This is a genomic window from Roseiarcus fermentans (genome assembly GCF_003315135.1).
In the GTDB taxonomy this organism is placed as follows: Bacteria; Pseudomonadota; Alphaproteobacteria; order Rhizobiales; family Beijerinckiaceae; genus Roseiarcus; species Roseiarcus fermentans.
In genome coordinates this window covers 115,344-172,309 of record NZ_QNRK01000006.1, presented here as the reverse complement: position 1 = coordinate 172,309, position 56,966 = coordinate 115,344, and the positions used below count along the sequence as shown (strand labels likewise).

Genomic DNA, 56,966 nt, shown 5'->3' with positions numbered 1-56,966 from the left:
TCCCGGCACAGGGAGCAGGGCCGGTTTCGTTTTTTCCGAGCGGTCGCCACGTGGCGGGCAGGCGTACGCGGGGTCAGATCTCGACGGGGACTTCCTCCCTGAATGACATGCGCGATTGGCTACATCGTTGTTTGCAGTGTAGTCAGGTTATAATTGCTGGAAAGAGCTGTCAGCATAGGTTTGCGAGCGCTAATCCTTTGTAACAGCAACCTTCGCTCGGCATATCTTCTCTCTGCTCAACCTGGACACTTGGCATACCTCGCCGGATCTGGTCCTTTGGCTGCGCGCGTTTCGCGCGCCCTTTTCCAGTTCTTACTGGTCAGAATTCGTTTCTGAAGTCATTGACGGGAGGTGCGCCATGCGTCCGACTGTTCTTTTCCCTCTGGCGTCTCTTGTCGGACTGATCGCGGCGACCCCGTCGACGTCGACCGAGGCCGGCTCCCGCTTCGCCCCACTCAAGCTGCCTGGCGCCGCTTCAGGGTTCAACGACCTCGACCAGATCGTCGGAACTTACGACGACGCGAACGGCGTTTCCCACGGGTATCTCTATTGGCACGGCAGGACTGTCGCCCTCGACGCGCCCCACGCCATGAGCACCTCGCTCGCGGGCGTCAACGATCTCGGCCAGATCGTCGGGACTTACGTGACGGCCGCTTGAATCACCCAAGGGTTTCTCGAGACGGGCGGTCATTTTGTCGACCTGACAGACCAGACACCTCCTCCTTCGACCCGATCTCGATCAACAATCGGGGCCAGATCGTCGGGCAGGCGGGCACCAATACTTACGCTCTCTATTCATTGGGACAATACACACTGTTTACTCATTCCATGTTCATGCTTTAGTGAGTTTGCCGATCTCACTAACTTTGATCAATATGTCGGTTTGAGTGTCGGCAACCGGGGCGGATCGGGTTTCATCTTGAACAAAGATGGCTCTTTTACACCTATAACCTGGAAGATTCCTTTGGGAATCAACGATCGAAGCCAAGTCGTCGGCTATTGTGCATATCATGGCTTTCTTGAGTGGAATGGCAATGACACCACCATCGACATCCCCGGCGCGTACGACACTGTTCTGACAAGAATCAACAATTCAGGCCAGATTTTGGGATACTACGACAATGCCGCGGGCGGAGCCGCCCAGACTTCATCGCCACCGATCCGCCCGCCGCGCCCGAGCTCTCGACCTGGGCGCTGTTCGGGATCGGCTTTGCCGCCCTCGGCGTCGCCGGATGTCTTGGCTCCCGGACGGCGGCGCCCGGCGCCGGCTGACGAAGGCCGCCGCAGTAGGCGACGATACGGCCGCGCGCGGCCGGATAGAAGTCGCCGGGCTTGCCCCGGGCCTCGCTGAGGAAGGCGGACCCCGGGGCCGATCATGCGCCCCCCTCCTCGCGCCGCGTCCTCCGAAACACCGGAGGCGAAGGACAGCGCCAGACGCACGAAAATGGCAATGTACCAGCGTTGGTGTACATGGTAAACTAACGCTGGGGAAGCGCGCAGCCTATCCGGGGTGGGCAGGACCGCGCCGTGTCAGGGGAAAGCCATGGTCGCGCATATTTTCACCCGTTACCTGGGCGATGTCGATCAAAGCGGCGACAACGCGTCCGACGTCAATCCATTCGATCAGACCAACGATCCGTTCGCCAGTCTCGACCCGTTCAGCATGGACGTGATGCATTCCGGTCCCGTTGCGGATTGGCTGGCGGGGCGACATGGGGAAGCCGCCGCCGGACCCGGGGCTTCCAGCGGGGGCCAAGAGGCGGCGACGAAAGCGAGCGACGACGACGCATCGAATGCGTCCAGCTCCCCATTGTCTTCGGCCAGTGCGTCGAAAGCTTCGTCCGCGGTCGTCCAGTCGTCCTCCGTCGTCACGTTGTCCTCCGGCAATACGACGCAGGTCGTGAGCACGGCCGGGAGCGGGATCGTGTTCGACAACACCTACACGGCGAGTTGCACGGCGAGCTTCGAAGCCTGCATCGTGGCCGCCGAGGACCAGATCGAGAGCCTGATCGCGCCATCGGGCAAGACCGCGCCCGACACGATCGTCGTCACCTTCCAAGAGGCGAACAGCGGAAACAACCATGTCGCCCTGGGCAACAACAGCGGCGGCTTCAGCGTCAGTTACGCGACGTTGCAGGCGGCGCTCAAGAAATACGCGCCGGGCGATGTCCTGCCAGCCACGGACCCGTCCAATGGCGCAAGCTGGTACGTTCCTTATGCCTATGGGCGGATGCTCGGCCTGACCTCGACCACGGGCGGCCCTGACCTCAGCGTGACGCTGAACAGCTTCTATTCCTGGACCTTCGGGCAGGACGTCGTCAACGGGCTCACCCACGAACTGTCGGAGGGCGGCCTCGGCCGCATCGGCGGTCTCGGCGGCACGGCCCCCACGACGCCCAGCAGTTCGAACGACAGCTGGAGCGTGATGGATCTTTTCCGCTACACGGCGGCGGGCAAGACCGACTACAGCAACGGCCGCGACGGGCAAACGACCTACTTCTCCTCCAATGGCGGCGCGACCCTGTCCGACCAGAACGACGCCGCCCAGGGCGAGCCCACCCTTTCGTACAACAATCAATACAATTCCAACGGGACCCAGGCCAACAAGGGCGACACCGCCGACTGGACCCAGACCCAGCTGTTCGGCGCGACCGGGACCGGCGAGACCCTCACCCTCACCCAGACCGAACTCGACGTCCTCGAGGCGCTCGGCTGGAAGATCTCGCTGAAGCAGGACGTCTTCACCGCCGGCCTCGGCGGATGGGAGACCGCCACGGACTGGAGCGCCGGCTCGACGCCGATCACCCCCCAGGACGCCTCCATCGGCGGCGCCAGCGGGGCCGCAATCGTGACGCTCAACGCGAACGTCACCATCAACAGCGTCGCAACCAGCGCCAACTCCGAACTCGCGATCGGAACCAGCCAGGCGTCGACGTTGATCGCCGTCCACGGAACGGTCCTGAATTCGGAAGATACATCGAGCGTCGCGAGCGGGAACCTCGGAAAGATCGGCGTCATCGTCGGTTCCGCGCTACAGATCGGCGGAACGTTCGACAACGCCGGAACGCTCGCGATCGGCACGGCTCCCTCCGGCAAGGGCGCGGGAACCAACGGTGATCTCTACATCGACGACACGTCGGGACCGGTCACGCTGAACGGAGGCGGAACGGTCGACCTGGGGCAGGCCGCCAACGCCGGCCAGAGCCTGATTCACACCACCGGCTCGATCCTGAACGCTCCCGGCACGTCCGGCGACGGCCTGATCAACGTCAACAACACCATAACCGGCGGCGGAACGATCACGCTCGGAAGGTTCGACAATCAGGCGAGCGGCAGGGTCCAGGCGAGTCAGGCGGGCGGCGCGGCGCTGCAGATCAGCGCGAGCACGTTCACGAACGAAGGCGTCATGACGGCCGAGTCGGGGGCGACTCTCGATCTCGGCAAGGCCGGCGCCACCGAAACGCTCACCGATACCGGAAACGGAACGACGACCGGCGCCGTCCTCGTCGACAGCGGCGCCCATCTGGCGATCAGCGGCAATCTCACCGCCGCCGGCTCCGGCGGCATCGCCCTGAAGGGCGCCGGCGCCGCCATCACCAGCGATGGGACGGGCGCGACGACGTTCACCAACGCCGGCACGATCGCGCTCGAGCCGTCGCTCGGTTCGCCAGGCGCCTATTCTGGCCAGATTGGCGACCAGGGCGTCCTCGGCGTCAACGACCTGACGTTCGTCAACGCCGGCACGACCTTCGCGACCGGATCGGGCAACACGCTGACGATCAACACCGGCGCAAAGACCATAACCAACAGTTCGGCCGGCAAGCTCGACGCCGAAAGCGGCGCGACCCTGGCGCTCGTCTCCAACGTCTCCAACAGCGGCGACATCCTCGCCGGCACGGGTTCGTCGAGTGCGTCCGGTGCGACGACCGGCGTGGTCGATCTCGGCGCGGACGGGGGCGTGGGCTCGATGAGCAACGCCGGGCTCGTCGCCGTCTACGCCGGCAGCGACCTTGCGATCAGCGGCGCCTACACGATTTCGGGCGGCGCAAGCGGCACGATCGGCCTGAAAGGCGCGGGGGCCGACATCACCAGCGACGGCAAGGGGCCGGCGACGTTCACCAACGCGAGCTCCATCCTGGCGACCGCGTCCGGGCAGATCGGCGATCAAGGCATAAAGACGTCGAACGATCTCACGTTCGTGAACAAGGGTTCCGTCACGGCCTCGGGCACCGGCGTGACGCTGACGATCAACACGGGCGGCGACGTGATCAACGACGGCGGCGGAACGCTCGAAGCCGAGAACGGCGCGACCCTGAAGATCATGTCCGCTGTCCATACCGCCCAGGGTGGACTGATCGAGGCGGCGTCCGGCGGAACGGTGATCCTCTCGGCCGGCGTCGCCAGCGGCGTCTCGGGCTCGTCGGCGCCCGGCGAGGTCGAGATCGCCGGCGGCGTCGTCGCCATGCAGGCCGGCGCGTCGGTCGGCGTGCCGATCCTGTTCACCGCCGGCGGAACGCTCGACCTGATCGCCAATACGGCGGTCACGGTCGGTGGATCGAACGGCGCGATCTCGGCCGCCACGGGCGACGCCGTCACGGTGGCGAGCGGGACCGGCGACACGATCACCGGGAGCGGCGACACGATCCACAACGGCAGCGGGACGGGAGTGACGATCAAGGGGACCGGCGACGTCGTGTACGCCGGCCTGAGCGATTCGCTGACCGACGGCGGCGCGTCGACCGTGTTCAAGATCAACGGGAACGTCGGCTCCCTCAAGATCGCCGGCGTCGCGAACGACCTGCACGGGGGCGTGATCGACCTCTTGAACGGGACGGGCGGCTATGCGACCGGCGCGGCGGCGTTCAACGCGCTGACGAGCGACGGTTCGGGCGGCAGCCTGCTGTCCCTCGGCGCCGACGGCTCGATTGACCTCGCGGGCGTGGCCAAGTCGAAACTCAGCGCGAGCAGTTTCCAGATCGGCTGATCGCCGGTTGAGCGCCCTCGGGCGCCGAGGCCCGAATCGGACGCCTGGGCCCGATCAATTCGGGTCCGGCGATCCAGCCCGCCCGCCGGATCGGCCGGCTGGCCCGAAAGACCTAGCGCATGCGGGAAAAGATGTCGCGCAACGGAGCGCCGCCCCAGGCGGAGGTGACGAAGTCGTTGTGGTCGATGCTTCCTGCGTCGACGAAGGCGATCGCGCCCGGCCCGAGCGACGCCGGCAGGTCGTTCTGCACCGTGAGCCCGGCCTGCTGAAGCTGCGCCTCGACCGCAAGGTTGCCGTCGCGTGAGGAGGTCGAATAGGCGCTGACGAAGAAGGCGTTGCGCCCCGGACCCTCGACCCAGCCGACGAACTTGTCCTTTTCGCCGTAGAGCGCGTCGAGCAGCACCAGCCCGCGCACCCGGCCCCCGTCGCCCCCGACGGAGAGGGAATAGGCCGCCGGCAGGTAGCCGCCGCTGTAGGCGACGATCACCACCGGCATCCGCCGGAAGGCGCCGCGCGCGGCCGGATAGAAGTCGCCGAGCTTGCCCTCGGCCTCGTTGAGAAAGGCGGCGAACCCGCCCGGCGACCAGAACTTCCCGGCGCTCGAATCGGGCGCGTCGTGGGCGAGCTGGGGCGCGACCAGCACGGCGTTCAACCCGGAATCGGCGAGCTGCCGGACGATCTGCTGGCGCGCGATCACGTCGCGCTCGAGCGTCGCCATGTTGCCGTGAAAGAAGACGACGATGGTTGCAGGCGCGTTGGGATCGAAATTTTGTGGCGCGGCGAGCAGCACCGTGCGGTCGTTGTAGGTCTGGTCCTCCCACAAAAGGCCGCCGCGGGGGCTCGAATGGCCGAGCCGGCCGTTGTCGTCGACGTCGAGGAACGGTCGGCTCTTGCCGGTCTCCTGGTAATTGGGGATCTGCCCGCGGTAGGGAAAGGCCGAGTTCTGGAAGGCGGCGAACTGAACGGCGGCGCCGTCGATCGTCGTGACGCCGGAACTTCCGGCCGGAGCCGGCCCGGGGGGCGCCGCAGGCGGGGGCGCGGCGCAGCTCGCGAGCATCAGCATGAGCCCGAGGCAGGCGACCGCGGCGCGGTTGTGCGACAGAAACGGACCGCGCATGAACGCATCCTCAACAATCCCTCGACGGGGTCGAAAGACATTTTCAAGTCCCGCTTACAAAACCGTGAAGGCGCCCGCGGTCAACGGCAAAAGCGCCCGCGCCGGACATGCGACGGTTCGCCCGGCGGCCCGACGGGTCATGGTTAACCGCCCGTTGACGCCCCGACGACCATAGTGCCGCCATCGAATTTGTTGGAGGGTTCCCGATGCGAAAAACGGCCCTGCTCGTGGCGATCGCGGCCGCTTCGATCGCCACGCCCGCGCTGGCTCAGGACAGGGGAACGCTCGACCCGAAACCCCTGCCCCCGCTCGCCGACCCGGCGGACCCGAAACTGCCGGCCAAGCAGGTTTTTGGCCGCGCGATGACGCCGCTCGAGGTCCAGACCCGATCGATCGGCTTCTATTCGCGCGGCTGCCTCGCCGGGGCCAAGGCGCTGCCGGTGGACGGCCAGTCGTGGCAGGTCGTTCGCCTCTCGCGCAACCGGATGTGGGGCCATCCGGCGATGATCGCCTTCCTCGAGCGGTTCTCGCGCAAGGCCAAGGCGGAGGGCGTCTGGAACGGCATTCTGGTCGGCGACATCTCGCAGCCGCGCGGCGGGCCGATGCTGACCGGCCACGCCTCGCATCAGATCGGCCTCGACGCCGACGTCTGGCTGACCCCGATGCCCGACCGCACGCTGTCGCGCGAGGAGCGCGAGGCGATGTCGGCGGTCGACATGGTGCGGGAGGACGGCCTCGCGGTCGACCGATCGCACTGGTCGGAGGCGCAGGCCGGCGTCATCAGGGCGGCGGCCGAGGAGCCCGAGGTCGAGCGCATCTTCGTCAACCCCGCGATCAAGAAGGCGCTGTGCGAAACCCACGCCGGCGAGCCCTGGATGACCAAGGTGCGCCCGTTTTGGGGCCACAACTACCACTTCCACATCCGTATCAAGTGCCCGGCGGACGATTCCGCCTGCGCGCCGCAGGACCCGGTTCCCCCGGGCGACGGCTGCGACAAGTCGCTCGCCTGGTGGTTCACCCGCGAAGCGCTGCACCCGGCCCCCGGAAAACCCCGCCCGCCGCTCACCTTGGCGCAACTCCCGCCGGAATGCAGGACGGTGGTGCTGGAGAAGTAGGCGAAGTGGGCGGTCGGCGAGTCCATCGGCCCAACGCCCGGCGGCAATTCGCCATTCGCCACCCGATCGCCTTACCGCCTACTCCCCCCTGCATCCTCTTCCTGGCGTCGACGACCCGACTTCCGTCATGAAGCCGAGCGTCAGGCCCCTCTTTCAGCGTCGGGTCGGTCGGCTTCCTTGCGAATGCCGGCCGCCGCGCGCGCCATCCGAATTCAGGCGACACGCGCACGTCTCGATGGACTCAATCGGACGAGACTCGCCCGCGAACCGGGCCGATCCGGCGCGTCCGCACGCCGTCGAAGGCGATCGCGGTCCCCCGCGCAGGGTCAGGTCGCGGGCGCCGCGGCGACGAACGGGACTCTTGCGTCCGGCGCCAGGATCACATAGGCGCGCCGCCAGGACTGGTCGTCGACCAGCCGCCAGAAGTGGCCCGTTCCCGCGGTGTCTTCGGCGAGCAGGACATCGCCCGGGCGGATGGTGAAGCGGCCGCCGCTCCGGGTCACGAACTCGAGCGTTCCGCTCAGCGTCAGCACGAGCTGGCGGACCGGGGCGTCATGCCAGGCGAAAGCGCCGCCGGCCTTGGTCTCGCGGAACGAAACGCCCGCGGCGCCCAGAACGGCGCTGAGACTGTCGCCCCTCTCGCCCCGCGACAGGTCGACGTGGCCGTCCTGGAAATGCGAATCTCCGTCCTCGGCGGTCCAGATGCGAACACAGCGAATCACGCGACTTGCCCCCGCGCACGCAATTTCCGCGCCGACAGGGCGCACTCGGCGTCGGCGGCGAAGTCTCGCCGGAAGCCGACGGATTGCCGCGTCACGCTAGCTTCGAAAGCCCCTGCGTTCAATGCCGTTCGCGGCGACCGGAATTCGACGCGACAGTCGGGATGGGCGAGGATCGCGGCGAGCGCCGGTTTCAACTCAGGCAATCTGGGACGGTCTGGACGAACCGCGCACTGGCGATGCGGTTCTGGTCGGGGGCCTGAACCGTCTCCATTTCCGAAGTATGCGCGTTGTTGCGACCAGGAACAACGCGTCGCTCTCTCGGAGAAATTCGATTTGACTTGCCGCTGCGCGCCCGCCGCAAGCGGCTCGCGGACGACGAGCGGCGGAATTCTTTTCCCGACACAGGAACAATTTTCACGCTCAAGGGTTGCTCGACGGTGGCGCAAGCCGGAAGAGGAGACGTGAGAATGAATAGAGACAGTCTGGAAGGGAATGTTCGTTCCGTGGCGGGTCAGGGCGAAAAGATGTTTGGCCAGGCCGTCGGCGACCGAACGACGACCGCTCAGGGCGTCGTCGACGACGTGGCTGGCAAGGCCCGGTCGGCTCTGGGAAGCGCTAAGGAAGCCGTCGGCGACGGCGCCGACGCGATTTCCGCGATCGATCTGTCCAGCCTGCGCGATGAGATCAGCAAGCTGGCGCAGAAGGTCTCCGATCTCGCACAGAATCAGATTTCCGCCGGCCGCGATCAGGTGGTGGGCGCGATGGGAGCGGCCGGCGACAGCCTGTCCCAGTCCGCCGCTCAGGCGCAAGACAAGTTCGTCGCCATCGAGGGCGACGTCGAGTCCCGGATCAAGAAGAACCCGTGGGCCGCGGTCGCGATCGCCGCGCTGATCGGCTTGCTGATCGGCAAGATGAGCTGACCGATGCGGTCGACGCCCGAACTGCTCCTCGACCTTCTGCGCCAGGTTCAGGCGTTGATGCGCGTCGAGCTTGCGCTGGCCCGTGTGGAAATCGACGAGCGGGCCCGCGGGATTCCGTCCAGCGTTGCGGCGGTCGCTGTCGGGGCCGTCCTGCTTGTGTTGAGCCTCGGTCTCGTCCTGGTCGGGGCCAGCCTGTCGCTGTTGCGTCTCGGCGTCCCTCTCGACCTGGCGTTTGTCCTTGTCGCGCTGGTTGCGATCGTGGTCAGCCTGCTCCTGCTGCGTTCGGGCCTCGGCGGGCTGAAACCGTCGCGCCTGATCCCCGCAAAGACCGTGTCGCAAGTCTCGTCGCTGTTCGGAGGACTGTAGCGTGGACGTGAAGGTCGCGACATCGCGCGAATACGAGGCGGACGCAAATCGATTGCGAGCCCAGATCGGCGCAACGATCGATGCGCTGAGCAGCCGGCTCACGCCGTCGCAGATGGCTTCCGAGGCGGCGTCGCGCCTGGGGATCGGCGAGCGCTCGTGGCCGGGCGCATTGGACGATGCGGTCAGACGGCATCCGGTTCCCACCGCGGTCATCGCACTGGGGATCGGGCTCTGGACGCTGTCGGCGCTGCGCAAACGGTCGGGGGGTGAAAACGTCGCCGCTCTTGCGTCGCCGCTACGGCAGTCGGCGAGTTCGATCGTCGATTCCGCGGCCAGCGTCTTCCGGCAACGAGCCGAAGCGAAACGGCGGCAGTTCGTCGACATCGCCCAGGCGCAAGTCGCGATTGGCGCCGCGAGGCTGGCTGACCGCTTCGAGAAAGAACTGGATACCGTCTTCGATCGCGTCGTACCCGATGGGGTGAGCGTTCGTCCGCTGATCGAATCCTCGATTCAGGTCGCCGTGGCGGCTGTGCTGGAGGGCCTGCTGCGGAAAGTTTCCCGCGCCTAGTTCGCTCCCCCGTTGCGAGAACCCCGGCGCCGCGCGCAGCCGACGCGCGCCGCGCCGGGGTCCGCCGAAACGGGCCGACCGCATCGCCATCGCGAGCCGACGGGTTTTTTCACGGCCCTGGATTTCGACGCCGGCGCCTCGGCGCTCGCCCTTGCCGCTACGGTGACGCGTTCCCTGTCGATATCGGCCGCTCCGGCGAGCATCGAACCGGGGGCCGGCGTGTTGCGGCGTTGTACCGACCGACGTTCGAGACATGCAGTTGCACAAACAGAGCAAAATCACGAAATAACCATAGTATTTCTTTGTCATTACTCAGATGTGAATAAAATTTCAAGCGGATTCATTTGTTAACAATCGTCATGACTTGACGGATCGATCCTCCTCGCCATATTGAATCTTGTAACCGCGCAGTGGCTTTGCGCGTGGCGACCTGCGTCGACCCTTGCACGCCGCAATTGAACTCGCGCCAAACCTGTCCGCCGCGGCGGGCCTTTTGTCCACGGAGTTCTGGTTTGACCGCCGACGCGACGTCTCTCGCGAAAATTCTCGATCTCGCCAACATCATCGTTCAGGAGCCGGGCGGCACGATCCTGTACTGGAGCTCGGGCTGCGAGCGGCTCTATGGCTGGAAACGCGACGAGGCGATGGGACAGACCCTGTACCGCCTCCTGAGAACGGATTACCCGGTCTCGCGCGAAGAGATCTTGCGGTCGTTGCGCGAGCGCGGCAATTGGGAAGGCGAGGTCGTCCACCACACGAAGTCCGGCTGGGCGCTGTCGATCCGGACGCTGTGCGTGGCGCGCAAGTCCGAAGACGGCGAACTGCAGTCCATTCTCCAGAACAACATCGACGTCACCGGGCTGAGGCGGGCGCAGGAGGACCTGTCGGATCGCGAGGCGCTGCTGCGCTCGATCCTCGACACGGTTCCGGAAGCCATGGTCATCATCGACGAGCGCGGGATCATCCAGTCGTTCAGCGCCGCCGCGGCGGCGCTGTTCGGCTACCGGCGCGACGAGGTGATCGGCGAGAACGTCAAGATCCTGATGCCGAACCCTTACGCCGCCGAACACGACGGCTACCTCGACAATTATCTGCGCACCGGCGAGAAGCGGATCATCGGCTATGGCCGGCTGGTCAAGGCGGTCACCAAGGATGGGGTGGTGTTTCCGATCGAACTGTCGGTCGGCGAAGCGCGCTCGAAGCACCGGCGCATGTTCACCGGCTTCGTGCGCGACCTGACCAGCCGCCAGAAGATGGAGGAGGAGCTCCGGCAGTCGCAGAAGATGGAGGCGGTCGGCCAGCTCACCGGCGGGGTGGCGCACGACTTCAACAACATCCTGACCGCGGTGATCGCCAACCTCGAACTGCTCGCCCCGCACCTGACCGATCCCGACCTGCGCGAGCTGGCGAGCGAAGCGCACGGGGCGGCGCGCGACGGCGCGAGACTCGCCGGGCAGCTCCTCGCCTTCGGCCGCCGCCAGCCGCTCCATGCCGAGCCGACCGACGTCTGCGCGCTGCTGACGAGCTTTTCGGCGCTGCTGCGCCGGACGCTCGGCGAGACGATCGAACTGCGGATCCATGTCCCCCCGGATGCGCTGATTGCGATGGTCGACAGCGCCCAGTTGCAGAACGCGCTGCTCAACCTCGCTCTCAACGCCCGCGACGCCATGCGCCGGGGCGGCGCGCTCACCATCGAAGTCGCGCCGGTGCGACTCGACGCCGACTACGCCCAGTCGTACCCCGAGGTCCGCACCGGCCGATATGGCCTGGTCACGATATCCGACAGCGGCTCGGGCATGTCGGAGGAAGTCCGGCGGCGCGCCTTCGAGCCGTTCTTCACCACCAAGCCGACCGGGGCCGGGACCGGGCTCGGCCTGAGCATGGTCTACGGCTTCGTCAAGCAATCGGGCGGGCACATTCAGATCTATAGCGAAGTCGGACGCGGCACGAGCGTGCGCCTGTATCTGCCGCTGGCCGAGGCCGGCGGCGCGGACGCGGCGGCGACGGGGGCGGACGTCCAGCCGGCGATCCTGCAGGCGGGATCCGAGACGATCCTTCTGGTCGAGGACGATCCGCGCCTGCGCCGAGTTCTGGGTCGACGGCTCAGGGGGCTCGGCTATCAGATCATCGAAGCCGACCACGGCGCCGCCGCGATGGCGGAGGTGGCCACGCGGTCCGACATCGCGCTGATCTTTACCGACATGGTCATGCCCGGCGGGATGACCGGGCTCGAACTCGCCGAGGCGGCGCTCGCGGTGCGCGCCGATCTCAAGATCCTGTTCACGTCTGGCTACGCGGAGCCGGCGATCGCGCGCCTCGGCCTGAAGAAGGGCGCCTGGCTGAAGAAGCCCTATACGGCCGACCAGCTCGCCGACAAAATCCGCGAGGTTTTGGAAGACTCCGCCCCGTGAGCGCCCGACGCCCGGCGCGAGCCCGCGCGTTGCTTCGATTGCCGGACGGCGAAGACCGCCCGGCGGCGGCTCGACCTGAACTCCCCCCGGAGCCGTTCGGCCGCCCGCGCCTTGACGGGGCCCGTTTCCCTGGAGGACAGCATGGCGTCGCAGGCATGCGCCGCCACCGCGGCACAGCCAAGCCGCGGCAAGAGCGTCGGCGTCCGGCGCGCACAGCGGCTCCTCGCCGGAGGGGAGCCCGTCTCGGCGCGCGACGTGGTCGGAGTCAGCGCCGGTTTCGCTAGACACGAGGTCGACACGGCGTCCGGCAGCCGCGTCCGGGGCGATAAAGACGCCCCGTCGGCGGGCTGCGTCGCCCGGCTGCTCTGGGGCGGCGAGCCGGGCCGGCGCCGGGCGGGCGGGTGGGAGGCGCGCCTGCGCAACGACGGGACCGAGCAGGGCGCCGCGCGTGGAAGCGGAGGACGGACTCATTCCGACCGGCCTTCGGCTTTTCGCAGCGCCGCGGCGACCGATGCCGATCTGGGGGTTTCGATCTCGTCGAGGGCGGCGAGGACCAAGGGCGTCAGGTCCGGACGGGCGCGCGCGGCGCGCGCGAGCAGAACGACGGCCTCGTCGTCCGCAATCCCGGCCAACGCTTCGACCACGCGACGCGACGGGCGTTCCCGCAGGAGGCGTTTCAAACGCCGAAGCGGCTCCGTTCGCTGCATTCGTCCCAGCGCGCACGCAGCCGCGGCCGCAGCTTCGGCGTCCGGGTCGTCCATCATCGCAATCAAGGTCGCCACGACTTCCAACCCTGCGCGAACGCACGCGCAGGCGGGCGCGCGCACGGCAGGATCGGGATGGCGCAGCAGCGCGAGCGCGACGTCGGCCGGAAAGACGACGCCGAGTTGCGCGGCGACGGAGGCCGCGACCGCCAGAGTCGGCCCTTGAACAACCCTCTTCGCAATCGCCTGGAGGACGGCCCGCGACGCCTCGGGGCCGCCGAGGGCGCCGAGCGCCTCGAGCGCAGCGGCCTGCTCGGGCACGCGAGCCTCGGCGCCGTAGCCGACGAAGCGGTTGCACAAGGCCGCGAGCGCCGGCGCGGCTGCGGCCAGCCTCCGTCTGCCGGCTTCCTGCGCCAGCGCGGGGGCGTCCGCGAGCGTCGCCTCGGGAATGGCGGCGATCAGGACTTCGTCCGGGAGGTCGCGCGGACCCGGCTGCGGCGATATCGCGGCGCAAGGCCCGGCGGACTTCGGCCGCGCGCCGAACAGGTCGAGTTGCAGGAAAGGGGATGTGGGCGCTCGGGCCATCGGGCGAAGCTCGGGTCAACCCGCAGGATGCGGGCGGAGGGCGAACCCGAGGCGCTTTGATCCGGGCGCGAATCGAACGTTTTCAAGGCTTTGCAGCGAAATTTCCGGGCGCATGTCACTCCCAACCCCGTCATTGCGAGGAGCAACCCCCGGGTCGAAGAGCCCGGGGGGACGAAGCAATCCATGCCGCCGCTTGCTTCCCGCGGAAAAAATAGCCCCGTCTTCTGCTCGCAACGAAGGGCGGCGGGCGACCAGAGGGCGCGACAGCGGCCCAGCGGCACTGGATCGCTTCGCTTCGCTCGCGATGACGGCGCTGTTCGCTGCCGGCTTGGGAGTTACGGGCGCATGGCGACTCCCGGGGGTGGGTGTTCGCGATGAGCCGGACAGGGCGCGCCCGGGTGGGGCGGCGTCCCGCCGCCCGGGACAGGCGCCCTCCCGTTGAGCGCCGCGATCGCAGCGCTTGCGGCCGGCTCGGGCGTTGCCGGCGCACGCAGCGCCCGGCTTGATCGGCCCGGCGACAAGCGGCGGAACGGCGGCCATCCTGCGGGCCGGCCGGCACAGGTCGGATCCGCGCGGTCGGGCGGAGGAGCCGACGGCGACGATGTCTGGAAAAGCGGCCATGGAGCGCCTTTCGGTGGGAACAGATAGAGTACAACGCACAAGGGCGCTTTGCAAGACATCGTTGCTTTCGGCCGGGGATGGTCGCGCCAAACATTCTTCCGGAATTAACTTACAGAAATAGCGTCAAAATCGACATTAACTTTATGTGAATGTGCGACCTGCGCTGCCATCCCGAAAACGCGCGAGGACATCAGGATGCCGGGGGGCGTCTTCATCAGCCATCGGCAAGAGGACTCGCCCGGCGCCGCCGGGGGCGGATCTCCGACCGCCTCGTGAGCCGGCCGGGGCGCGGGGCGGGGCTTTTCGACGTCGACGGCGTCGGCCCCGGAGTCGATTTCATCGCGGCGCTGGCGAACCGCGTCGGCGAGCGCGGCGCGCTCGTCGTCTTGGCGCCGGAAGGTGGCCGATCAGGGGTCGCAGACGCCAAGGGCGCTTTGGCGCGGCTTCGACGACAGGAGTCGCGATGCGGGCCTGTCCGCGACGCGGGAAGCGCCGCCGCCGGGAAACCGGCGGCGGACGCGTTCCCTCGCACCGACCGCCGGCCGTCCTGCAACCCCGTTGTGGGCCTTTACGCCCTCAGTACCGATACGTCTCCGGCTTGAACGGGCCGGTCTTCGACAGGCCGAGGTACTTGGCCTGCTCGTCCGACATCTTGGTCAGCTTGGCCCCGACCTTGGCGAGGTGGAGCGAGGCGACCTTTTCGTCCAGGTGCTTGGGCAGCGTATAGACCTGCTTGTCGTACTGGCCGGGCTTGGTGAAGAGCTCGATCTGGGCCAGCGTCTGATTGGTGAACGAGGCCGACATCACGAACGACGGGTGGCCGGTCGCGTTGCCGAGATTGACGAGCCGCCCCTCGGACAGAAGGATGATCTTCTTGCCGTCGGGGAACTCGATCTCGTCGACCTGCGGCTTGATGTTGTTCCACTTGTAGTTGCGCAGGGAGGCGACCTGGATCTCCGAGTCGAAGTGGCCGATGTTGCACACGATCGCCCGGTCGTGCATCGCGCGCATGTGGTCGAGCGTGATGACGTCGACGTTGCCGGTGGCGGTGACGAAGATGTCGGCGCGGGGCGCCGCGTCCTCCATCGTCACGACCTCGTAGCCTTCCATCGCCGCCTGGAGCGCGCAGATCGGATCGACCTCCGACACCATGACGCGGCAGCCGGCGTTGCGCAGCGAAGCCGCCGAGCCCTTGCCGACGTCGCCGAAGCCCGCGACCATCGCCACCTTGCCGGCCATCATCACGTCGGTGCCGCGGCGGATGCCGTCGACCAGCGATTCGCGGCAGCCGTAGAGATTGTCGAATTTCGACTTGGTGACGCTGTCGTTGACGTTGATCGCCGGCCACAGGAGCTTGCCCTCCTTGGCCATCAGATAGAGCCGGTGGACGCCCGTCGTCGTCTCCTCGGTCACGCCGCGGATCGCCTCGGCGTTCTTCTTGTACCAACCGGGGCTGCTCGCGAGCCGCGCCTTGATCGCGGCGAACAGCACCTCCTCTTCCTCGTTGGTCGCGTGATCGAGGAAGGCCGTGTCGCCCTGCTCGGCGCGCAGGCCGAGATGAATCAGCGCCGTCGCGTCGCCGCCGTCGTCGAGGATCATGTTCGGCGCGCCGCCGTCGGCCCACTCGAAGATGCGGTGGGTATAGTCCCAGTAGTCCTTGAGGCTCTCGCCCTTGACGGCGAACACCGGGGTGCCGCTGGCGGCGATCGCGGCGGCGGCGTGGTCCTGGGTCGAATAGATGTTGCACGAGGCCCAGCGGACGTCGGTGCCGAGCGCCTTCAGCGTCTCGATCAGGACGGCGGTCTGGATGGTCATGTGGAGCGAGCCCGCGACGCGCGCGCCCTTCAGCGGCTGCGAGGCGGCGTATTCGGCGCGGGTCGCCATCAGGCCCGGCATTTCGGTCTCGGCGATGGCGATTTCCTTGCGCCCGAAGGCGGCAAGGCCGATGTCGGCGACGGTGTAGTCGGCGGCTTTGGTCATTGCGTCCATGTCCCGGTTGTGGTCCGGCGTTCCCATATCAGCGGAAGCCGCATAGCGCAATAAACATATAAGCAAGTCTTTATATGGTTTTCAGGTCGCCGCGCTCAGGCCCGCGCGGCTCCTCTGCTCCCTCCCTCTACGTTGTCGATTTGTCGCATAATGTTTATCTGGGCGAAGGCCCACCGCGTGCTATAGCTCAGTCTGACAAATGCAAGAACCGCGCCGCGTGTCGAGGCGCGCGGGCGACGGCAGCGCAACGGCGGCAGGGGTTCGATGGCGCTTTCGGCCAAACTGACGATGCGGCAGGGTCAGACGATGGTTCTGACGCCGCAACTGCTTCAGGCGATCAAGCTGTTGCAGATGCCGAATATGGAGCTCGCCGCCTTCATCGAAAACGAACTGGCGAGCAATCCGCTTCTCGAACGCGCCGAAGACCATGACACGCGCGAGACCGAGCGCCTCGAGGGCGCGGCGGAAGCGCCGGCCGGCGAAGGTCCGGCCGAGCCCGGCGACTGGGCGTCCGACTCGCTCGACACCGATCCCGGCGCGATGGCGGCCAAACTGGGCACCGAAATCGAAAACGCGTTCGACGCCGACCTGACCGCGCCGTCGGCCGGACCCACGTCCGCGGACGCGCTCTCGGCGGGTTCGTGGGCCGGGGTCGGAGGCGGCGGACCGAATTCGGGCGATGCGCCCGATCTCGAGGCCTATGTCTCGGAGACGGCTTCCCTGCAGGAGCATCTCGAGCGCCAGGCCGGCGTCGTTCTCATCGACCCGGTCGATCGGATGATCGGCCGGGCCCTGATCGACGGACTCGATCAGGCCGGCTATTTTATCGGCTCGCTCGATGACATCGCCGAGCGGCTCGGGACGACCGGGCCCACCGTCGCGGCCGTGCTGGTCAAGATGCAGACGCTGGAGCCGACCGGCGTCTTCGCCCGCACCCTGGCGGAATGCCTCGAACTGCAGTTGCGCGAGCGCGACCGTTTCGACCCGGCGATGCAGGCGATGATCGCCAATCTGCCGGCGCTTGCGCGCCGCGACTTCGCCCTGCTGCGCAGGGTGTGCGGCGTCGACGACGAGGACCTCGCCGACATGATCGCGGAGATCCGGCGCCTCGAGCCCAAGCCCGGCCGGGCGTTCGGCGACCTGCCCGGCGCGCCCGCCATTCCCGACGTCTATGTGTTCGCCGCGCCCGACCGGAGCTGGCGAGTCGAACTCAACAGTCAGGCGCTGCCGCGCGTCCTGGTCAACGAGACCTATGCGGCCGTGATCCGGCGCGGCGCGGCGCGCGAGGAAGACAAGCAGTACGTCTCGACGCAACTCCAGTCGGCCAACTGGCTGACGAAAAGCCTCGAGCAGCGCGCCCGCACCATTCTCAATGTGGCGAGCGAGATCGTGCGGCGGCAAGACGCCTTTCTGGTCGAGGGGGTCTCCGCGCTGAGACCCTTGAACCTGAAGATGATCGGCGAGGCGATCGGCGTGCATGAATCGACCGTGTCGCGCGCGACCGCGCACAAGTTCATCCAGACGCCGCGGGGCCTGTTCGAGATGAAGTATTTCTTCACCGCCGCGATCGCCTCCGCCGATTCGGGCGAGTCCCATTCGGCCGAAGCGGTGCGGCAGCGCATCCGCCAGATGATCGACGAGGAGGACCCCGGCGACGTCCTCAGCGACGACAGCATCGTCGAGCGGCTGCGCAAGGTCGACATCGTGGTGGCCCGCCGCACGGTGGCGAAATACCGCGACAGCCTGAGGATCCCGTCCTCCGTCGAGCGCCGCAAGATGAAAATGTCGCCGGTCGGGTCGCCGCGGGCGCGCGGCGATTCCTTTCCGGCCGAGGCGTGAGCGTGGATTGTTTCTCCAAAACAACGGTTTGCGCCAGCGATTGACACGGCGGCGACAGACTCCTAACGCTAATTTCCGGAGGGGCCGGGCGGTGGACGAGCCCGCAGCGGGGCTGAACCGAAGGCGCGCCGCGAGGCGCGGGAAACGAGCGGCGATGAAGACCACACGAACTCGCCGGGATCACAAGGCCAGCAATCGATGACACTGAGAGTATCCGGTAAGAACCTCGACATCGGGGAATCTTTGCGTCAGCATGTCATGAGCAAAGTCGAAGGAATGGTCTCCCGCTACTTCACCGGCTCGGTCAGCGGCCACGTGGTGATCGCCCGCGAAGGGTCGGGTTACCGATCCGACTGCAGCCTGCGGCTGAGTTCGGGCGTGAGTCTTCACGCCGAAGGCCACGCTCATGAGCCCTATCCGTGTTTCGAGAACGCCGCCGACAAGATCGAGGGGCGGCTTCGCCGTTACAAGCAGCGAATCAAGGGCCGCTCCGGCGGCGCGGATGTCGTCGGCCAGACGCAAAGCCCGGTTACCGTGTCGAACTACGTGGTCGAGCAGCCGACCGACGACGTCGAGCCCGCCGAGGGTTTCAAACCCGCCGTGGTCGCGGAGGGGACGGAGGCGTTGAAGGCCATGTCGGTCGCATCGGCGGTCGCCGAACTCGACCTGACCGGCGCGCCGGTCGTCGTCTTCGCCCATGCCGGCAGCGGGCGGGTGAACATCGTTTATCGGCGCAGGGATGGAGCGATCGGTTGGCTCGACCCGCACTGACGGCGATCCATGGGGACAGGGACGGTCGCCGAAGCTCTAGGACGGACATGTCGCTATCCGAACTCATCAAACCGGACGCCGTCCTCCCCGCCTTGCGGGTGAACGGCAAGAAGCAGGCGCTCCAGGAGATGAGCGAGCGCGCCGCCGCCGTGTCGGGTCTGCCGTCCCGCGAAATCTTCGACGCGCTCCTGCAGCGGGAGCGGCTGGGCTCGACCGGCGTCGGCGACGGCGTCGCCATTCCGCACGGCAAGCTCGCCAAGTGCGAGCGGCTGTTCGGCGTCTTCGCCCGGCTCGAACGCCCGATCGACTTCGAAGCGCCCGACGGGCTGCAGGTGGACCTGATCTTCATGCTGGTCGCCCCCGAGTCCGCCGGCGCCGATCACCTCAAGGCGCTGGCCTCGATCGCCCGCCTGCTGCGCAACGGCGCCGTCGCCGCGCAGCTGCGTTCGACCCGCGACCCCGCGGCGCTGTATGCGCTGCTGACCATGGGACCGGCGTCCAACGCCGCCTGACACATTCGGAGAACCAGAGGTGAAAGCTCGCGTCGTCGTCACGCTGAAGACCGGGGTGCTCGATCCGCAAGGCAAGGCGATCGAAGGCGCGTTGCGGTCGCTTTCGATCGCCGGGATCGGGTCCGTCCGGCAGGGCAAGGTGTTCGACGTCGAGATCGACGGCGAGGACCGCGACAGCGCCCGCAAGACGCTGAACGAGGCGTGCGAGCGCCTTCTCGCCAACACCATCGTCGAGAACTACTCGGTCGAGATCGCCTGAGCCCGATGAAGTCCGCGGTCATTCTCTTTCCCGGCTCCAATCGCGAACAGGACGCGGCCCGGGCGCTGCGGGCCGCCTCCGGCGCCGCGCCTGCGATCGTGTGGCACGCCGAGCCCGACCTGCCGCCGGGAACCGACCTCGTCGTCCTGCCCGGCGGCTTCTCCTACGGCGACTATCTGCGCTGCGGCGCAATCGCGGCGCGGTCGCCGGCCATGCGCGCGGTCGCCCGTCACGCCGAGCGCGGCGGACTGGTGCTCGGCATCTGCAACGGCTTCCAGATCCTGTGCGAGGCGGGGCTCCTGCCCGGCGTCCTGATGCGCAACGCCAACCGCCGCTTCCTGTGCCGGATGCAGCATGTGCGGGTCGAGAACGCCGGCACGCCGTTCACCCGTGGCTACGCCGAAGGCCAGGTGGCGCGGTTCGCCATCGCGCACGGCGAAGGCAATTTCGAAGCCGACGACGCGACGATCGAAGCGATCGAAGACGCCGGCCAGATCGCGTTCCGCTATTGCGACGCATCGGGCCGCGTCGACCAAGCGGCCAATCCGAACGGATCGCAACGCAACATCGCCGGCGTGTTCAACAGCCGGTTCAACGTGCTCGGGCTGATGCCGCACCCGGAGAACCTGATCGATCCGCTCGTCGGCGGGATCGACGGCCGGCCCCTGTTCGAGGCCCTGGCGGGTTGAAGCCGCCGCTCATCCACAGGATTTTTCGTCCCCGCCGCGAAATCTTCGAGGACGGCGGCGACTTGTCATCGTGCGTCAACGTTGGCCGCGCACTGTCGGCCGCTCGACGTCACATTCCGAATCGACTGAGGTGGGCGATGGATCATGGCTGACTCGCTGGACAGGCTGTTCGCCGCTGTGCTGGAAGCGCGCGACCGCAATCCGTCGGTGTCGCGCACCTCGAAGCTGTTCCGCGACGGCGTGCAGAAGATGGCCAAGAAGCTGGTCGAGGAGGCGATCGAGGTCGGTCTCGACGCCGTCCAGATGAACCGCGAGTCCGTCGTCCTCGAGAGCGCCGACATGCTCTACCACCTCGCCGTCATCTGGGCGGAATCCGGCGTGACGCCCGGCGAGGTCATGGGCGAACTCGACCGGCGCGAGCGGACCTACGGCATCGCCGAGAAACTGCCCAAACACGCCGGGGCGGCCCAGCTCCGGCGCATGAGTCAGCTCGGACCCCGCCGAAAAGCCGTCTCCTGACGCCCCGCCCGCGTCTCCCGACACCGCGCGCGCCGAGCCCCGCGGTCGCGGGCGTCGACGCGGCCCTTCGAGCCCCGCGGCGACGCGAGCGGCCTCGCCGCGGAGGTCGAGGCGCGCCCGCTCGCCTCCCGGTCAGGCGAAGTGGTGCTTGTGGAAGAACTCGATCGCCCGACTCCAGGCGAGCTCCGCGGCGCGGCGGTCGTGCACCGCCATGCGCTGCTCGTTGGCGAAGGCGTGATCGGCGTCGTAGCGGAAGAACTCGTAGTCCTTGCCGGCCGCCTTGAGGCCGGTTTCGAACGCCTCGACCGCGGCGGGGGTCACGTAGTCGTCGCGATTGGCGAAATGCCCCTGAAGGGGGATCTTCACGTCGGCGGGCTTGACCAGCTCCGCCGGCGGCAGGCCGTAGAAGGCGACCGCGGCCACGAATTCCCGGATGTGCGCCGCGGCGAAGACCGCGATCGCGCCGCCCATGCAGAACCCGGTGATGCCGACCTTGGAGCCGTTCTGCTTCAGGTATTGCGCCGCGCCGCGCACGGTCTGGGTCGTCGCGTCCTTGAAGTCGAGCGCCTGCATCGCTTTCCCGGCCGCCTCGGCGTCGTGATAGGGGACGACGACGCCGTTGTAGAGATCGGGCGCCAGCGCGTCGAAGCCGGCGAGCGCGAAGCGGTCGACGATCGCCTTGATCTGCTCCGAAAGACCCCACCATTCCTGGATGACCACCAGACCCGGCGCGTCGCCGCGCTTGGAATTGGCGAGATAGCCTTGCGCGTCGCGGCCGTCCGGACGCTTGAACGTGATCGTCGCCCCCATTGTCACTCCCTTTCGTTCCTGAATCCTCTCGGCCGCGCGGGTTTCCGCCGCGCGGCGGCTGTCGAACGATCTACATGGGGCGCGCGGTCGGGGGCAAGCCCGTTCGCGCGTCTCAGCCGAGCCGGCTGCCATTCGTCATGAGCATGACCGAATAGAGCGAACTCGTGCCGCAAACGAACAGGCGATTGCGCTTCGCGCCGCCGAAAGCGACGTTGGCGACCGCTTCCGGGATCAGGATCTTGCCGATCAGGGTCCCGTCCGGATCGTAGCAATGGACGCCGTCGCCGGCGCTGGTCCAGAGTCGCCCGTCGCGGTCGACGCGGAACCCGTCGAACAGGCCGGCCGTCGATTCGGCGAACACTTCGCCCCCGCTCAGGCTCCGGCCGTCGGCCGCCACGGCGAACCGCCGGATATGCCTCGGCCCATTCTCCTTGTGCGTCGCGCCGGTGTCGGCGACGTAGAGGAAGCGTTCGTCGGGCGAGAAGGCGAGGCCGTTCGGCCTCGTCATGCCGTCGACGACCCGTTCGACCTCGCCGCTGGCGTCGACACGATAGACATGGCAGCCGTCGATTTCCGGCTCGGCGCGGTCGCCTTCGTTGTCGCTGTCGATGCCATAGGACGGATCGCTGAACCAGATCGAATCATCGGATTTCACCACGACGTCGTTGGGGGAATTCAGCCGCTTGCCCCGCCAACGATCGGCGACGACCACGATCGAGCCGTCGACCTCGGTTCGCGTCACCCGGCGCGTCAGGTGCTCGCAGGTGACGAGGCGCCCCTGGTTGTCGATCGTGTTGCCGTTGGAATTGTTCGCCGGCGCCCGGAACACCGACACCTGGCCGGACTCCTCGCACCAGCGCAGCATGCGGTTGTTCGGGATGTCCGACCAGACGAGATAGCGCCCGGCCGGGAACCAGGCCGGCCCCTCGCTCCAGACCGCGCCGGTCCACAGCCGCTCGACCCGGACGTAACCGGCGAACAGCCGCTTGAACCGCGGATCGAGCGCGAGAATGTCCGTCCCTTCGATCTGACCGAATGGCATGCGCGCCCTCCTCCCCGAGACTTCCCGGAAGGTGGCGCCGTTCGGCGGCCGCCACAAGGCCCCCGGCTCGATCCGACTCCTCCCTGACGGATGCGGAAGATGTGACAGATACAAGAACTTGCGGAACGTCCTGTCGTCATCCACATTCTCAGTCATGAACGACTCGCCACTGCGCTCGCGTCTGGTCGCCGTTCTCGGTCCGACCAACACCGGCAAGACCCACCTCGCGGTCGAGCGCATGTTGGCCCACTCGTCGGGCATGATCGGCCTGCCGTTGCGGCTACTTGCGCGCGAGATCTACGACCGCATCGTCAAGACGCGCGGCGCCCGATGCGTCGCATTGATCACCGGCGAGGAGAAGATCGTCCCCGCCCATCCCCAATATTTCGTCTGCACGGTCGAGGCGATGCCGCTCGACCGCAAGGTCGACTTTCTCGCCGTCGACGAGATCCAGCTTTGCGCCGATCCCGAGCGCGGGCATGTCTTCACCCATCGCCTGCTGCACGCGCGCGGCGCGCACGAGACGATGCTGATGGGCGCGGCGACCATGGCCCCGCTGGTCCGCAGGCTCTGCCCCGGCGCCGAGATCCAGTTTCGCGAACGTCTTTCGACCCTCAGCTACGCCGGGCCGAAGAAGCTCACCCGCCTGCCCCGCCGCAGCGCGGTCGTCGCCTTCTCCGCCGACGCGGTTTACGCCATCGCCGAACTGATCCGCCGCCATCGCGGCGGAGCGGCGGTGGTGATGGGCTCGCTCTCGCCCAGGACGCGCAACGCGCAGGTCGGGCTGTTCCAGTCGGGCGAGGTCGACTTTCTGGTCGCCACCGACGCGATCGGCATGGGCCTCAACATGGAGGTCGACCACGTCGCCTTCGCCGGCCTGAGGAAGTTCGACGGGCGGCGCACCCGCAGCCTCTACGCCCAGGAGATCGGCCAGATCGCGGGGCGCGCCGGCCGCTTCCGCCGCGACGGCTCGTTCGGCGTGACGGGCGACGCTCCCGACCTCGATCCCGAGATCGTCGGCGCCGTCGAGGGCCACGTCTTTCCCCCCGTGCCGTCGGCCGAATGGCGCAATCCGGCGCTCGACTTCGCCTCGCTGCAGAGCCTCATGCGCTCGCTCGCCGATTCGCCCCCGACGCACGGGCTGCGCCTTTCCGAAGAAGCGCAGGACGAAGTCACGCTGCGCCAGCTCTCCGCCGACGAGCTGGTGAGCCGGCGCGTGCGCGACCGCGCCAACCTCAGGCGGCTGTGGGAGGCGTGCCAGACGCCGGACTTCCGCAAGACGACGCAGGACGAACACACGAGGCTGATCGGCGGCCTGTTCGAGCACCTGACCCAGGGCGACCGGCGGGTGCCCGAGGACTGGATGCACGGCCAGTTCGCCGCGCTCGATCGAACCGATGGCGACATCGACGCGCTTCAGACCCGCCTCGCCCGCGTGCGCACCCTCGCCTACATCGCCAACCGGTCCGACTGGCTGGCCGATCCTCAGGCGTGGCAGGGCAGCGCCCGCGCGCTCGAGGACCGGCTCAGCGACACCCTGCATCAGTCGCTGATGCAGCGTTTCGTCGACCGGCGCACCAGCACGCTGCTTCGCTCGCTGCACCAGCATGCCGGCCCCGTGCTCGGCGGCATCGCGGCCGACGGGGAGGTGACGGTCGAAGGTCACGTCGTGGGGCGGCTGACCGGCGTCCACTTCGAGCCGGCGCGCGCCGATACGGCGCTCGAAGCCCGGGCGCTGCGCGGCGCGGTCGAGCGGGCGGTCGCGCCCGAGGTCGCGCGGCGGCTCGGCGAATTGGCCGGCGAGGGCGACGAGGCGTTTGCGCTCGGGGACGGCGGCGTGGTGGCGTGGCGCGGACTTGCGGCCGGCGAAATCGTCGGCGGCAGACCGTTCAAGCCGCGCGTGCGGCTGATCGGCGAGTTCGGCCAGGACGCGGCGCGCGAACGCGCGGCGCGCCGGCTCGAAGCCTACGTCGCCGCCGAGGCGAGCCGGCACCTGGCGCCGCTGAAGCATTTGATCGAAGCGATCGCCGACGGGCGCCTGAGGGGCCTCGCCCGCGGCGTCGCCTACCAGCTCGTCGAGCAATCGGGGGTCCTCGACCGGCGGGCGGCCGAGGAGCACATCCGCGCGCTGAGCCGCGGCGAGCGGCGGATCCTGAAGAGTTTCGGGGTGCGGTTCGGCGCCTACGCCCTCTTCCTGCCGGGGCTCCTGACCGAGGAAGCCAAGGCGCTCGGAGCGGTGTTCGCCGAGCTCGCCGCGCCGCGCTGGCGCCCGCCCCATGACGCCGTGAGCGTTCTGCCGCATCCCGTCCCGCCGCCGGAGGCGCTGAGCCTGCGCGGCCTCGCCGCCGTGGCCGGCTTCGCGATCCCGGTTCAGTCGCTGGAGCGATTCGACGCCCTGGCGCGCGCCGCGCCGTCCGCGCGGCCCGACCTCGTCGAGGCGGCCCCCGCCCTCGTCGCCGCGGTCGGATGGAAGCCGGCCCAGGCCGACGCGATCCTGCGGGCGCTCGGCTTCGTGCGGGTGAAGGCGGCCGAGCCGGGCGAGACGAGCCTGTGGCGTCGCCGCCCGTTGCTTCCCCGGCCGGCGGCGCTGGCGGCTGGCCCCGCCGCCGCCGAGGCGCGCGCCGCGCCGTCTCCCGCCCCGACGCGCAAGGGTCGCCGCCGCCGACCTCGCCGCCCCGTTTCCTCAGCATCAGGGCCCTCCGCTTGAACGAAGCCGCCGAGACCTGCCGCGCCGACATCTGGCTCTGGCGCGCACGATTTTTCAAGACGCGCAGCCTCGCCGCGCGAATTATCGAGGAAGGCGGCGTCCGTCTCGCGCGCGGCCCCTCTCGCTCCCCGATCGACAAGCCGAGCCGGTCGCTGCGCGCAGGCGACGTCCTGACCTTCACCCAGGGCCAGCGATGGCTCGCCGTGAAGATCGAGGCGCTCGGGGAGAGGCGCGGTCCGCCGCCCGAAGCGCGCGGCCTGTACAGCGTGCTGGATTCCCGCGGCGACAGGTCGGACGCGCTGGCCGCGCATTGACGCCGGGCCGCCTCGCGACAGCCAACCCGCGAGATTTCCTGTCCTTGCCGGCGTGAGCGGGAGGACGGCGCTTTTCGTCGTCTCGAGGCGCGAAGCGGCGCGAAGGTTACTCCCAACCCCGTCATTGCGAGGAGCGAAGCGACGAAGCAACCCATGCCGCCGCTTGCCTCCTGCGGAAAAATCGCTCCGTCTTCTGCTCGCAACGAAGGGCGGCGGGACGATCAGAGGGCGCAACAGCGGCCCAGCGGCCCTGGATCGCTTCCCCCCGGGCTCTTCGACCCGGGGGTCGCTCGCGATGACGGCGCTGTTCGCTGCCGGCTTGGGAGTTACGCGCGACGGTCCCTCAACCACCGGGCTCTTGTCCGGCGTCACCGCCATTGCCGCGCCCGAACGCGGGGCCGCAGGGCTCCCGACACAAATTAGCACAGTGTTAACTATTGCCATTCTACATGAAACCATGCTTTCCAGGCATGGGCGGCGACCCCGCCGGCCCAACCGCCTCAAGTATGGTTTTGGTCATCGTCCGTTTTCAGGACAAATTGCAGTGGAGTCCACAGCAAGCTTCGCGCTCAAACGTAGGAAAGCGGAATGAGGACGCCCCGGACTGGGGCGGCAAGCGTGCGTGTCTGCATGGAGAGGAATTTGCGGTTTCAGACCAGCCTTCGGAGCTGAGCGATGTACATGATTATCGACGACCGCAATATTGTTTCAGGCGGCTACGCCACCGGACTGGATCGCGAGGGCGTATCGTCGACGGGGATCGAACCCGCAGAGTTCCGCGAGTGGATCGACAAGACGAACGACACCGACATGCACGCGGTCGAAGCGTTCCTGATCGGCGAGTGCGGGGAGCGGGAGATCCTGTCGCGCTTGATCCGTGAACGGTCGAGCGCCCCGGTTCTCTGCCTCAACGAGCGCCATTCGCTCGACGACACGCTCGGCCTGTTCGCCGCCGGCGTCGACGACGTGGTGCGCAAGCCCGTGCATGTCCGCGAAATCCTCGCCCGGGTCGCGGCCATCAACCGGCGCATCCACGGCGAGAAGGGTCACGTCGCTCTCGGCGCGCTCAGGGTCCATTTCGACGGGCGCGATCCCGAGATCGACGGCGAGCCTTTTCCGCTGCCGCGGCGCGAGCGGCGCATCCTCGAATTCCTCCTGCAATCGCGCGGGCGGCGCGTCACCAAGGCGCAGATCTTCAACGCCGTATACGGTCTGTTCGACGAGAACGTCGACGAGAACGTAATCGAAAGCCATATCAGCAAGCTGCGCAAGAAGCTGAAGCGCAGACTCGGGTTCGATCCGATCGATTCCAAACGCTTCCTCGGCTACTGCATCGAGAAGTGAGCCCTGCGCCCCGCGCTCGCATTCGTCCGGTTCGCATCCGCGGCGTCGCGCGGACCGCACGCCGCTCGAACCCCGGAATGGCCGTTCCGTTCAGGCGAGGACTCCGGGCGCAATTCTCTTCAGCGCCGTGCGGACCCCGTCGAGATCGCCGGTCTTCATCGCCGCCCGCATGTCGGCCTCCGCTTGCCGTCGCACGCTCCAGCGATCCGCCGGGGCGGGATCCGGCGCCCTGTCGCCGAGCAAGGGCCGGCTGTCGAGCGTCGTGCGCCGCTCGCCGTCCGCAATCCTGTCCGGCCCCTGGACGGCGCCGGCTGGAAAGGCGCTATCAAATGGCAATGGGACAGACCTTCGATTCGATAGCGCTCGAACAAAATCCATATTTCGACTCCGCGATATCCTGGGGCCGCGACTTCCGCCTCGGGTCGCTCGACGACACTTCGTCCGGATCGGCGCCCGGGACAATCCGTGGAAACACGTAGGAGAGGCGCGCGGGACCGACGACGGGGCGCCTGGGTCTCGGAGGGCCTTCTCGAACCGGATCGGCTTCTCTCGTCCATCCGGCGGCGATCACTGCGCCTCGTCGGCGACCGCGCTCATCCCGCCGCCCCTCGGCGCGACCGGCCTGCGCGCGGCGCGGAGGAACTCCTCGCAGGCTTCGTCCAATGCAGCCTTGAGCTTCGGCAAGGCGTCGAGGGCGCGGCTCTCCGTGATTTCGAGCGCCTCGTGCAGGCCGGCGGGCAAAGGCTGGGAAGGGATCATCATTTGTCCGATGTCCCACATCCACTCTCGCGCCTCCCGGACCGGCTTGATGGATTCCTGGAGGCGGTTTCTCGAGACCTGGTTCAGCCCGCCGCTGTATTCCATCGCAGACGCCACATTCGTCATGAACTCGCACATGGCGCGCAAGCGGCCATATCGGGTCTGGTCGTCGGCGGTCATTGCACGCCTCCCGACGGAGATCACTGCGACGCGGACCGTCTGGCAAGACGATGCCGGTCAAGAGCTTGTCTCGGGTCGAACCTCGATTTCGTTGCGCACCCCGGCGACGCCCGGCACCCTTTGGGCGAGCGCCTCCGCGCAAGATTTTTCGTAGGTTTTGGTGACGACGCCGCGCAGCGTCACCCAGTCGCTCTCCACCTCGACGTCGATCTTGTTTCGCGGAATAGCCAGACTCCAGTGCAACGCATTGACGACGCGCGCATGGAGATCGAGGCTGGGTTCCTTCGGAAGGGCGTATGCAGTCCTCGCGCTCCTCCCCTGTCTGCTCAACATCGTCATGACCTCCACCTCCCGGGAAACGCCTGGGCATGAGACTCGGCCGGATTCGCGACGAATCTCGCGAAGCCCATCCGGACGCTTTCGGATTTGGCGCTGAACAGCGATTCTGCCCGGCGAACAGAACGAGGGGCCCCCGCTGCGACGCGGCCTCTGATCCGGGCGGACGCTCCAGCGTTGGCTGCTCCGGGTTTCTGTCGACGTGCGTCTTGCGAGAGTCGCGGACCGCAATCTTCAGCAAGGGTCGCGGCGCCTTCCCCCCCTATCGCGCCGCTTCCGTCAACAATGAACGTCGACGAGTAAGTCCATCCCATGTCTTACGACCTCTATATCTGTCAGTTCCGATTCCGGATTCTTGTTAATCCTGTTGTAGAGATGAAACTGAACCATGCGCATCCAACGCCTGAGACTGCGCGCTATCGATTCACCGGCAAATACGTACTGTTACGTAATTTTTGCCTCACGCGCTCGTGGTAACTCGGCAACCCGGCCGATCGCGAAACCTTCGCCGGTTGCGGCGACCTGTGCTGAAACGCGTGAAACCCCAGCGGCTTGAACAGCCTCGCGGAGCAAGCGTCGACGCTTGGAGCGTGTCGGTCGGCAAGTGTCTACGATGCATACTCATCAAGGCGGCAAATTGTCGCATCTTGTCGCGCGCGACGACGGCTCGCCTACGCTCGGCGTGGACGCGACCGAGGAGGACCGGCGCGGCTCGAAGGACCTGTTCGACGTGACGCTGATCAAGCCGGTCCCGGCGGACGCGATCGCCGACATCGTCGCTCGGGCGGCGGCGCGGATGAGCCTCGGACCCCGGCCGTCGCCGGCGACCGGGACGCTCCGCGCGCTCACCCCGTCGAGCGGGTTGCGGATCCGCGACGGATGAGGCAGCAATCGGGGCGGAGACCACCCATGCCATCGCCGTCCCGCCAGGGCGCAAGATTTTCCGGCCCAGACGCCGAGCCATCAGACGAAGCCGGACGGCGCGGCGGACGCGAGGCGGGAGCGGCGCCTGCGCCGCACGGCGAACTCTGGGTGTTCGGCTACGGATCGCTGATGTGGCGTCCTGGTTTCGCCTTTGCCTCCCGGCGCAAGGCGACCGTGCGCGGCTGGCGAAGAAGCCTCTGCATCTATTCGCACGTCTATCGCGGCACGCCCGAGAAGCCGGGCCTGGTGCTCGGCCTCGACCGCGGGGGCGCCTGCGCCGGCGTCGCCTTCGAGGTCGCGGCGACTTTGCGCGAGGCGACGATCCGCTACCTGCGCGAGCGCGAGCAGGTGACCGCGGTCTATCTCGAACGGGTGGTCCCGGTGACGCTGGAGAGCGGCGAGCGGGTGCAGGCGCTGACCTATGTCGCCGACCGGCTGCACGGGCAATACGCGGGGCGCCTCGATCGGGAGACCATGCTCGCCGTCGTCCGCGCCGGTCGGGGCCAGTCCGGCGACAACGCGGCCTACGTCACCGAGACCCGGGATCATCTCGCCGCGATCGGCGTCCACGACAGCGAACTCGAGTGGCTCGCCGAGAGGCTGCGCCGCGAGACCGCGGTCGAAGCGTGACCGACGGCGCTCGCTGTCGTCAGCGGCGTTCGCCTTTCGGGCCGAGCCCCGCGTCGGCGATCAACGTTTCGGGGCGGTGTTCGCGTCCGAGGCGCGCGGCGATCGCGCCGGCGAGCGCGGAGACCGAGCCGCAGCGGTTGAATTCCCGAAGCAGTTGAAGCTCGCGCTCGTCGCCGCCGGCGCGCCGCCGGGCGTCGGCGTATCGCCTCGATCTTCCCGGCTTTCGCATCGCGGCCTCCGCTCGACCGTTTCCGGGCGGGAGAGATTGTGCCATGGGCGACGCCGCCGACCGCGTGCCGAATTGTGACAAATTGCGCCGCGGCGCCTCAGCCGGCGTCGAACGCCGCCATCGCCTCCGACGCCCACCGCCGTCCCGCCGCCGCGAGCGCTTCCGTTCGCCCGAGCAGCGAAACGACCAGCGGCGGAAGCGGAGGCAGGCCGCCGACGCGCTCGAGCCCCTGCGGCGCAAACCCGTCGATCATCGGCGCGACCCCGAGCCCGGAGGAGACGGCGGCGACGCGGACGGCGGCGTCGGCGCACGCGCAGACGATCTCGAACGGACGCTCCGCGCCGTGCATGGCGCCCGCGGCCGCTTCGTGCAACGCCGAGCCCCGGGGCGGGAGGACCAGCCTCGCGACCTTCGGCGGCGGCGGCGCGCGGGTTCCGCGGACGGAGAACCAGCCGAGCGGCGCGCGCCACGAGGCGACCGCGGCTTCAGCGCGCTCGACGCCGAGCGCGAGCGCGATGTCGAGACGGTTCTCGCGGATGGCGAGCGAGAGGCCGTCCGCGTCGCCGGTCACGACCTCGAAGCCGGCCGCGCCCCCGGCCACCCGACGCAGGCGGTCGAGTTGCGGCGTGAGCCGCTCGGCGATCTCGCCCGGCAGGCCGATCCGCAGACGCGCGTCCGGCGCCTTGCGCCTCCCGACCTCGTCCAGCATCGCGTCGTGCAACCGGACGAGGCGCCGGCCGTGTTCGAAGCAGACGGAACCGACCGCCGTCAATTCGAAGCGCGCCGCCTTCTCGAACAGCGGCGCCTCGACGAGCTCCTCGAGCCGCTTCACCTGCAGGCTGACGGTCGGCTGCGACCGTCCGAGTTCCTCGGCGGCGCGGGTGAATCCGCGCGCCTCGACCACCGCGACGAAGGCGCGGACGACATCGATCGGAATGCTGGTGGCGGCCATGGTCGCTGCGACTCCCGACGCCGGAACGGAGCTTCGGCTTCATACAGGAATTTGCCGCCGCCATGAGCTTCTCAAATGAAATCATGCGGCCAATTCGCTTCGCCGAGCGCTCGGCGGGGCGGTCCCGCGGCATCGCCGGCGCTCCTGTCGTCGCCTCCGGGGCAGGAAAGAAAATAACAGTTGCGGAGCCATCCAGTTTATTTTGATTCCGTCCGGCGCCGCGCCGCGATTCTTGCCTTGTCTTCCATGCGCGGAGACAGGTTTTCTTGGACTGTTTTGCTGAGGTCTGGCGATCCCCGCGGCGGCGTTCCTTCAAGGCTTCTTGACTCGGGAACGACGATACCCACGAAATCAAGACGGCGCCTGATTCGCGTTCCGCCCCGTGCGGCAGGAGGGATGACCATGCAAATCTTCGTGCTCGGCGAGTCCCGTCCGGATCGGGCGGCGATCGAGGCCGCGTTGCGGCTCGGAAAATTCGAGGTGGTCGAGCCCGAGGCGGCCGCCGCGCTGCTTCCCGGCGACGGCCGCTTCCTGTTCGCCGCCTGGACCCTCGACACCGCCACCCGCGACCTCCGCCACGCCGCCGGCCGGCGGGTGGACCTCACGTCGTTCGAATACGACCTGCTGGTCGCGCTTCTCCGCCGGCCCGGCCGGGCCCTGTCGCGCGCCGCCCTGACGGCCGCGCTGAAGGGCCGGGCGTGGGACCCTTTCGATCGGTCGATCGACACCTTGGTCGCGCGCCTGCGCAAGAAGATCGACACGCCCGGCGCGCCTTCGCTCGTCCGCTCGGTCCGCGGCGTCGGCTATGTGCTGTGCGCCCCGGTCGCGCCCGACGATACCTGATCCTCGCGCGGGGTCAGCCCAGCAGGCCGCCGGGCCGTGGCGCGAGCGGGTTGTCGGTCAGCGCGGCGAGGTCGGGCGCATCGAGGCGCGGGACGCGGGTCAACGCCGCCCACAGCGTGTCCGCTTCCCGCGGCCCGACGCCCTCGACGATCAGCACGGCGCGCGTCGAACGGTCGGCATTCGGCCAGGCGGGCAGCTGTCTCGGCGGGTGAAAGACATGCTGCACGCCGTCGACCAGGATCGGCGTTTCGGGCCGGTCGGCGAGCGCGAACAGGCCCTTGAATCTGAGAAGACGCGGGCCGAGCAGGGCGCCGAGCGCCGACAGGAATTGGGCGAAGGCCGCGGGGTCGATCGCCGCCTCGCTGCGGAAGACGAAGGTCTGCACCCGATGCCCCGGCCCCGCTGAGGCGGACGGCGGCGCGGCCGACGGCGGCGCGGAGATCGGCGCCAGAAAGTCGGCCGGCGCGAGTTCCCCCGCCGCCCCGTCGAGGATCGGCGCGATCGGGTTGAGGCGTCGGAGCGTGGCCGACGCCTCCGCAACGCGCGCCGCCCGCAGGGCTGCCGGAACAAGGTCGGTCTTGGCCAGAACGAGCCGGTCGGCGAAGGCGATCTGGCGCGCGCTCTCGGCCCGGGCCGCCGTGGCCGCGCCGTTGACCGCGTCGACGACGGTCGTCACGCCGGCGAGCGACAGGCGGGCGGCGAGGTCGGGATCGGCGAACAGGGCGTGGACGATCGGCGCAGGCTCGGCGAGCCCGGTCGTCTCGAGCACGATGCGGCGAAAGGGCGGCAGCCGCCCGTCGTCGCGGCGGGCGAGCGCGTCGCGCAGCGCGTCGACGAGATCGCCGCGCAGCGCGCAGCAGACGCAGCCGCCGCTGACCAGGATCGCGTCGCCCGACAGGCGCTCGTAGAGGAGATGGTCGAGTCCGATCTCGCCCCACTCGTTGACCATCACCAGCGCGTCGGCGAGGTCCGGCGCGCGCAGCAGGCGGTTGATCAGGGTCGTCTTGCCCGCGCCGAGAAACCCGGTGACGATGTGGAAGGGCAGCAGCGCGGCGGTCGGGGGCGCCGTCCCGGTTGACGGCGGACGAGAACCGCCCTTAACGCTTTCGCGACCCATTTGGCCTCCGCCTTCGAGAACGAGAACGCCCGTGACCGTCCGCCTCCACCACGCCGACCTGCCCGACGACTGGAATTTCGGCGACGCCGTCGCGATCGACACCGAGACCCTCGGCCTCGCGGTCGGCCGCGACCGGCTGTGCGTCGTGCAGCTGTCGCGCGGCGATGGCGACGCCGAGATCGTGCAGATCGCCCGCGGCCAGACCCGCGCCCCGAACCTCGAAAGGCTACTGGCGGACCCGAACGTGGTCAAACTGTTCCACTTCGGCCGGTTCGACATCGCGGTCCTGTGCGACGCCTTCGGCGTGATGGCCGGCCCGGTCTATTGCACCAAGATCGCCTCGAAACTCGCCCGCACCTACACCGATCGGCACGGGCTCAAGGACCTGGTGAAGGAGCTTCTCGGCGCCGAGATCTCCAAGCAGCAGCAATCGTCCGACTGGGGCGCCGACGCGCTCACCGAAGCGCAACTCGCCTACGCCGCTTCCGACGTCCTCCATCTCCACGCCTTGCGGGAAAAGCTCGACGCCATGCTGGTCCGCGAAGGCCGCGACGCCCTCGCCCGCGCCGCCTTCGCCTATCTTCCCGAGCGCGCGCGCCTCGACCTCGCCGGGTTCGAGGCGATGGACATTTTTTCGCACGCCTATCCGTGAGCGCGCCCGCTCGGGCAAAACAGGATCGCCGCCCTACAACCACCCGCGCGCCTTGAGATCCCGGTAGAAGCTGCGGCTGACGGGCGCCCGGGTCCCGTCGGGCAGCGCCAGGACGGCGCGGCCCTGGTTCGTCTCGATCGGCGTCGCCGCCGACCGGGCGACCCACCAGGAGCGATGGGTCTGGGCCCCGTCGAGCCGCGCCAGCGCCGCCATGGCGTCGGAGAGCCGCATCAGGATCAGCGTTCTCCCGGCGCTGCTGTGGACGCGCAGATAGTGGTCTTCGGCCTCGAGCGCCCAGAGATCCGCGGTCCTGACAATGTACGGCAGGCGGGAGCGGAACATCGCCTCGCCCTCGTCGGCGCCCGGAGCGCACGCCGGCGGCGGCGGCGGCGAAGCGTCCTCGCGCGCCGGCTGGCGCGCCGGCGCGCCGTCCATCGACGCCCTCCGGCCCCTCGACGCCCAGATGTTGACCAACGACAGCCCGCAGCTCAGCCCGAACACCGCCGGAAGGAGGGTGAGCCAATGGGCCGCGCTCACCAGCGAAAGGCCGAACGCGAATCGATTCGCCGCCGCCACCAGAATCGAGATCGGCGGCGTCAGGATGACGCCCGCCACGAGGGCGCCGAGGACGGGGTGTCGCTCGATCGCCGGCGCCCGGTAGAGCCAGCGCGCCAGCGCGACGCCGATCGCGGAGCCGCCGAGCATGATCCCGAGCCAATAGCCCAGCCGAACCGGCGTCGACAGCCGATCTGTGCCGACCGGGCTCAGAACCACAAAAAGAGCGGCGACCCCGATCGCGATGCCGCTGGCGAGGCGATAGTCCGGCAGAATCGGTCCGGCCGCCGTTGGCGCTTCGTGAACGGGACGACGCGACCGATCGCGAATTCGCCCGATCCAGTCGCGTAAGCGAAGCGGCATGAGGTCCCGATCGTCGGCATGATGCTGTCCGGCGCAACGCCATATCACGAGACCATATCGATGAGCACGACCAACCCGCTCGCCCCGCCGGACGATCGGCCTGCCGTGAGCGTCCGCTGATGCGCACGTTTCTCGCCGCCAATCTGGGGCTGAGCGCCTTCGCGCTGTTCTGGATCCTCGTCCCCGTCCTGGGCGCCGGGCCCGCCTCGCTCGCCGGACTGGCGGTCTCGCTCGCGCCGACCGCATGGCGGGCCGTGCGCCGGCAGTTCCGCGCCCTCGAGGCGGGCGGAGTCGTGCTGTTCGGCGCCCTCGGACTCGCCCTGCGCGCCGGCGCGGTCGCGTCCGCAAGCGACGCCGTCGCCGTTTCGTTCGCCGGGCTCGGCGGGTTGGCGCTGCTCAGCGTCGCCCTCGGGCGCCCCTGGACCGCGGACTATGCGCGCGCCGCCTTTGCGGCGGAGGCGGAGAGCCCGATCTTCCGCCTCGTGAACCAGATCCTGTCCGCGTTCTGGGGCTTGCTGTTCCTCGTCGACGCGATCGCCTTTCACTTCGGCTGGCCGGCGTGGGTGACGACGGGTCTGTTCGCTTTCGGCGCGCTCGTCTCCATATTCGGCCCCGGCCGGGTGATCCGCCTCGCAGTCGGCTGGCGGATCGCCAGGGCGGGCGAATTTCGCTGGCCGGCGCCGGTTTTCGAACGCCGCAGCGGCCTCGACGTCGCCGTCGTCGGCGCGGGGATCGGCGGCCTCACGGCCGCGGCGCTGCTCGCCGACGCAGGCCTCCAGGTCGCCGTCTACGAGGCCCACGCCGTCGCCGGCGGATTCTGTCACACTTTCCTGCGCAAGGAGCGCCACGGCGGCAAGGCCTGTCTCTACCGCTTCGACGCCGGCCCACACGACTTTTCCGGCCTGCATCCCGGCGGCGCGCTCGGCAGCCTCCTGCGGCGGCTCGGCGTCGCCGACGCCATCGCATGGCGACGGGTCGACCACAGCTACGTGTTCGGCGACCGTCGCATCGAGCCGGCGCGCGACTGGCGCGAATACGCCCGTCAGCTCGGCGCGGAATTTCCCGCCGACGCCGCCGGCATCGTTGCGCTCCTCGACGACATTCGCGCCATCTTCGACGGCATGACGGCGTCCGGCGAGACGACCGGCGGCGTCCCCGGCATGCCGGACTCCGTCGACGCCGTGCTGGCTCTGCCCAAGCGCCACCCGCTGATGATCGAATGGATGGATCGGCCGTTCGACGAGCTGGTGGCGACACACGGGCTGAGTCCTGAAGCCAAAGAGGTGATCCTCGCCCTCACCGGCTACGTCAGCGACGGGCGCGAGCGGCTCACCTGCGCGGAGTTCGTCCCGCTGTTCGGCTATTATTTCCACGGCGGCTGGTACCCGGCAGGCGGCTCGGACAAGCTCGCCGACGCGCTCGTCGCCGCGATCGAGCGGCGCGGCGGGACGGTGCGTCTGAAAACGCCGGTCGAAAAGATCCTGGTCGACGGCGACCGCGCGACCGGGTTGCGGCTCGCGGGCGGCGAAACCGTTCTGGCGCGCGCCGTCGTCAGCAACGCCGACTTCAAGCGGACGTTCGAAGACCTCGTCGACCCGAGGCTGCTCCCGGCCTCGTTCCGCCGCCGCGTCGCCGAGGCGGCGCCCGCGCCTTCGGCTTTCATGGTGCACCTCGGCGTCGACTTCGTGCCCGACGGCCGGCCGGCGATCCACGTGCACGGCGCGAACGGGATCGGCGTCGAGATCCTGTCCAAGGTCGACCCGTCCGCGGCGCCGGCGGGCCACGCGACGGTCGCGTTGATCAAACTCCTCACCCACGAGGAGGCGCGCGCGTGGTTCCCCGCCCCGCCGGGCGGGGACGAGAAGGCCTGGCGCCGCTCCAACGCCTACAGCGAACGCAAGCGCGAGATCGCCGATGCGATGATCGCAGCCGCCGAAACCGTGCTGCCGGATCTCGGCAAGCACATCGTTCACCGCTCCGAGGCGAGCCCGGTGACCTATGCGCGCTACGACCGTTCGAGCACGGGCGCGATCTACGGCGTCGAGCGCGCAGCCCGCCTCCGCGGCGCGAAGAGCCCGATCCGCGGACTCGTCGTCGCCGGCGCCGCGACTCACGGGCCCGGGGTCGAGGCGGTGGCGATTTCCGGCGCGCGCGCCGCCGAAGCGCTCGTTCCCGGCCTGCTCGCCGGCAAAGCCGCGCGGGCGAGCGCCGCGAAGACGGCGCTCGCCTCGGCATGAGCTCGCTTTGGGCTCGGCGTCCCGCGCCCGTTGCGCGGTCTCACGCCTGCAAGGCGGCCTCGAGCCGGTCCAGGCCCTCGTCGACGATGACGTCGGGCGCGGTCAGCGGAGTGAGGATACGGATCGTATTCGCGTTGACCCCGCACGACAGCAGGATCAGCCCGAGTTCGGTCGCGCGCGCGACCACGTGCTTGGTCGCCGCGGCGTCGGGTTCGTCCGAGCCGCGCTGCCTGACGATGTCGAAGGCGACCATCGCGCCCGGTCCGCGGATCGCGGCGATCGGCAGCGCCGTGTTGGACCGCGCCAAGGCCTCGAGCCGCGCCTTCAGCCTCGCGCCGAGCGCGTTCGCCCGCTCGACCAGACCCTCTTCCTCGAACACGTCGAGCACCGCGAGGGCGGCGGCGCAGGCGAGCGGATTGCCGGCGTAGGTGCCCCCCAGGCCGCCCGGTTCGGAGGCGTCCATCAGCGCGGCGCGGCCGACGACCCCCGACAGCGGAAAGCCGCCGGCCAGACTCTTCGCCACGCACATCAGATCCGGCTCGACGTCGTAATGCTCCATCGCGAACATCTTTCCGGTGCGGCCGAAACCCGTCTGCACCTCGTCGGCGACGAGAACGATGCCGTGCTCGTCGCAGACGCGCCTCAGGCCCGACATCAGCTCGGGCGGGGCCATGTGGAAGCCGCCCTCGCCCTGCACCGGCTCGATCACGATCGCGGCGACGCGCTCCGGATCGATGTCGGCCTTGAACAGGAACCGCAGGTGCTTCAGGGAGTCTTCCGCCGTCACGCCGAATTGCGGGGCGGGAAAGGGGACGTGAAACACCTCCGCCGGCGACGCCCCAAATCCCTTCTTGTAGGGAGCGACCTTGCCGGTCATCGCCGTGGCGACGAGGGTTCGGCCGTGGAACCCGCCGGTGAAGGCGATGACGCCGGACCGCCCGGTCGCGGCGCGGGCGATCTTGACCGCGTTCTCGGTCGCTTCCGCGCCGGTGGAAAACAGCGCCGACTTGACTGGGCCGGAGATCGGGACCATCGCGTTCAGCCGCTCGCACAGCTCCACATAGGAATCATAGAGCGTCACCTGAAAGCAGGTGTGGGTGAACCGCTCCATCTGCGCCTTGACCGCGGCCATCACCTTGGGATGCCGGTGGCCGGTGTTGAGCACCGCGATGCCGCCGGCGAAGTCGATGTAGCGCTTGCCTTCGACATCCCACAGCTCGGCGTTCTCGGCGCGCTCGGTGAACACGGTGGTGCTGTGGCCGATGCCGCGGGCGACGGCGGCCCGGCGGCGTTCCAGCCACTGCGCGTTGGAAGTTTCGTCCTGCCTGTCGGCCATCGGGATCATCCTTGCTCGGTATCGGCGGGGCTGGCCGGAGGCGGGGGAGCGGCCTCCAGCTCCGCGAGAATCTCGGCGCCGTGCTCGCCGAGATTCGGCGCGCGGCGGTCGAGGCGGAGCGCGCTGTCGCTCATCACGATCGGCGTGCGCACGCCGGGCGTCCCCGCGGGGCGGATCGCCATGTCGCGCGCGACGAACTGCGGGTCGGAAAACAGGTCGGCGACCGTGTTGATCGGACCCGCCGGCACGGTCGCGGCGCCGAGCGCGGCGAGCAGGGCGGCGCGCGTCCAGCGCGAGGTCCTTTCCGCAATCAGCGCTTCGAGCGCGGCGCGGTTGGCGACGCGCGCCGCATTGCTCGCAAACAGCGCGTCGTCGGCGACGCCGGCGAGGCCGAGGGTCGCGCATAGCCGCGCGAACTGCCCGTCGTTGCCGACCGCGACGATCACATGGCCGTCGGCGACCGGAAACGTCTGATAGGGGGCGATGTTGGGATGGGCGTTGCCCATCCGGCGCGGCGGGACGCCGGACGCGAGGTAGTTGAGCGCCTGATTGGCGAGCGCGGCGCCGAGGCAGTCGAACAGCGCGATGTCGACGTGCTGGCCGCGGCCGCTGCGCTCGCGCTGCAAGAGCGCCGCCTCGATCGCCACGACGCCGTAGAGGCCGGCGAACAGATCGGTGATCGCGACCCCGACCTTCTGCGGCGGGCCGGCCGGATCGCCGGTCACGTCCATGTAGCCGGTCATGCCCTGGATCAGGAAATCATAGCCGGCGCGAGGCGCATACGGGCCGGTCTGGCCGAAGCCGGTGACCGAGCAATAGACCAGCCGCGGGTTGAGCGGGCTGAGCTGCTCGTAGTCGAGGCCGTATTTCTTCAGGCCCCCGACCTTGAAGTTCTCGATCAGCACGTCCGATTGCGCGGCGAGCCGGCGCACCAGCGCGCGGCCCTCTTCGGTGGCGAAATCGGCGACGATCGAGCGTTTACCCCGGTTGCAGGCGTAGAAATAGGCCGCGCTCCGTTCGCCCTCGACCTCGAGGAACGGCGGTCCCCATTGCCGCGTCTCGTCGCCGTCGGGGCTCTCGACCTTGATGACCTCGGCGCCGAGATCGGCGAGCGTCTGGCCGATCCAGGGCCCGGCGAGCACGCGCGCGAGTTCGAGGACGCGCAGGCCTTCGAGCGCTGCGCCGGTCATGGGCTTGTCCGCAGCCGGGCCCGGGCGCGCGCCCGGAGAGCGCGGCGCGAGGCGAGCGCAATCCTTGTCCGCATGTCGCCGAGCATCCTTCAACCTTTGCGGGCCTCCGGTCTAACCCATCCGCGCGCGCCCGCAACCGGCAATCCGCCCCGTGCGACGCCGCGTCGCGCGCGCCGCGTTCGCGCCGCCGTTCAGACCTGCGCCCCGAGGCGAATGGAGATTTTTTGCGCGATTTCCCGAACGTTGGAGACGATGGCGCCGATCTCCCGGTCGTCGAAGTCGCGCTTCGGCAAGCTCACGGCGAGGCCTGCGATCGGACGGTTGCGCGAGTTCAGCACCGGGTAGCCGAAGCAGACCATCCCTTCCTTGACCCCCTCGTCGTCGATCGAATAGCCGCGCTTGCGGCAAGCCGCGATGTCCTTGAGGAGGTGATCGACGGTCTTCGGGCTCCGCTCGGTCAGCGGCGCCGGAAAACCGTAAGCGAACAGGCGCCGCACCTCCGGATCGGTCATGGCGCTCAGGAAAGCCTTCCCCGTCGCGGTGAACGCCGCCGGCAGGCGCATGCCGGCGCGGAACTCGAAACCCGGCAGGACGTGCGAATTGCGCGCCGCGATGTAGACGACCTCCGTCCCCTCGAGCACCGAGAGCGTGATCGTGGCGCCGGGGAACTGCGTCCCTTCGTCCCAGATCGTCACGAATTCGGCCGCGACGTCCGAGCGCTCGGAAAACGCGTTGGCCCAGCGCATGATGTGCGGCCCGAGATGGAAGCTCTGGTCGGAGCGGCGGGTCAGAAGGTTGAGGTGAGACAGCGTGCCGCACAGGCTGTGGGCGCTGCTCTTGGCGATCCCCATTCGCCGCGCGATTTCCGACGCGCTCAGACCCTGAGGCGCCCTCGCGACGAGGTCCATGATCTGCGAGGCCCGCTCGACCGCGGGCACGCGCGCGGGACCTTCCCTCGCGGCCGCCCCGGCGTTCCCCTTCCCCTGCTCCGGCTCTGACATTTCACTTGTCTGCCATTCTTCTTTATGGTTAGATCCTATCCAGAATAGGAAACGTTGTCCAGCTAAATGGACGACCGAGGCTGGGAGGAACCATGGCGCCTGCTTCTGATCGGCCCTGTCCCGCCGTCTTCGCCAACGCGTGAGCGTGCGCATGGACATCCGCGACTGGGCCATCCGCTACGCCGAAGCCTCCGACGCCGACCCGACGATCGGGGCGATGGCGCGCTACTTCACCTGCACCTACCTGTTCGACATGAGCGATGCGAAGGCGATCGTCGAAATGGTCGACGGCAAGGTCCACCGCATCAACATCGCCCCCCAGCCGATGGACCCGTGGGACTTCGCGCTGCGCGCCAGCGCGCAGACCTGGCGGGAATTCGCGCGCGCCGTGCCGAGGCCGATGTTCCACGGCATCTGGGCCGCGAGCTTTCGCCGGGACCTGCGCATCGAAGGCAACACGCTGGTGCTGATGCAGAACCTGCGCAACTTCACGCTCCAGTTCGAGCTGCTGCGCAAAGTGGGGGTTCCGGTATGACGCGCCCGTCGATCGCGACCGGACCACTCCACGGAGGCGAACGTGGCTAAACATTCCCCCGTCATCGGCCGCTACGTCACGATCGACGTCGACGGCTGCGAGTACAAGGTTTTCTACCTGCAGAACGGCCAGGGCGTGCCGCTGGTCTGCCAGCACACCGCCGGCTGTCACAACCATCAATGGCGCGATCTGCTCGAGGACGAGGAGATCACCCGCCATTACAACGTCATTGCGTACGACCTCGCCCGCCACGGCAAGTCCGACCCTCCGCTCAACAAGGAATGGTGGAAGGAGGAGTATCGGCTGACGGCCGATCACTACGTCAACTTCATCGTCGCCTTCTGCGACGCGCTGGAGCTCAAGAACCCGATCTTCATGGGCTCGTCGTTCGGCGGCAACGTCGCGCTGCAGCTCGCGCTGAGAAAGCCGGACCGGTTTCGCGCCGTGATCCCGGTCGAGGCCGCCGCCCACGCGCCGGGATTCTTTCTCGACGTCTGGCGCCATCCCCACGCCAACGCCGCGCAGGTGTGCGCGAGCGGGGTGTGGGACCTGATGGCGCCGCAGAGCCCCGACCGCGACCGCTGGCTGACCTGGCACTACTATACGCAAGGGTCGGAAGCCTTCCGCGGCGATCTCTACTTCTACTCGGTCGATCACGACCTGCGCGACTCGCTCGCGAAGATCGACACCCGGCGCTGCCCGGTCGTGATGATGACCGGCACGTACGACTATCTCACCCCGCCGGATGCGACGGAAAAGACGGCGGCCGGGATACCCGGCGGGATCTACATCGAGATGGAAGACATCGGGCATTTCCCGATGAGCGAAAACTATCCGGTGTTTCGCGTCTATCTCAGGGAAGCGCTGCGGATCATCCGGGAGAGAACGGGATGAGGCCCGGGATCGTTTCGAACGGCAACTGGAACGCGAAATGAAGATCGTCGAGTTCGATGCGCGGGGTCAGAAGATCGAGACCGACAGCCGGTCGGTCGCCGGCGGACGGCTGAGCCATCTCGCGCCGCGACCCACGCTGTCGGTCGGGCGCGGCGGCGGCGGCCGCGGCGTGCGCTCCGACGTCCAGCTCTACATGTTCCAGACCGGGACGCTGCGCACCAAGACCAAGTACATCAAGATGAACCAGGGCGAGGAGGATTTCGAGATCCCCGTGCCGTGGTTCCTGATCAAGCACCCCAAGGGCAACGTCGTGATCGACGGCGGCAACGCGGTCGAGGCGGCGCTCGACAAGCGCGCGCACTGGGGCGCCGTCGTCGACGCCTACGATCCGGTGATGGACCCGCGCGACAATTGCGTCGACCAGTGCCGTTCGGTCGGCGTGAGGCCGGAGGACGTGCGCTACGTCGTCCAGTCGCACCTCCATCTCGACCACACCGGCGCGGTCGGACGGTTTCCCCGCGCCGAGCACATCGTCCAGCGGCTCGAGTACGAGTACGCCTTCGACCCCGACTGGTTTTCCGCCGCGGCCTACATCCGCGCCGATTTCGACCGCCCGAACCTGACCTGGAAGTTCCTCGGCGGCGACTACACCGATCATTTCGACCTGTTCGGCGACGGCGTCATCCGCATGATCTTCACGCCGGGCCACTCGCCCGGACATCAGTCGTTCCTGGTCACCCTGCCCAACAGCGGGCCGATCCTGCTCGCCATCGACGCCGCGTACACGATGGACCACTGGGAGAACAAGGCGCTGCCGGGCCTCGTCACCTCGTCGGTCGACGCCGTCCATTCGGTCGCCAAGCTGCGCAAGATCGCAGCCGACTCCAACGCTCTCGTGGTCGCCGGCCACGATCCCGATCTGTGGCGGACCTTCCGCAAGGCGCCGAGCGCCTTCTACGACTGACGGGCGCGGCGGAGAGCGGCCGCGCCTCGACCTGAACCACCAAGGGAGGAAACACCAATGAAAGCAATGAAAGCGCTGCTCCTGGCCGGCGCCGCGAGCCTCGTCGCGCAGGCGGCCATGGCCGCGGGCCTCGACGAATTGCCGCCCGACGTCGTCAAGCGGCTCTACGACAAGTCGATGCTCGATCCGGCGCAGCCGACCGGCCCGAGCGCCTATCGCGATTTCGCCGCCAAGCGCCCGCCGCCGTGGACGATCGGCTACGCCAGCTCCTACGCCGGCAACACCTGGCGCGCCAACGCCATGGACCACCTCCTGAAGGAGGTCGTTCCCAAGTGGAAGGCGCTCGGCCTCGTCAAGGACGTCGTCATCACCCAGTCGAACCTCAACGATTCGACCCAGATCCAGCAGATGCGCCAGCTGGTCGACCAGGGCGTCGACGCGATCTTCGTGTGCTGCTCGAACCCGACCGCGCTCAACCAGAGCGTCAAATACGCCTTCGACAAGGGCGTTCCGGTGTTTTCCTTCACCGGCTACCTGACCTCGCCCTATTCGGTCAATTCGTCGGTCAACTATCAGCTCGCCGGCTACGAGATCGGCAAGGCGATGGCGGACGAACTGAAAGGCAAGGGCAACGTCCTCGTGGTCGAGGGCATTCCCGGAACGTCGGCCTCCGACAGCCAGGACCGCGGCGTCAAGGCGGGCCTCGCCACCGCGCCCGGGATCAAGATCGTCGGCTCGATCGCCGGCAACTGGACCGACCAGGTAGCGCAGGGCGAAGTGCAGAAGTGGCTCGCCACCCACCCGGGCCAGCTCGACGGCATCGTCGTGCAGTCGGCGGCCGAGATGGGCGTCCTGCGCGCCATCGCCCAGTCCGGACGCAAGGACGTCAAGATCGCCGTCGGCGGCGAACTCGGCGCTTTGTGCTCGTGGCGCAAGGACCCCAAGATCATCTCCGCCGCCTATCAGGTCTGGCCGCCCGGAGACGAGATCGAGCTGATCTTCGACATCATGATGCGCACCCTCGAAGGCCAGGGCCCGAAGGTCCAGTCGATCCTCGTCGACCCGATCGTGCTGACGATGGACGACGTCAAGGCGAAGCTCGACGACAAATGCGACGCCCAGACCTCGTCCTGGTGGGAGGTCGGCCCGGCCAAGTGGGGTCAGGATCCGGCCTATCTCAATCAGTTCTTCCTGAGGCCTTCGGACCCGACGGCCTTCAAGCACCCGTGAGCCGCGGGGGCCGTCTCCAGCGGGGCGGCCCCTTCCGCCGGGAAGCCGGGATCCACTTTCGAAAATGACCGAAGCCGCCGCCTCGCCAGTCGTCGTGTCCGTGAGCAACGTCCGGAAATATTTCGGGCCGACGCGCGCGCTCGACGGTTGCAGCTTCTCGGCGCGCGCCGGCGAGATCCACGCCATCATCGGCGGCAACGGCTGCGGCAAGAGCACGCTCGCCAAGGTGATCTCCGGCGTCCTGCCAATCGACAGCGGCAGCGTCTCCGTGCTCGGCGAGGCCCCCTCGACGCCCGCCGAATCGCGCGCCATCGGCATCGCCACGGTCTATCAGGAGGTGCTCGTCGCCGAGGAGAGCTCGGTCGTCGACAACCTCTACATGGGCGTCGACAACCTGTTCTCGTCCTCGGTTCCGTTCGAGCACAAGGTCCGCAACGCGGCGGCGATCATGGAAGAGCTGGCGGGTCAGCCGGTCGACCCGTTCGCCAACGTCGGCACGCTGCCGCTCGCGCTCAAGCAGTGGATCACCATCGGACGCGCGCTCCTGTCGCGGCCGAAAGTGCTGATCCTCGACGAATCGTCGGCGGCGCTCGATTTCGACTCGACCCAGCGGCTGTTCGCCAAGATCCGGGAACTCAGGGGCGCGGGCGCGACCGTGCTGATCGTCACCCACCGGATCGCCGAGCTGATCTCGATTTCCGACCGCGCCACCGTCATGCGCGACGGCCGCGACGTCGGCATCCTGGAGAAGGAGCAGCTCACCGAAAAGAACCTGATCGCGCTGATGACCGGCGAAGCGCAGGAGGAGACGCACCCCGAGCGCCATGCGCCGCAACCGGAGCGGCGCGAAGTCGTGCTGAAGGCGGATCGGCTCGTCAACGCCGCGGGCTCCGCGCCGTTCGACTTCGAGCTCTATCGCGGCGAGATCGTCGGCGTCGCCGGCCTCGACGGCCAGGGCCAGAGCGAATTCGTGCGCCATCTCGCCGGCGTCCAGGCGCCGCCCGGCGGCGAGATTTCGGTTCTCTCGCGCAGCGGCGGCTTTCACCGCGTCGACTCGCTAAAGGTCGCAGTGAAGGAGCGGATCGTCTACGTCTCCGGCGACCGCAAGCGCGAGGGCGTGTTCGCGTCGCTGTCGATCTTCGAGAACATGACGATCCCGCTCTATCGCGAGAAGAAGCGGGCGGGCGTGCTCGGCTTCATCGACTGGCCTTCGCTCGGCGCCGTGTTCGCCCGCGAGGCCGCTAGCCTCGCGCTCAAGTTCGGCGAACGCGACGACAAGATCACCTCGCTCAGCGGCGGCAACCAGCAGAAGGTCCTGATCGGCCGGGGCTTCGCCCTGCGCCCCGACATCATCGTGCTCAACGACCCGGCGCGCGGCATCGATGTCGGCGCCAAGGCCGAGCTCTACCGGCAGCTGCGCGCCTTCGCCGAATCGGGCAAGTCGGTCGTCTACATGTCGAGCGAACTCGAGGAGTTCATCGGCTTCGCGACCCGCGTGATCGTGTTTCGCGCCGGCCGCCCGTTCGACGCCTTCGCCGGCGCCGCGGTCGAGGGCCACGCCATCCTCAACGCCATGTTCGGGCAGACCGACGGCGCCGGATTGCGGCAGGCGGCCGCCCCGGCCGAACCGCGCGGGCTGTCGCCGGCGGCGGACGCCCGGCCCTTCCCTGCGCCGACGCCGGTCGCGGTCTCGCGCACGCCGGCCGCCGAACCGCGGCGGGCGATCCGAATCGTCGAATTCGGCGCCCGTGGGGAAATTGTCCGGAGGACGGGCCCGTGACCGCACCCGCGGCCGAGACCGTCGCGGCGCCGGCGCATTTCGCCGGCGCGCGCACGAGCCCGCATCTCCTGATGCCGATGACGCTCTTGTTCGTGCTGCTGGTCATCGCGGTGCTGCGCTCGCCGGTGCTGGTCACCAACTCGGGACTGGGCAGCGCCGTGATCGTGGCCGCGCCGCTGATTCTCGCCACCTACGCGCTGATGGCGACCGTCGTCGCCGGCCGCGGCACCGTCGACCTCGCGATCGGCCCGCTGATCAGTTTCATCAACGTGACGCTGATCCAGCTCGTCGCCGCGGATGTGATCGGGTCGCCGTTCGTGGTCTTCCTCTACGCCGTCGCGGTCGGCATGGCCTACCAGCTCGTGATGGCGCTGATCGTGATCTTCGTCCGCGTTCAGCCGATCATCGTTTCGCTGTCCGGCTTCCTGGCGCTGTCGGGCATCAACCTCGTCATCCTGCCGCGGCCGGGGGGCGTCGCGCCGGACTGGATGGCGTCGTGGGGCGCGGGAACGTCGGTGTTCTCGCCGGTCATGGCGATCCTCGTTCTGGCCAGCCTCGCGTGGCTGCTGATGACCCGCACCGCGTTCTTCACCCATCTGCGCCTGATGGGGTCGGACGAGCGCGCGGCCTACACCAGCGGCATTCCGATCACCATCGTGCGCATCGGCGCGCATCTCATCTCGGGCGCCTTCGCCGGCCTGTCGGCGATCTGCTTCACCGCGCTGATCGGCTCCGGCGACCCGGGCCAGGGCACCACCTACACGCTCCTCGCGGTCACCGCGCTGGTGCTCGGCGGCGCTTCCCTCGGCGGCGGCCGGGCGAGCCTCGCCGGCTCGCTGATCGGCGCGGTCGATCTCTATCTCATCACTTACGTGCTCTCGACGTTTTCGTTCGGCGGCATCCAGAGCTTCGTCACCGACCTGTGCTACGGCGCGATTCTCGTCGCCTCGCTGCTCCTCACCCTGACGCTGCCGGTGATCCAGCGGACGATCGGAAACTTCTCGGCCCTGCTCTATTTCGTCGTGCTCGCGATCGTGGCGCTCGGCGTGATCCTGTTTTCGACCTACACCGGCGACGTCCCGAGCGCGGCGGCGACCGGGACGGCCGCCGGGTTCCTCGAGATCCAGGCGCTGCGCGGCGCCGCCGCCGAGTCCGGGCGCGACAGCCGGCTCTGGGCCTTCGTCGGCGTCCTGCTGCTGACCGTGCCCCTGATCGCGCGAACCCTGATCGTCGGCGCGCGCCGCCGCGGCCTGGGCCCGATCGTCTACATCGTCGTGACCGGCCTCGCCTTGCTCGCGGTCTATCTCGCGACGCACGGCTACGCCGGCGGCGTCGGCCACGGGAGCGCCCGGCCATGACCGCTTCGCTCACGACGCCGCCGGCCGGCAGCCTGCTCTCGCGCGTCATCGGTCTCCTGATCGCGATTGCGCTGACCGCGGTCAGCGCGGGCGTCGGCGTCTATCAGAGCCTGCCGACGCAAGAGGTCATCCTCTATTCCATCGCGACCTTCGCCCTGTCGGCCTGGATTTGGCGGTTCTACGTGCTCCAGTTCAGCGCCGGCGCCGCCGGCGAACAGGGGGCGAGCGAGCTTCGCAGGGCCTGGCGCCGATATCGCGGGCTGCTCCTCGGCTTCCTCGCGCTCGTCGGCGTCTTTGTCGCGCTTTCGCTGACGATCGACGGCTTCTTCAACGTCTGGACCGTGATCTCGGCGCTGATCCTGCTCCTGATCATCATCCTGACCATGAGCGTCGGCCGCTTCATGGCGGAGAACCGCAGCGCCTTCATCGGACTCATGGTGCTGGCCGGGCTGTTTTCGGTCGGCTCGATGAACATCGAGGGCTTCGCCTCGGCGACCAACATCAAGTCGATGCTGCTGTTTGCGTCCTTCCTCGGCCTCGCCTCGATCGGGCAGACCCTGGTTGCGCTGCTCGGCGGCCTCGACCTGTCGATCCCCTACGTGATCGGCGCGGCCAACGTCGGGCTGCTTTACCTGATCAGTCTCGGCGTGCCGGCCTGGCTCGCCTTCTGTCTGATCCTGCTCGCGGGCGGCCTGATCGGGGTCGTCAACGGCGTCCTGAGCCTGAGGCTGCAAGGTCAGGCGCTGATCGTCACGCTCGGCGCCGGCTTCGTCGTCTCCGGCGCGACCCAGATCGTCACCTCGATCGGCTCGGCCTACAGCGGCAACGTGTTCGGAACCGTGCCCGACTGGCTGACCAACCTGTCCTCGATGGCCGGCTCGACCTTCGGGCTGCCGTTCCCGCCGGTGATCGCGATCTGGGGCCTGGCGTCGCTGATCCTCGTCATCGGCCTGCGCAGCACCGTCTACGGCCGGTTTCTCTACGCGCTCGGCGTCAACCGCACTTCGGCCGAGCGCCTCTTCATCTCCGAGCGCGCCTACTGGATCTCCGCTTTCGGCCTCAGCGGCCTGTTTTCCGCCTTCACCGGCTGCCTGCTGCTCGGCTGGAGCGGCGGCGGCTTCATCGGCGTGGGCTCCCAGTACCTGTTCATGACGCTCGCCGCGGTCGTGGTCGGCGGGACGTCGCTGCTCGGTGGGACCGGGGGATACGGCTTCACGGTGATCGGCGTCCTGGTGCTGCAGGTGCTGACCTCGTTCCTCGTCGGCATCGGCCTGAAATTCGAGTGGCAGCAGTTCATCTTCGGTCTGCTGATCCTGCCGATGGTGGCGCTCTACGCGCGCTCCCCGCACATCCGAACCCAGATTTGAGGAAGCCATGACCACAGCCAACGACCTTCGGGAGCGGCGCCGGTGACGACGATGATCGATCCGCAGGATCTGACCGGCGCCAGCTATTCCGCGCTCCTCTATGCGCTCGCCGGCGCGACTGTCTTCCTGCTGCTCGGCGTGAGCTGGGTCGAGCGCGGCTGGAAGCTGGTCGTCGGCCTCGCCGCGATCGCGATGCTGGTCGGCGCCTGCCAGGCGTACGACTCCCGCGCGGCCTGGGTCGCCGCCAAGAGCGTGTCCGTCGCCTATCCCTACGCCGGATGGATCATCTCGATGCCCGTCCAGGTCCTGACGCTGTTCTTCCTGGCGGGACGGGGCGGCAAGGTCTCGCAGGCCTTGTTCTGGCGACTCGCGGTCGTCTCGATCCTGATGGTGCTCGTCCGCTACCTCGGCGACGCGAAGCTGATGGCCCCGACCCTCGCCTTCCTGATCGGCGTCGCGTTCTGGCTGTACATTCTCGGCGAGCTGTACTTCGGCCAGATGGACGAGGCGGTCGCGACGGGCGGCGGCGACGCCCTGCGGCGGGGATATTTCTGGCTGCGCATCGTCGCCACCGTCGGCTGGGCGATCTATCCGCTCGGCAGCTTCATCGTCAGCTTCACCAGCGCGGTCGACGACGGCCGGCTGAGCCTCGCCTACAACCTCGCCGAATTCGTCAACCTGATCGCCTTCGGCCTCGCGGTGCTCGCGACCGCGATGGCGAGCGCGGACAACGATCGGGTCGCAGCGCGCTGAAGACGGCGCCCGCCGCCTTCAGCCAAAGAATTGAATCAGGAGCCTACGGACAATGAACGGCGCCGATATCATTGCGGTCATCATCCTCGCGGCGATCGTCATCGCCATCCTCGCCTATCTCATGCACTGGCTCTATCGCCGGTCGACCAAGGACGTGTCGTTCGTCAGGACGGGGCTCGGCGGGGAAAAGGTCATCATGGGCGGCGGCGCGTTCATCCTGCCGATCGTCCACGACCTGACCGAGGTGGGCATGAACACCCTTCGCCTGCAGGTCACGCGGGCGCGCGAGAAGGCGCTGATCACCAAGGACCGCATGCGCATCGAGCTCGAAGTCGAGTTCTACCTCCGGGTGGTGCCGAACGCCGCCGACGTCGCGACCGCCGCGCGCACGCTCGGGCGGCGCACCATGGAGCCGGAGAAGCTGCGCGAGCTGGTGCAGGGACGCTTCGTCGACGCGATGGGGTCGGTCGCCGCCTCGATGACGCTCGAGGAAATGCACGAGCGCCGCGACCGGTTCATCGCCGGCGTCAAGGCGGAGGTGGTCAAGAACCTCGGCCAGAACGGGCTGGAGCTCGAGGCGGTCTCGCTCGTCTCGCTCGATCAGGCCGACATGAAGCTGTTCAACCCGGCCAACGCCTTCGACGCCGAGGGTCTGACCCGCCTGACCGAGGAGATCGAATCGCGCAAGAAGAAGCGCAACGACATCGAGCAGGACACGCTGATCGCGATCCGCAACAAGAACCTCGAGGCGGAGAAGATGTCGCTCGAGATCGGCCGGGAGACGGAATACGCGCGGCTCGCCCAGGAGAGCGAGATCGCCCGCCGGCGCGCCCAGCAGGCCGCCGAAGTCGAGCGCGAACGCGCCGCCAGCGAACGCGACATCGAGGCCGCGAAGATCCAGGAGCGCGAGGAGGTCGAACGCACCCGCATCGCCATGGAGCGCACGCTCGAAGCGCTGGAGATCGGGCGCCTCGAGGCCCGGGAGCTGGCGGAGCAGGCGCGCGAAATCGCGGTTGCGGAAAAATCGCAGGAGCGGTCGCGCATTCAGGCCGCGGCGGAGGACGCGCGCAGGGCGCTGCTCGAGGCGCAGGAGCGCGTCGAGACCGCGCGCGAGACGGAAGTGGCCAACCGGAGACGCGAGATCGACCTGATCGGCGCCAGGCGCCAGGCCGAGGTCGAGGCGGTCAGAATCACGCTGCTGGCCCAGGCGGACAAGGCCGCGGCGTCCGATCGCGCCGACGCCGACCGGATCACCGTCGCGGCGCTGAAGGAGCGCTCGGCGGTCGAGTCGGAAGCCCGACGCGCCGTCAACGAGGCGGAGAACCTGCGCTCCGACGCGAGCCGCAGAAGCGCGCTGCACCAGAAGCTGGTCGAAGTGCTGCCGAGCATCATCCGCGAGAGCGTCAAGCCGATGGAGCGGATCGAAGGCATCAAGATCCTCCACGTCGAGGGCCTGCCGGGGCTGTCGAGCCCGGGCCCGGCCAACGGCGGCGGCGCGGGCGGCGAGAGCGCGCCGCATGGCCCCAGGGACGGCAACCTCGCCGAGGAGGTCGTCAGCTCCGCGCTGCGATACCGGGCGCAGGCGCCGTTCGTCGACACCCTGCTCGGCGAGATCGGCCTGTCTTCGGCCGAGATCCACCGCACGCAGCCGCTGCAGAATCTGTCGAAGATCGTCTACTCGCGGACGGGCGAAGCGGACGGCGGCGGGGAGCCCGCGGGCCGGTGAGACCCTTGCCCCCGCCCCACGCATCCCGCGCGATGAGGCCCTTCCTTGGACACTGACCGATACGTCGAGCACGGGATCGCCGTCTTCGCCAATTGGGGCGTGTTCGGCGCGATCGCCATCGGCTTCCTGATGGAGGGCGTGACGCGCGAGGCCTATCCGCTGTCGCTGGTCGGCGTCGCCGCGGCGGTGGCCGGATTCGTCGGTCACCTGATCGTCAACGCCCGGTTCGGCCGGACGTTCTCGCGCGCCGAGGCCGGCCTGGGGCTCGCCGCGGTCGCCCTGGTGGTGCTGGTCTTCACCGTGTCCTGGCTCGCGAGCAGCCTCCGAGACACGACCGTCTGGACCGGCCTGACGCTGATCGTGGCGCTGATCGCCAGCGGCTTCGTCTATCTGGCGACGCGGTTCGGAGTGAGAAGCGCGTTCTCGCAGATTCGCGGACGATCCGGGCGCGGTGGGCGCCGATGACCCTCACGGCGGCGCAGATCTGGCTGATCGCCTTCGGAACGGTCTATGTGGCGGCGACCTCGTTCTGGGCGCGCCAATGCGCGCTGCGCGAGGCCGGAACGCGCCGCTTCCTGTCGGCGACGGGCGAGCTTCCGGCGTGGATCGTCGCCCTGGCGCTCGCGGCGATGAGCCTGTCGGCCTGGATCACGCTGGGCCTGCCGGACGACGTGGCGCGCGCCGGATTTTCCGGCGCCGGGCTCGCGCTCGCGACCATTCCGATGGCGCTCCTGGGCGTCGCCACCTTCAAGCGGCAGTGGCAGGCCGGGCGCCGTTTCGGCGCGCGCAGCCAGGCGCAACTGCTCGCCTTCTACTATCGCTCGCGCGGCTTCGCGTGGCTGTCGGGGGGCCTCGCGACGCTGTTCGCGGTGGCCTTCGCCGCCGTCCAGCTCAGCGTGCTCGGCCGCCTGATGGCGGATCTCTCCGGCGGCGGCATCGCGCCCGAGCCGGCCACCTGGCTCCTCAGCCTGATGACCTTCTCCTACGTGATCGTCGGCGGCTTCTACGCGGCCGGCGCGCTCGGGGCGTTGCAATGCGTGCTGCTGGGGGCCGGAATCGTCGGCCTCGCGATCGCCGCCAACGACCTCGGCGGCGGCTTTTCGGCGATCAACGCGGCGTTGGCTAAGCTCGCCCACGACCCGGCGAACGCGCATCTCTTCCGCGTGTCCGGCGTCGTCCGCTTCGTGGCCGGCGCCGACGACGCCGGCGGCTGGACCTCGGCGCTGGTGCTGTCGACGGCGCTGGCGCTGGCGGGCGTGCAGGCGAGTCCGATCGCGACCCAACTGCTGCTGTCGGCGCGCGACGACCGCGCCATCGCGGCCGGCCAGACCTGGGTCCTCGCCGCCTTCTTCGGCGGCCTGTGCGTCTTCGGCCTCGTGCTCGTCGGCGCCTGCGGGATGATCGCGTCGTCCGGGGACGCGGTCGGCGACCTGCTCGTCCGCCTCGGCGCCGGTTCGCCGTGGTTCATGGCGGCGATCTATTTCGCGCTGGTTGCAGGCTTTCAGGCCCTCGCCGCGGCCAGCGTGATCACCGCGGCGCGGGGCCTGGTGCGCGACATCTTCGTCCCCGACTTCATGCCGGAACTGGACGGGCGGACCGCGAATCTGATCGGGCGCATCTGCGTCGGCGTCCTGATGCTGGCCAGCGTCCTGCTCGCGACCCGCGCGCCGGCAGCCGCGGTGTCGCTCGGCGCGCTCGCGCTTCCGTTCGCCGCGCAAATGCTGCCGGCGCTCGCCGGCCTGTGCTGGCTGCGCTGGATTTCGCCGCCGGCCGCTCTGGTCGGCGCCGCCATCGGTCTCGCGACGGCGGCGTTGACCGACAGCTTCGGCCTCGCGGTGATGGATTTCGTCGGCCTGCATCTGCCCTGGGGCCGCTGGCCCTGGACGATCCACTCCGCGGGCTGGGGGCTCGCGGCGAATGTCGCAACGATGCTCGTGATCTCGGCGATCACGCCGCTGCGGCGCGCGAACCAGCGCGCAGCGACGCTGAACGAGCTTTTCGCGGGCCTCGGGGCGTCGAGACCGGCCGCCCGCGGCGTGCGGTCGATGGCCTGGTCGGCGGCGCTGGCCTGGGCGTTCCTCGGGGTGGGCCCGGGGCTGGTGTTCGGCAATTTCGCCCTGGGCGACGCCGGCGGCGGCCTCGACGCGTGGCTGCTCGGCATGCCGCCCCTGTGGGCGTGGTGTCTCGCGATGTGGGCGCTCGGCGTCATCCTCGTCTGGCTCATCGCCTACAAGCTGGAGCTGGCGACCTCGCCGGGCGTCGACATCGTCGCCGTCGACCGCGGTCCGGCCGGCCGGCCGAAGACCCGGGGCCTGCGGGTCGACCATCTGGAGGCGCTGCTCTGGACATTGAGCGGCGCCGGCGCTCTGATAACGGCCATGGCCTGGATCTTCGGACACTGACAAAGAAACGGAGAGGGAACCCATGAACGCGTTCGCCTTCAACACCAGCGCCAGCATCCAGTTCGGGCCCGGAGCGATCGTCAGGATCGGCGCGCTGGCGAAGGAGCGGCTCGGGCCCCGCGTCCTCGTCGTCACCGACCCCGGCATGATCGCGACCGGCCTGGTCGAACGCGTCATGAGCCTGCTTTCCGAAGCGGGCGTCGAGGCCGACGTGTTCTCCGACGTCGCCGCGGACCCGCCGGCGGCGATGATCCTGAAAGCCGTCGAGTCGGCCGTTCAGTCCGGCGCGACCGGCGTGATCGGCTTCGGCGGCGGATCGTCGCTGGACACCGCCAAGCTCGTCGCGCTGCTCGCCCCCGGTCGCGAGACGCTCGCGGACGCGTTCGGCGTCGGCAATGCGAAAGGGCCGAGGCTGCCGATGATCCTCGTGCCCACCACCGCAGGCACCGGCTCGGAGGTGACGCCGATCTCGATCGTCACCACGGGCGAGAATGAAAAGATGGGCGTGGTCTCGCCGGTCATCCTGCCCGACGTCGCCCTGCTCGACCCCGAGTTGACGCTCGGGCTGCCGCCGCACGTCACCGCCGCGACCGGCATCGACGCGATGGTGCACGCCATCGAGGCCTACGCCTCGAAGAGCGCCAACGCCAACCCGATCTCGCGCGCGCTCGCGAAAGAGGCGCTCGCCCTGCTCGGCGGGGCGATCGAGACCGCCGTGCACAACGGCTCGGACATCGCGGCGCGCTCGGCGATGCTGCTCGGCTCCATGCTCGCCGGACAGGCGTTCGCCAATTCGCCGGTCGCCGCGGTGCACGCGCTCGCCTATCCGCTCGGCGGCCACTTCCACATCCCGCACGGCCTGTCGAACGCGCTGGTGCTGGCGCACGTGCTGCGCTTCAACTGCAAGACGGCGCCGGGCGCCTATGTCGAGATCGCGCCCGTCGCCTTCCCGGACCTCGCGCGCCTCGAGGGCCAGGCGCGCGCCGAAGCCTTCTGCGACGCGCTGGAAAACCTGTCGCGGACGTGCGGTCTGCCGCTGCGCCTGCGCGACGCCGGCGTCCCCGAGGACGTCCTGCCGGCGCTGGCGCGCGACGCGATGAAACAGACCCGGCTGCTGCCGAACAATCCGCGCGCCGTGACCGAGGCGGACGCGCTCGAGATCTATCGCCGGGCCTGGTGAGCGCACGGGCGTTCAGTCCGGCCACGTGCGTCGAATCGTCACTGGAGACTCCGGCCGCCTTCCCGTACATCTGGAGCATGGCGCTCGAAATCTTCAGGGCTGGCAAACCTTCGCAGCGACCGCCGCTGCTGTTCGTGCACGGCTCGTTTTGCGGCGGCTGGGTATGGGCCGAGCATTTTCTGCCCTTCTTCGCCGAAGCGGGCTGGAATTGCCTCGCCGTGTCGCTGCGCGGTCATGGGCAAAGCGACGGCCGCAAGCAGCTCGACAGTTTCACGATCGCCGACTACGTCGCCGACGTCGCCGAGGCTGCGGCCGAATGCGATCGCCCGCCGGTGGTGATCGGCCATTCGATGGGCGGGATCGTCGCCCAGCGTTTCGTGCGCACGCACAAGGCGGCCGGACTGGCGTTGCTCGCGCCTACGAGCCTCTCGGGCCTCGGCGGATCGTTCCTGACCATGTCGGTGTTCCACCCGAGCCTGTTGCGGGCGCTCGGCCGCGTCCAGACCGGCGGAATGGAGGCGGCGGATTTCGACGCGATCCGAAGGGGGCTCTTCTCCCAGGACTTTCCGATCGACGTCGCGCTGCGCTACCTGCCGCTGTTCCAGCGCGAATCCCTGCTCGCCAACGCGGAGCTGATGGCGCCGCAGTGGCTCACCGTGATGGGGCGCCCGCGCCTGCCGGCGCTGGTGATCGGCGGCCGGAGCGACTGTTTCGTCCCGTCGATCGACGTGCGCACGACGGCGATCGTCTGGGGCGCCGACACCCACATCGTCGACGACATCCCCCACGCCATGATGCTCGACACGTCCTGGCCGGTTCCGGCCGGGATTCTGGCGGAGTGGCTGGGGCGGTCGTTCGGCGGGACTTGAGGGCGCAGCCCGCGGCCGGACCGCGTCTGTCTTTGGGCGGACGACAGCGCCAGCGGCGCGCTACCCGATCGCCGCCTTCTGCATCGCCACCAGAGTGTCGATCCCGCCACGCGCCAGCGCCAGCATCTTCAAGAGCTCCGCCTCGCTGAACGGCGCGCCCTCCGCCGAGCCCTGCACCTCGACGAGGCCGCCCCTGCCGGTCATGACGAAGTTGGCGTCGGTCTCGGCGTTCGAATCCTCGGCGTAGTCGAGGTCGAGCGCCGCTTCTCCGGCGACGATGCCGCAGGACACCGCGGCGACGTGGTCCTTGATCACGCTGTCCTTGAGAATGGAGCGCTGCACCATCCACTGGACGCAGTCGCGCAACGCGATCCAGGCGCCGGTGATCGAGGCGGTGCGGGTGCCGCCGTCGGCCTGGAGCACGTCGCAGTCGATGGTGATCTGCCGCTCGCCGAGCTTGGGCAGGTCCACCACCGCGCGCAGGGACCGTCCGATCAGCCGCTGGATCTCCTGGGTGCGGCCGGACACGCGGCCGGTGGACGATTCGCGCCGGCTGCGGGTCAGGGTGGCGCGCGGCAGCATGGCGTATTCGGCCGTCACCCAGCCCCTCCCCTGGCCACGCAGCCACGGCGGCGGCTTGTCCTCGAGCGAGGCCGCGCACAACACCTGGGTGTCGCCGAACCGCACCAGGCACGAGCCTTCCGCATAGCGGGCGACCCCGCGCTCGAAGCTGACTTTGCGCATCTCGTCGGCGGCGCGTTTGGAAGGACGCATGGACACATGCCTTTTCGTAAACGTGGTCCGGCTTTAGCGGCAGCGCGCGGGCGGCGCAATGCGGGCGCCTGCGTCATCTTCGCGAGCGGCCTCGAGCCCGCCGGGTCGCGACGCGGGGCCGCGAGCGCCTGCGCATCAACGCTGGATCGCGCCGTCGCGCCTGCGACGCCGCACGGATGCGCCGCCCGGCTGCACGGGTCGATCATTGACCCCGCCGCCCCGGGTCACTAGGTTCCGCCGCCTTCCCTTTCCACAAGGCCCGCCGGACATGACGCCCGCCGATCCCGCTCTCGATCCGACACAATCCTTCCAGGGTCTGATCCTGACGCTGCAGACCTTCTGGGCGCGGCAGGGCTGCGTCATCCTGCAGCCCTACGACATGGAAGTCGGCGCCGGCACCTTCCATCCGGCGACCACGCTGCGTTCGCTCGGGCCGCGGCCGTGGAACGCGGCCTACGTGCAGCCCTCGCGCCGACCGAAGGACGGGCGCTACGGCGAGAACCCCAATCGACTCCAGCATTATTATCAGTTTCAGGCGATCCTGAAGCCTTCGCCCGAGAACCTGCAGGACCTCTATCTCGAGTCGCTGCGCGCGATCGGGATCGATATGCACGTCCACGACGTGCGCTTCGTCGAGGACGACTGGGAATCCCCGACGCTCGGCGCCTGGGGCTTGGGTTGGGAATGCTGGTGCGACGGGATGGAAGTGTCCCAGTTCACCTATTTCCAGCAGGTGGCGGGGTTCGAATGCGCGCCGGTCGCGGGCGAACTGACCTACGGACTCGAGCGCCTCGCCATGTACGTGCAGGGCGTCGACAGCATCTACGACATCAATTTCAACGGCCGCGACGGCGACGACAAGGTCAGCTACGGCGACGTCTTCAAGCAGGCGGAGCAGGAATATTCCCGCTTCAACTTCGAG

Annotated in this window: 52 protein-coding genes (1 of these 52 only partly in view); 35 read left to right on the top strand and 17 right to left on the bottom strand. The window is 68.7% G+C overall.

Going from position 1 to position 56,966, the window contains the following annotated elements; genetic code table 11:
• Positions 1–358: 358 nt before the first annotated feature.
• Together DFR50_RS07160 and DFR50_RS07155 are read left to right on the top strand one after the other, a co-directional pair.
• Positions 359–658 (top strand): hypothetical protein, encoded by a 300-nt coding sequence (locus DFR50_RS07160; protein WP_113888511.1) that lies wholly within the window; start codon positions 359–361, stop codon positions 656–658.
• 885 nt (positions 659–1,543) lie between these two features.
• Entirely contained in the window at positions 1,544–4,984 is a 3,441-nt protein-coding gene (locus DFR50_RS07155; RefSeq protein WP_113888510.1) for a hypothetical protein, read from the top strand.
• Positions 4,985–5,096: 112 nt separating this feature from the next.
• Here DFR50_RS07155 and DFR50_RS07150 read toward each other — a convergent pair whose 3' ends face one another.
• On the bottom strand, positions 5,097–6,101 hold the full coding sequence (locus DFR50_RS07150; protein WP_113888509.1) for an alpha/beta hydrolase: 1,005 nt from the start codon (positions 6,099–6,101) through the stop codon (positions 5,097–5,099).
• A 206-nt stretch (positions 6,102–6,307) separates the two neighbouring features.
• On the opposite strand from DFR50_RS07150, the gene mepA reads away from it, so the two are divergent.
• Positions 6,308–7,216 (top strand): penicillin-insensitive murein endopeptidase, encoded by a 909-nt coding sequence (gene mepA, locus DFR50_RS07145; RefSeq protein ID WP_113888508.1) that lies wholly within the window; start codon positions 6,308–6,310, stop codon positions 7,214–7,216.
• Positions 7,217–7,542: 326 nt separating this feature from the next.
• On the opposite strand, the gene DFR50_RS07140 is transcribed toward mepA, so the two are convergent.
• Entirely contained in the window at positions 7,543–7,938 is a 396-nt protein-coding gene (locus DFR50_RS07140; RefSeq protein WP_113888507.1) for a cupin domain-containing protein, read from the bottom strand.
• A 338-nt stretch (positions 7,939–8,276) separates the two neighbouring features.
• Between DFR50_RS07140 and DFR50_RS07135 the strand changes: the two genes are divergently transcribed.
• From DFR50_RS07135 to DFR50_RS07120, 4 genes are all read left to right on the top strand, one after another.
• Positions 8,277–8,858, top strand: a complete 582-nt coding sequence (locus DFR50_RS07135; protein WP_113888506.1) for a DUF883 family protein — start codon at positions 8,277–8,279, stop codon at positions 8,856–8,858.
• 3 nt (positions 8,859–8,861) lie between these two features.
• Positions 8,862–9,224 carry a phage holin family protein gene (locus DFR50_RS07130; protein ID WP_113888505.1) on the top strand — a complete coding sequence of 121 codons (363 nt, stop codon included), beginning with the start codon at positions 8,862–8,864 and terminating at the stop codon, positions 9,222–9,224.
• 1 nt (position 9,225) lies between these two features.
• Positions 9,226–9,792 (top strand): DUF3618 domain-containing protein, encoded by a 567-nt coding sequence (locus DFR50_RS07125; RefSeq protein WP_113888504.1) that lies wholly within the window; start codon positions 9,226–9,228, stop codon positions 9,790–9,792.
• Between the two features lie 512 nt (positions 9,793–10,304).
• Positions 10,305–12,203, top strand: a complete 1,899-nt coding sequence (locus tag DFR50_RS07120) for a hybrid sensor histidine kinase/response regulator (protein WP_245427409.1) — start codon at positions 10,305–10,307, stop codon at positions 12,201–12,203.
• A gap of 467 nt (positions 12,204–12,670) precedes the next feature.
• Here the strand turns inward: DFR50_RS07120 and DFR50_RS07115 are convergent, their stop codons facing one another.
• Together DFR50_RS07115 and ahcY are read right to left on the bottom strand one after the other, a co-directional pair.
• Positions 12,671–13,492, bottom strand: coding sequence for a HEAT repeat domain-containing protein (locus DFR50_RS07115; RefSeq protein WP_113888503.1), 822 nt, complete (start codon positions 13,490–13,492; stop codon positions 12,671–12,673).
• Positions 13,493–14,689: 1,197 nt separating this feature from the next.
• The gene (gene ahcY / locus DFR50_RS07110) at positions 14,690–16,093 is read right to left on the bottom strand and encodes an adenosylhomocysteinase (protein ID WP_113888567.1); all 1,404 of its coding nucleotides are present in this window, start codon (positions 16,091–16,093) and stop codon (positions 14,690–14,692) included.
• A 273-nt stretch (positions 16,094–16,366) separates the two neighbouring features.
• On the opposite strand from ahcY, the gene rpoN reads away from it, so the two are divergent.
• The 6 genes from rpoN (at position 16,367) to hisE (ending at position 20,691) form a co-directional block, all read left to right on the top strand.
• Positions 16,367–17,941 (top strand): RNA polymerase factor sigma-54, encoded by a 1,575-nt coding sequence (rpoN, locus tag DFR50_RS07105; RefSeq protein ID WP_113888502.1) that lies wholly within the window; start codon positions 16,367–16,369, stop codon positions 17,939–17,941.
• A gap of 198 nt (positions 17,942–18,139) precedes the next feature.
• Complete coding sequence (gene hpf / locus DFR50_RS07100; protein ID WP_113888501.1) at positions 18,140–18,712, top strand: ribosome hibernation-promoting factor, HPF/YfiA family; 573 nt, start codon at positions 18,140–18,142, stop codon at positions 18,710–18,712.
• Positions 18,713–18,759: 47 nt separating this feature from the next.
• Positions 18,760–19,224: a PTS IIA-like nitrogen regulatory protein PtsN gene (gene ptsN / locus DFR50_RS07095; protein WP_113888500.1), complete on the top strand. Its 465-nt coding sequence runs from the start codon at positions 18,760–18,762 to the stop codon at positions 19,222–19,224.
• A gap of 19 nt (positions 19,225–19,243) precedes the next feature.
• Positions 19,244–19,483: a phosphoribosylformylglycinamidine synthase subunit PurS gene (purS, locus tag DFR50_RS07090; RefSeq protein ID WP_113888499.1), complete on the top strand. Its 240-nt coding sequence runs from the start codon at positions 19,244–19,246 to the stop codon at positions 19,481–19,483.
• A 5-nt stretch (positions 19,484–19,488) separates the two neighbouring features.
• Positions 19,489–20,172: a phosphoribosylformylglycinamidine synthase subunit PurQ gene (gene purQ / locus DFR50_RS07085; RefSeq protein WP_113888498.1), complete on the top strand. Its 684-nt coding sequence runs from the start codon at positions 19,489–19,491 to the stop codon at positions 20,170–20,172.
• 144 nt (positions 20,173–20,316) lie between these two features.
• Positions 20,317–20,691, top strand: a complete 375-nt coding sequence (hisE, locus tag DFR50_RS07080; protein WP_113888497.1) for a phosphoribosyl-ATP diphosphatase — start codon at positions 20,317–20,319, stop codon at positions 20,689–20,691.
• Positions 20,692–20,823: 132 nt separating this feature from the next.
• Here the strand turns inward: hisE and DFR50_RS07075 are convergent, their stop codons facing one another.
• Both DFR50_RS07075 and DFR50_RS07070 read right to left on the bottom strand, forming a co-directional pair.
• Positions 20,824–21,501 (bottom strand): dienelactone hydrolase family protein, encoded by a 678-nt coding sequence (locus DFR50_RS07075; RefSeq protein WP_113888496.1) that lies wholly within the window; start codon positions 21,499–21,501, stop codon positions 20,824–20,826.
• A gap of 112 nt (positions 21,502–21,613) precedes the next feature.
• The gene (locus tag DFR50_RS07070; protein ID WP_113888495.1) at positions 21,614–22,543 is read right to left on the bottom strand and encodes an SMP-30/gluconolactonase/LRE family protein; all 930 of its coding nucleotides are present in this window, start codon (positions 22,541–22,543) and stop codon (positions 21,614–21,616) included.
• 154 nt (positions 22,544–22,697) lie between these two features.
• On the opposite strand from DFR50_RS07070, the gene DFR50_RS32840 reads away from it, so the two are divergent.
• The 3 genes from DFR50_RS32840 (at position 22,698) to DFR50_RS07055 (ending at position 26,908) form a co-directional block, all read left to right on the top strand.
• Entirely contained in the window at positions 22,698–25,250 is a 2,553-nt protein-coding gene (locus DFR50_RS32840) for a helicase-related protein (protein ID WP_245427405.1), read from the top strand.
• Positions 25,247–25,564 carry an RNA-binding S4 domain-containing protein gene (locus tag DFR50_RS32835; protein ID WP_113888494.1) on the top strand — a complete coding sequence of 106 codons (318 nt, stop codon included), beginning with the start codon at positions 25,247–25,249 and terminating at the stop codon, positions 25,562–25,564. The genes DFR50_RS32840 and DFR50_RS32835 overlap by 4 nt, the downstream gene beginning before the upstream one ends.
• Positions 25,565–26,239: 675 nt before the next feature.
• Entirely contained in the window at positions 26,240–26,908 is a 669-nt protein-coding gene (locus DFR50_RS07055; RefSeq protein WP_113888493.1) for a response regulator transcription factor, read from the top strand.
• 90 nt (positions 26,909–26,998) lie between these two features.
• Here DFR50_RS07055 and DFR50_RS07050 read toward each other — a convergent pair whose 3' ends face one another.
• The 3 genes from DFR50_RS07050 to DFR50_RS07040 all read right to left on the bottom strand — a co-directional run bounded on the left by DFR50_RS07050 (position 26,999) and on the right by DFR50_RS07040 (position 28,186).
• Positions 26,999–27,244: a hypothetical protein gene (locus DFR50_RS07050; protein ID WP_113888492.1), complete on the bottom strand. Its 246-nt coding sequence runs from the start codon at positions 27,242–27,244 to the stop codon at positions 26,999–27,001.
• A gap of 231 nt (positions 27,245–27,475) precedes the next feature.
• Positions 27,476–27,847 (bottom strand): hypothetical protein, encoded by a 372-nt coding sequence (locus DFR50_RS07045; protein WP_113888491.1) that lies wholly within the window; start codon positions 27,845–27,847, stop codon positions 27,476–27,478.
• Between the two features lie 57 nt (positions 27,848–27,904).
• Entirely contained in the window at positions 27,905–28,186 is a 282-nt protein-coding gene (locus DFR50_RS07040) for a BON domain-containing protein (RefSeq protein ID WP_113888490.1), read from the bottom strand.
• Positions 28,187–28,820: 634 nt separating this feature from the next.
• Here DFR50_RS07040 and DFR50_RS07035 point away from each other — a divergent pair.
• Both DFR50_RS07035 and DFR50_RS07030 read left to right on the top strand, forming a co-directional pair.
• Complete coding sequence (locus tag DFR50_RS07035; RefSeq protein ID WP_113888489.1) at positions 28,821–29,066, top strand: hypothetical protein; 246 nt, start codon at positions 28,821–28,823, stop codon at positions 29,064–29,066.
• A gap of 26 nt (positions 29,067–29,092) precedes the next feature.
• Positions 29,093–29,737: a gamma-glutamylcyclotransferase gene (locus tag DFR50_RS07030; protein WP_113888488.1), complete on the top strand. Its 645-nt coding sequence runs from the start codon at positions 29,093–29,095 to the stop codon at positions 29,735–29,737.
• Positions 29,738–29,756: 19 nt separating this feature from the next.
• Here the strand turns inward: DFR50_RS07030 and DFR50_RS07025 are convergent, their stop codons facing one another.
• Positions 29,757–29,966, bottom strand: a complete 210-nt coding sequence (locus tag DFR50_RS07025; protein WP_113888487.1) for a hypothetical protein — start codon at positions 29,964–29,966, stop codon at positions 29,757–29,759.
• A gap of 97 nt (positions 29,967–30,063) precedes the next feature.
• The gene (locus tag DFR50_RS07020; protein WP_113888486.1) at positions 30,064–30,918 is read right to left on the bottom strand and encodes a LysR family transcriptional regulator; all 855 of its coding nucleotides are present in this window, start codon (positions 30,916–30,918) and stop codon (positions 30,064–30,066) included.
• Positions 30,919–31,320: 402 nt separating this feature from the next.
• On the opposite strand from DFR50_RS07020, the gene DFR50_RS07015 reads away from it, so the two are divergent.
• A complete protein-coding gene (locus DFR50_RS07015) occupies positions 31,321–31,761 on the top strand; it encodes a winged helix-turn-helix domain-containing protein (protein WP_170153090.1) in 441 nt (146 codons plus the stop codon).
• Between the two features lie 13 nt (positions 31,762–31,774).
• On the opposite strand, the gene DFR50_RS07010 is transcribed toward DFR50_RS07015, so the two are convergent.
• Positions 31,775–32,878 carry a CobW family GTP-binding protein gene (locus DFR50_RS07010; RefSeq protein WP_113888484.1) on the bottom strand — a complete coding sequence of 368 codons (1,104 nt, stop codon included), beginning with the start codon at positions 32,876–32,878 and terminating at the stop codon, positions 31,775–31,777.
• A 31-nt stretch (positions 32,879–32,909) separates the two neighbouring features.
• Here DFR50_RS07010 and DFR50_RS07005 point away from each other — a divergent pair, with 31 nt between their 5' ends.
• Positions 32,910–33,530 carry a ribonuclease D gene (locus DFR50_RS07005; RefSeq protein ID WP_113888483.1) on the top strand — a complete coding sequence of 207 codons (621 nt, stop codon included), beginning with the start codon at positions 32,910–32,912 and terminating at the stop codon, positions 33,528–33,530.
• Positions 33,531–33,563: 33 nt separating this feature from the next.
• On the opposite strand, the gene DFR50_RS07000 is transcribed toward DFR50_RS07005, so the two are convergent.
• On the bottom strand, positions 33,564–34,448 hold the full coding sequence (locus DFR50_RS07000; protein WP_113888482.1) for a LytTR family DNA-binding domain-containing protein: 885 nt from the start codon (positions 34,446–34,448) through the stop codon (positions 33,564–33,566).
• Between the two features lie 119 nt (positions 34,449–34,567).
• Here DFR50_RS07000 and DFR50_RS06995 point away from each other — a divergent pair, with 119 nt between their 5' ends.
• On the top strand, positions 34,568–36,685 hold the full coding sequence (locus DFR50_RS06995; RefSeq protein WP_113888481.1) for a phytoene desaturase family protein: 2,118 nt from the start codon (positions 34,568–34,570) through the stop codon (positions 36,683–36,685).
• A gap of 40 nt (positions 36,686–36,725) precedes the next feature.
• Here the strand turns inward: DFR50_RS06995 and gabT are convergent, their stop codons facing one another.
• The 3 genes from gabT to DFR50_RS06980 all read right to left on the bottom strand — a co-directional run bounded on the left by gabT (position 36,726) and on the right by DFR50_RS06980 (position 40,149).
• The gene (gene gabT / locus DFR50_RS06990) at positions 36,726–38,021 is read right to left on the bottom strand and encodes a 4-aminobutyrate--2-oxoglutarate transaminase (RefSeq protein ID WP_113888565.1); all 1,296 of its coding nucleotides are present in this window, start codon (positions 38,019–38,021) and stop codon (positions 36,726–36,728) included.
• A gap of 5 nt (positions 38,022–38,026) precedes the next feature.
• Entirely contained in the window at positions 38,027–39,211 is a 1,185-nt protein-coding gene (locus DFR50_RS06985; protein WP_113888480.1) for a CaiB/BaiF CoA transferase family protein, read from the bottom strand.
• 191 nt (positions 39,212–39,402) lie between these two features.
• Complete coding sequence (locus DFR50_RS06980; RefSeq protein ID WP_170153089.1) at positions 39,403–40,149, bottom strand: IclR family transcriptional regulator; 747 nt, start codon at positions 40,147–40,149, stop codon at positions 39,403–39,405.
• Between the two features lie 214 nt (positions 40,150–40,363).
• On the opposite strand from DFR50_RS06980, the gene DFR50_RS06975 reads away from it, so the two are divergent.
• The 13 genes from DFR50_RS06975 (at position 40,364) to DFR50_RS06915 (ending at position 55,270) form a co-directional block, all read left to right on the top strand.
• A complete protein-coding gene (locus DFR50_RS06975) occupies positions 40,364–40,747 on the top strand; it encodes a hypothetical protein (protein WP_113888478.1) in 384 nt (127 codons plus the stop codon).
• 42 nt (positions 40,748–40,789) lie between these two features.
• Positions 40,790–41,641, top strand: coding sequence for an alpha/beta fold hydrolase (locus DFR50_RS06970; RefSeq protein ID WP_113888477.1), 852 nt, complete (start codon positions 40,790–40,792; stop codon positions 41,639–41,641).
• 169 nt (positions 41,642–41,810) lie between these two features.
• Positions 41,811–42,605 (top strand): AttM family quorum-quenching N-acyl homoserine lactonase, encoded by a 795-nt coding sequence (attM, locus tag DFR50_RS06965; protein WP_425376069.1) that lies wholly within the window; start codon positions 41,811–41,813, stop codon positions 42,603–42,605.
• A gap of 57 nt (positions 42,606–42,662) precedes the next feature.
• On the top strand, positions 42,663–43,835 hold the full coding sequence (locus DFR50_RS06960) for an ABC transporter substrate-binding protein (RefSeq protein ID WP_245427403.1): 1,173 nt from the start codon (positions 42,663–42,665) through the stop codon (positions 43,833–43,835).
• A 64-nt stretch (positions 43,836–43,899) separates the two neighbouring features.
• On the top strand, positions 43,900–45,615 hold the full coding sequence (locus DFR50_RS06955; RefSeq protein WP_113888475.1) for a sugar ABC transporter ATP-binding protein: 1,716 nt from the start codon (positions 43,900–43,902) through the stop codon (positions 45,613–45,615).
• Positions 45,612–46,973, top strand: coding sequence for an ABC transporter permease (locus DFR50_RS06950; RefSeq protein ID WP_245427401.1), 1,362 nt, complete (start codon positions 45,612–45,614; stop codon positions 46,971–46,973). The genes DFR50_RS06955 and DFR50_RS06950 overlap by 4 nt, the downstream gene beginning before the upstream one ends.
• The gene (locus tag DFR50_RS06945; protein WP_113888474.1) at positions 46,970–48,340 is read left to right on the top strand and encodes an ABC transporter permease; all 1,371 of its coding nucleotides are present in this window, start codon (positions 46,970–46,972) and stop codon (positions 48,338–48,340) included. Before DFR50_RS06950 ends, DFR50_RS06945 begins: the two co-directional genes overlap by 4 nt.
• A gap of 51 nt (positions 48,341–48,391) precedes the next feature.
• Complete coding sequence (locus DFR50_RS06940; protein ID WP_245427424.1) at positions 48,392–49,093, top strand: bacteriorhodopsin; 702 nt, start codon at positions 48,392–48,394, stop codon at positions 49,091–49,093.
• 52 nt (positions 49,094–49,145) lie between these two features.
• Positions 49,146–50,819 (top strand): flotillin family protein, encoded by a 1,674-nt coding sequence (locus tag DFR50_RS06935; RefSeq protein WP_113888472.1) that lies wholly within the window; start codon positions 49,146–49,148, stop codon positions 50,817–50,819.
• Between the two features lie 45 nt (positions 50,820–50,864).
• On the top strand, positions 50,865–51,284 hold the full coding sequence (locus DFR50_RS06930) for a hypothetical protein (protein WP_113888471.1): 420 nt from the start codon (positions 50,865–50,867) through the stop codon (positions 51,282–51,284).
• Positions 51,281–53,221 carry a sodium:solute symporter family transporter gene (locus DFR50_RS06925; RefSeq protein ID WP_113888470.1) on the top strand — a complete coding sequence of 647 codons (1,941 nt, stop codon included), beginning with the start codon at positions 51,281–51,283 and terminating at the stop codon, positions 53,219–53,221. Before DFR50_RS06930 ends, DFR50_RS06925 begins: the two co-directional genes overlap by 4 nt.
• A gap of 22 nt (positions 53,222–53,243) precedes the next feature.
• Entirely contained in the window at positions 53,244–54,401 is a 1,158-nt protein-coding gene (locus DFR50_RS06920) for an iron-containing alcohol dehydrogenase (RefSeq protein WP_113888469.1), read from the top strand.
• A gap of 77 nt (positions 54,402–54,478) precedes the next feature.
• Positions 54,479–55,270 (top strand): alpha/beta hydrolase, encoded by a 792-nt coding sequence (locus DFR50_RS06915; protein ID WP_113888468.1) that lies wholly within the window; start codon positions 54,479–54,481, stop codon positions 55,268–55,270.
• Positions 55,271–55,330: 60 nt separating this feature from the next.
• Here the strand turns inward: DFR50_RS06915 and rph are convergent, their stop codons facing one another.
• Entirely contained in the window at positions 55,331–56,044 is a 714-nt protein-coding gene (rph, locus tag DFR50_RS06910) for a ribonuclease PH (RefSeq protein WP_113888467.1), read from the bottom strand.
• Between the two features lie 268 nt (positions 56,045–56,312).
• On the opposite strand from rph, the gene DFR50_RS06905 reads away from it, so the two are divergent.
• On the top strand, positions 56,313–56,966 hold the 5' portion of the coding sequence (locus tag DFR50_RS06905; RefSeq protein WP_113888466.1) for a glycine--tRNA ligase subunit alpha. It continues 267 nt past the right edge of the window; 654 of the gene's 921 nt are visible here — the first part of the coding sequence; it begins with the start codon at positions 56,313–56,315; the stop codon falls past the right edge of the window.

Bases quoted from the DNA above. Each gene is read 5' to 3' on its own strand.
- DFR50_RS07045 (WP_113888491.1), bottom strand. From the start codon at position 27,847: ATGACCGCCGACGACCAGACCCGATATGGCCGCTTGCGCGCCATGTGC.
- DFR50_RS07000 (WP_113888482.1), bottom strand. From the start codon at position 34,448: ATGCCGCTTCGCTTACGCGACTGGATCGGGCGAATTCGCGATCGGTCG.
- hpf (WP_113888501.1), top strand. From the start codon at position 18,140: ATGACACTGAGAGTATCCGGTAAGAACCTCGACATCGGGGAATCTTTG.
- DFR50_RS07040 (WP_113888490.1), bottom strand. From the start codon at position 28,186: ATGACGATGTTGAGCAGACAGGGGAGGAGCGCGAGGACTGCATACGCC.
- DFR50_RS06985 (WP_113888480.1), bottom strand. From the start codon at position 39,211: ATGACCGGCGCAGCGCTCGAAGGCCTGCGCGTCCTCGAACTCGCGCGC.
- DFR50_RS06945 (WP_113888474.1), top strand. From the start codon at position 46,970: ATGACCGCTTCGCTCACGACGCCGCCGGCCGGCAGCCTGCTCTCGCGC.
- gabT (WP_113888565.1), bottom strand. From the start codon at position 38,021: ATGGCCGACAGGCAGGACGAAACTTCCAACGCGCAGTGGCTGGAACGC.
- mepA (WP_113888508.1), top strand. From the start codon at position 6,308: ATGCGAAAAACGGCCCTGCTCGTGGCGATCGCGGCCGCTTCGATCGCC.
- DFR50_RS06975 (WP_113888478.1), top strand. From the start codon at position 40,364: ATGGACATCCGCGACTGGGCCATCCGCTACGCCGAAGCCTCCGACGCC.
- hisE (WP_113888497.1), top strand. From the start codon at position 20,317: ATGGCTGACTCGCTGGACAGGCTGTTCGCCGCTGTGCTGGAAGCGCGC.
- DFR50_RS07010 (WP_113888484.1), bottom strand. From the start codon at position 32,878: ATGGGTCGCGAAAGCGTTAAGGGCGGTTCTCGTCCGCCGTCAACCGGG.
- DFR50_RS06920 (WP_113888469.1), top strand. From the start codon at position 53,244: ATGAACGCGTTCGCCTTCAACACCAGCGCCAGCATCCAGTTCGGGCCC.
- DFR50_RS07130 (WP_113888505.1), top strand. From the start codon at position 8,862: ATGCGGTCGACGCCCGAACTGCTCCTCGACCTTCTGCGCCAGGTTCAG.
- DFR50_RS06960 (WP_245427403.1), top strand. From the start codon at position 42,663: ATGAAAGCAATGAAAGCGCTGCTCCTGGCCGGCGCCGCGAGCCTCGTC.
- ahcY (WP_113888567.1), bottom strand. From the start codon at position 16,093: ATGACCAAAGCCGCCGACTACACCGTCGCCGACATCGGCCTTGCCGCC.
- DFR50_RS07020 (WP_113888486.1), bottom strand. From the start codon at position 30,918: ATGGCCGCCACCAGCATTCCGATCGATGTCGTCCGCGCCTTCGTCGCG.
- DFR50_RS07160 (WP_113888511.1), top strand. From the start codon at position 359: ATGCGTCCGACTGTTCTTTTCCCTCTGGCGTCTCTTGTCGGACTGATC.
- rpoN (WP_113888502.1), top strand. From the start codon at position 16,367: ATGGCGCTTTCGGCCAAACTGACGATGCGGCAGGGTCAGACGATGGTT.
- DFR50_RS07075 (WP_113888496.1), bottom strand. From the start codon at position 21,501: ATGGGGGCGACGATCACGTTCAAGCGTCCGGACGGCCGCGACGCGCAA.
- rph (WP_113888467.1), bottom strand. From the start codon at position 56,044: ATGCGTCCTTCCAAACGCGCCGCCGACGAGATGCGCAAAGTCAGCTTC.
- DFR50_RS07155 (WP_113888510.1), top strand. From the start codon at position 1,544: ATGGTCGCGCATATTTTCACCCGTTACCTGGGCGATGTCGATCAAAGC.
- DFR50_RS06940 (WP_245427424.1), top strand. From the start codon at position 48,392: ATGATCGATCCGCAGGATCTGACCGGCGCCAGCTATTCCGCGCTCCTC.
- DFR50_RS07070 (WP_113888495.1), bottom strand. From the start codon at position 22,543: ATGCCATTCGGTCAGATCGAAGGGACGGACATTCTCGCGCTCGATCCG.
- DFR50_RS07055 (WP_113888493.1), top strand. From the start codon at position 26,240: ATGTACATGATTATCGACGACCGCAATATTGTTTCAGGCGGCTACGCC.
- DFR50_RS06925 (WP_113888470.1), top strand. From the start codon at position 51,281: ATGACCCTCACGGCGGCGCAGATCTGGCTGATCGCCTTCGGAACGGTC.
- ptsN (WP_113888500.1), top strand. From the start codon at position 18,760: ATGTCGCTATCCGAACTCATCAAACCGGACGCCGTCCTCCCCGCCTTG.
- DFR50_RS07030 (WP_113888488.1), top strand. From the start codon at position 29,093: ATGCCATCGCCGTCCCGCCAGGGCGCAAGATTTTCCGGCCCAGACGCC.
- DFR50_RS07150 (WP_113888509.1), bottom strand. From the start codon at position 6,101: ATGCGCGGTCCGTTTCTGTCGCACAACCGCGCCGCGGTCGCCTGCCTC.
- DFR50_RS07115 (WP_113888503.1), bottom strand. From the start codon at position 13,492: ATGGCCCGAGCGCCCACATCCCCTTTCCTGCAACTCGACCTGTTCGGC.
- DFR50_RS07015 (WP_170153090.1), top strand. From the start codon at position 31,321: ATGCAAATCTTCGTGCTCGGCGAGTCCCGTCCGGATCGGGCGGCGATC.
- DFR50_RS07025 (WP_113888487.1), bottom strand. From the start codon at position 29,966: ATGCGAAAGCCGGGAAGATCGAGGCGATACGCCGACGCCCGGCGGCGC.
- DFR50_RS06915 (WP_113888468.1), top strand. From the start codon at position 54,479: ATGGCGCTCGAAATCTTCAGGGCTGGCAAACCTTCGCAGCGACCGCCG.
- DFR50_RS06995 (WP_113888481.1), top strand. From the start codon at position 34,568: ATGCGCACGTTTCTCGCCGCCAATCTGGGGCTGAGCGCCTTCGCGCTG.
- purQ (WP_113888498.1), top strand. From the start codon at position 19,489: ATGAAGTCCGCGGTCATTCTCTTTCCCGGCTCCAATCGCGAACAGGAC.
- DFR50_RS32840 (WP_245427405.1), top strand. From the start codon at position 22,698: ATGAACGACTCGCCACTGCGCTCGCGTCTGGTCGCCGTTCTCGGTCCG.
- DFR50_RS06955 (WP_113888475.1), top strand. From the start codon at position 43,900: ATGACCGAAGCCGCCGCCTCGCCAGTCGTCGTGTCCGTGAGCAACGTC.
- DFR50_RS06935 (WP_113888472.1), top strand. From the start codon at position 49,146: ATGAACGGCGCCGATATCATTGCGGTCATCATCCTCGCGGCGATCGTC.